This window comes from Pseudomonas sp. GM48 (assembly GCF_000282335.1).
Classification (GTDB): Bacteria; Pseudomonadota; Gammaproteobacteria; order Pseudomonadales; family Pseudomonadaceae; genus Aquipseudomonas.
In genome coordinates, this window is the sequence record NZ_AKJM01000077.1 from 1 (window position 1) to 45,032 (window position 45,032).

A 45,032-nucleotide genomic window follows, 5' to 3' on the forward strand; every position below is an offset into this window, starting at 1 on the left:
GCAGCCTCGCAGGCTCGGCAGCTGCTACAGATCGCATTACTGCTTAACTGACTGGCATTAGCCCCTAAAGCCCCAGCCCCTGTTGCACCACAACAAGCAGATCGGTTTCCGTCAGCGCCACCGCGTCCAGTTGCGCTGTGGCCTGCTCGATCGTTTGTAGCCACCAGTGTGTTTCACCATGTTCGTCCACGGTGCGCAACAGGGCGAACTCGTTGCCCGGGGAGTGAATCGCTACGCGCCCCTCGCCATCTGCCGTGAAGCGTGCAACCGGGTCAAAGGTAATGCTGTGCTCGTTGCCGGCGATCACCAACTGGTCAATGGCGTAATTGAAAGAATCACCATTGGGGTGACTCTCGATCACGTGGGTGGGGTTGCGCCGCAGGACCAGGCCGGCTTCGGTCAAGGGCTGCAGCCAGGTCTCTATCCGTTGATACAGTTCGTAGACCTGGCCCGGCCAGGCATCGATCGCCTGATCCGCGCTGGCAAGCCGTGTTTGTTTCAATTTTGCCGCGAGCTCGTCTGCCTTGCTCATGTCGATTCCCTGTATTGATGTCAGTCTAATCGTAGCTCGTTGGCGCGCAGGCAGCGCTGCCCTGGGTCAAGTTTGCAGCGCCACCGGGCAAGTGTGACCACTGGGCAAGTGATCGCCCATTTATCCTGGATAACCCCGTAAACTACGCCCCAAAAAGACTGAGGGCTTTGGCTCGTTGCCCATGCCTTGCCCCCCGACAGGATGAACTTTTGCCCACACGCTTGAACGACCCGGACCATGCCCCAGGCGTCGCATTGAAACGCATACCGCTGCGTAAGGTCGCGGCATTGTTCATTGCCACGGTGTGTCTGTGCCTGTGCGGTTTGCTCTACCTGCAACTGGAACAGTCCCGTCGCCATGATCTGAGCCAGGCGCAAGTGGCGTCTTCGAACCTTACGCGGGCCATGGCGCAGCAAGCCGAAGACACCTTCATGAAGGCCGACCTGGTGCTGACCAGTCTGGTGGACTGGATTCAGGCCGACGGTTTCGGCCCGGATCAACGACCACGCTTGCAGCAGACCTTCGCCCGGCGGGTGCTGGCGCTGGATCAATTGCACGGCATCCTGCTGTTCGACCAGAAGGGCCAGTGGGTGGTGACCTCGTTTGAAAACCTGCCCCGGGGTGCCGGGGTGGCGGATCGTGAGTACTTCAAGTATCACCAGCAGAACGTATCGTCGGTGGCGCATATCGGCCCGGCCATCCGCAGCCGGGAAAACGGCGAGTGGATCATTCCGATTTCCAAACGGGTCAATGACAAGAACGGGCATTTCCAGGGCGTGTTGCTGGCCGGCATCAAGATGTCGTACTTCGACCAGTTCTTCAAAAGTTTCAGTCTCGACGACAATGGCTCGATGTTTCTCGGCCTGACCGATGGCACATTGTTGGCGCGTCGACCTTTTGTAGAGGCGCAGATCGGCGTGTCGCTGGCCCAGGGCGAGATTTTCCAGAAGTTCCTGCCACTGGCCACCACCGGTAATGCGATGTTCACGTCCATCATCGATGGTGTGACACGCATGTACGGTTACCGCCAGCTGGAGGCGTATCCGCTGGTGGTCGCAGCTGCGTCGTCCACGGAGACCATTCTCGCGGACTGGTACGACACGGCGTTTCGCTCCAGTCTCATCGTTGCCCTGGTGTTGCTGGTCGTGGGCTTGTTCGGGTGGGTGTTCCTGCATCAGGTGCGTGTTGGCGAGCGGGTCGAGTCGGATTTGCGCAGGGCCCAGCAAGCACTGGAGCTGATTGCCACCCACGACAGCCTGACCGGGCTGGCCAACCGCCGGTTGTTCGAGCGGGCGCTGGGCATCGAGTTCGGGCGCGGCGCCCGGCAGGCGAGCCCCTTGAGTCTGATCATGCTCGATATCGATTACTTCAAGCGCTACAACGACACCTACGGCCACGTGATGGGAGACCATTGCCTGGCCGAAGTAGCCCGTGCGCTGAAGAGTTGCTGCCACCGCAAGGCCGATCTGGCGGTGCGTTACGGCGGTGAAGAGTTTGCGGTGCTGCTGCCGGACACCGACATCCACGGCGCCATGACGATTGCCGAGCAGATCCGCCGTAGCGTCATCGACAAGCACATCAGTCACACCGGCTCGCCCAACGGTTACGTGACGGTCAGTCTGGGTTGCTATTCGTTTGTGCCGTCGGGACGTGACAGCATGGACGTGTTCGTTGAGCGGGCGGATGCGGCGCTGTATCAGGCCAAGCATTCGGGGCGAAACCGCGTGGCAACGTTGTCGATGGCCGGTGGAGTCGAAGCGTTGATGCGTTCCGATCGTTGAAGTGCTTTTCCTGCCGGTGGTCCGTCTCTCGGCCCCGGCTGAATTGATCGTCTAGAGTTCCGTTAGCTCTGCCGAACCAGGCAGGCTTCCCTTTGCACGGACGATCGCCAACATGTTGATACCTCCAACGTTGACAGCCGTTGCTCTGACCGTTGCAGCCATTGTCGTTTTGCCGCTGACCAGCCAGGCACAATCGAAAATCACTGCCGAAGAAGCTCACGCGATCGGTGTGGATGCCGATCTCTATTTTTACCCACTGCCGAGCATGGATCTCACTCGCAAGCAATTCACCGGTAGCGAGCCGGGCAAGGAATTCGGCAAAGACCCGATGAACATGTTTGTGAGTGTGCCGCAGTACCCGCCCGCCGATTTCAATGGGGCAGTGCGCTCCAATTCCGACACGTTGTATTCGATTGCCTGGCTTGATTTGACCAAGGAGCCGCTGGTGATCACCGCGCCGGATACAAAAGGGCGTTTCTACCTGTTACCGATGCTCGATATGTGGACTGACGTGTACGCTTCGCCGGGCTGGCTCACCACGGACACCGAGGCCGGACAATTCCTGGTGACGCCGCCGGGGTGGACCGGCACGGTGCCTGCCGGGATGGGGCACCTGCCGGCGTCAACCCCCTTTGTCTGGGTCATCGGCCAAACCCGGACTGACGGCGCGGCGGATTACGCGGCGGTGCACAAGATCCAGGCCGGTTACACGGTGACGCCGCTGTCCCGGTCGGGCAAGGAACCTGAAGCCGTCACCGTGAACGTCGACGCGGCAGTGGACAGGCAAATACCGCCGAAGATTCAGGTCGATTCCATGTCGGCTGCCACGGGCGTCTACGGCAACTACCACCTCAAGCGCGCCATCGTTACGCAGGTGGGGCACGGTACCAACCTGCCCAATGACGCGATTTATCCGTTGAACATCGGCGACAGCAACGGCAAGCCACTCGGCAGCACGCACTAATACGTGCTGCATTTCGGCAAGGGCAATGCCGATAGTTCGCTGTGCCTCTACCCCAAGTGACAAAAAGCAGCCACTGACAGCCCGTCATCGGCTGCTTTTGCCTGTCCAGCTGCCCGTCCCGCCGCCAGCGCCCCCGGTTCCACCTCCGGGGGCGCCGGTCCCGCCACCCGCGCCACTGCCCGGACCATTGACGCCGGTGCTGCCGATTGACGAACCGGGGCCACGACCGCGGCCGATGTCGCTCGAGGGGGCGCTGGGCCTGTTGTTGTCTGGCAGCACGGTTGAGTTGCGGCTTGCGCCCGATGTCGTACCCGTTGCGTCAGCGCCATCGCCGGACGCCGCAAGCGTGACCAGGGGCATCGCCGACAACAATCCCGTCAGGAGCAGCGAAGTCATTCTGATGTTCATCATGGTCGTCTCCCGGGATGAGTCGTTACCTGATGTGGGTGTGAAGGTGCGCGCGGTGGGTGCCGGACGATTGAACAGTGGCACGGATTTGACCGTTACCGGCACTGGGCCGCAGAGGATCACCAATCCATGGTCAAGCGAGAACCCTGTGGGAGCAACTGTTTTCACTATGCCACTCGTCACCGCCACTCGGTGCCATCGCGCAACATGGCATTCAGCTTGATCAGCAGGGCGCGCACAGGGCGATTGGCGAAATCAATTGTCGGCCGTACCGGTTCATCCCTTATACATAAAGCCCATCGGCGGAGTGATCCGCAGCGAACGTGCAAAAGGATTGAGCGATGAGCGAGCCACGCCTGACTGACCGTGCTTTGTACCTGCAACGCCTGGGCTTCGATGCACCTCCGGCGCCAACCCTGGAAACCCTGCGCCAACTGCAATTGCGCCACACTGGCGTTTTTCCATTTGAAAACCTCACCACGTTATCCGGCGAACCGGTGTTGATCGATTTGCCGTCCATCGAGCAGAAAGTCTTGCACAGTGGTCGTGGCGGTTACTGCTACGAACTCAACAACCTGTTTCTGGCCCTGCTTCAAGAGTTGGGTTTCGACGCCCGTGCCATCAGCGGCCGGGTGGTAATGGGCCAGCCGGAGGGCGCCTGGACTGCCCGGACCCATCGCCTGAGCCTGGTCATCATCGACGACGTGCGCTACATCACCGACGTCGGCTTCGGCGGCATGGTGCCGACCGCGCCACTGTTGCTCGATTCGCGCGCCGAACAACTCACCCCGCACGAGTTGTATCGCATCGACCTGCACGTCGACGGTTTTACCCTGCGCGCCAACGTTGCGGGCGAGTGGCGAGCGATGTACATCTTCGACCTGCAACGCCAGGAAGATATCGATTTCGCTGTGGGTAACTGGTACGTCTCGACTCACCCCGAGTCGTCTTTCGTCAGGCAATTGATGGTGGCGCGCACCGGGGAGGGGTGGCGTCGTACGCTCAACAATGGCAGCTTCGCGATTCACCGGATTGGCCACGACAGCGAGCGGCGGCAGGTGTCTGATGTTCAGGAGTTGATTGGCTTGCTGGACAGCGAGTTCGGCATTCACGTACCGGAACATCCGCAATTGGCGCGGACTCTGGAGCGATTGATCGCAGCGCCGCAATAACTGGCGGATCGAAAACATCACAAAGGGCTGGTCTGATTGATCCGCCCTTTGTGTTTCAGGGCCGAACACCCGGCTCCATTACCCGTTGGATTTCGCGCAAGGCCTCCGCCAGTTTTTGCTCCAGGCCCTTGAGTTCGGCAGGGGTGAGTGTTGGTTTCAGTTGTGCGCTCTTGCCTTCGTTGAGCAGGGCCCGGCGCAACGTATTGTTGATCGCTGTCTGGTAGCCATACCCCTCGCTTTCTGCCAGTGCCCGAGCGGCTTCGATGACGGCGTCATCGAGCATGATGGTGATGCGGGTCTTGCCTTTGGCGGGTGCCACGGCCCCGCGCCTGGCGTTACTGAAGTCGTATTCGTCTTTCATCGGTCATGCCTCCAGATACTGACGGCGTTCGCTTTTGGTTGCGATGCGCGCGGAAATGATTCGAACGAAATTCGGATCGCGGTGGGTGTACACGACGACCAGCAAACGGCCTTTGCCATCCAGCCCCAAGGTGACCCAGCGTTGTTCATCATGGTGGTTGTCCTCGATGGTCAGCGCTCGTTCGTCATGAAACACCGGTTCGGTCTCTGCGAGGCTGATGCCTTGGTGCTTGAGTTTGTTGGCTGCGTTCTTTGCCTTGTGAAACTGAATTTCGAATGGCTTCATTATGCATACTTTATATGTATAAAAAAGGGGCTGACCGTACCGATGGTCGCCAGGAATTCAAAAGACTAGTCAGCACGAGAGGTTGGACAGGGAGGGATGTATTTCAAGGTTTTTGGTGAGGCCAGGAGGGTGAGTGGCAGGCGGAAATGGACAGGTATCCATTTTGTGACTGACAAGTTGTATACAACTCTATAGACATTTGTCCTGAGTCTTGCATACAGTGTGCGCATAACAAAAACCAGGGAACCCCCTAACATGAAAACGCCCCATGTTTCACACCAACGGCCCGAGGACGAAAACCTAGGGATCGGCGCGAATATGGCTTATGGCCTGCAACATGTTCTGACCATGTATGGCGGTATCGTCGCGGTACCATTGATCATCGGCCAGGCTGCCGGGCTCTCGCCGGCGGACATCGGTTTGTTGATTGCTGCTTCATTGTTTGCGGGGGGGCTGGCAACGCTGCTGCAAACCCTGGGTTTACCGTTTTTTGGTTGTCAATTGCCGCTGGTACAGGGCGTGTCCTTCTCCGGCGTCGCGACCATGGTGGCGATTGTCAGCAGTGGTGGGGAGGGCGGGTTTCAGTCGGTGCTGGGCGCGGTAATAGCCGCGTCCCTGATCGGTCTGCTGATAACCCCGGTGTTCTCGCGTATCACCAGGTTCTTCCCGCCACTGGTGACTGGCATCGTGATTACCACCATCGGCCTGACGCTGATGCCGGTAGCCGCGCGCTGGGCCATGGGCGGCAACAGCCATGCGCCGGACTTCGGCAGCATGGCGAACATCGGCCTGGCGGCGGTGACGCTGGTACTGGTTTTACTGCTGAGTAAAATCGGCAGTGCGACCATCTCCCGCCTGTCGATTCTGCTGGCCATGGTCATCGGTACGATCATTGCGGTGTTCCTCGGCATGGCGGATTTTTCGTCCGTCACCCAGGGCCCGATGTTCGGCTTCCCGACGCCGTTCCACTTCGGCATGCCGACCTTCCACTTCGCGGCGATCCTGTCGATGTGCATCGTGGTGATGGTGACGCTGGTGGAGACTTCGGCGGACATTCTTGCCGTCGGTGAGATCATCGGCACCAAGGTTGATTCCAGGCGCCTGGGCAACGGTCTGCGTGCCGACATGTTGTCGAGCATGTTCGCACCGATCTTCGGTTCCTTCACCCAAAGCGCCTTCGCCCAGAACGTCGGGCTGGTGGCGGTCACCGGCATCAAGAGTCGCTACGTGGTGGCCACCGGCGGTCTGTTCCTGGTGATCCTCGGCCTGCTGCCATTCATGGGCCGGGTCATCGCCGCCGTGCCGACCTCGGTTCTCGGCGGGGCCGGTATCGTGCTGTTCGGCACTGTCGCGGCCAGCGGCATTCGTACCTTGTCCAAGGTCGACTACCGCAACAACGTCAATCTGATCATCGTCGCTACCTCGATTGGCTTCGGCATGATCCCGATCGCTGCGCCGAGCTTCTACGACCACTTCCCAAGCTGGTTCGCGACCATTTTCCATTCGGGCATCAGTTCTTCGGCGATCATGGCTATCGTGCTGAACCTGACGTTCAACCATCTCACTGCCGGTAACTCCGATCAGCAATCGGTCTTTGCGGCCGGTACCGAGCGGGTACTGCGTTATCAGGATCTGGCGGCATTGCGCGAAGGGGATTATTTCAGCGACGGCAAACTGCATGATTGCGACGGCAAAGAGATTCCGGTGCTGGAATCGGAACATGGCACGGTGGACCCGCGGCCGGTGCTGGCCAAGAGCAGCGAGCATGTCTGATTAGTAAAGGCATCCTTCGGGATACTGTAGGAGCGAGCTTGCTCGCGATGGACTTAAGAACGCCGCGTTTACCAAGTAGTACGCGCTTTCGTTAACGATCATCGCGAGCAAGCTCGCTCCTACATTCCGGCCACAAAAAAGCCCCTGATCTTTCGATTCAGGGGCTTTTCGATGTTGCTTGTCTGGCTCCACGACCTGGACTCGAACCAGGGACCCAGTGATTAACAGTCACTTGCTCTACCAACTGAGCTATCGCGGAATGGCGCGTATCTTACTGATTCAAAAAGAGAAGTCAAGCATCGAATAACAATTGGAGCGAATTATCGGGACGGGCGGTGGTTTAGCGGCGATTGGCGGTTACCAGGATCACCCCAGAGGTCTACCATGGCCGCCCGGAAGTGGTGACACGCGCTGCCGGCCATTCGCCGAAAAGGTACGCGCCATGAATCATTTGACCCTCACACCTCGACACCACGGGGTGCGCCCATGAGCATCTCTCAGATCAGCCTGCCGAAAGGTGTCGGCCCCCACGCCGAAAAATTGTTCGACGCCATCACTCAGGCCGGCACCGCTGAAGCATTGAACCGCGCGGGTGGCAAGGCCGAAGGTTTCGTCCTGGGGCTGGAAAGCACCAAGGCAATCAAGAGCCAGGTCGCCGAATCGCTGTATGTCGCCTACGACGACGCTGCCAGCCAGCGTGCGACCGAACTGGCTTAGCCGCCGAAGGTAATCGTGGCAACCATCAGTTTGGCGTAGAGCGCTGTGGCACCCAACTGCACCAGCCACAGGGCCAGGCCGCCGAGGAATACACCCGCAGCGACTTGCATTACCAGGTTGTTGCCGCGTTTGGCCGGGGCGCGGGGGATGAAGTGATCCAGGTCATCCAGGTCATCGCGGTCGGCGCGCAGGTCATCGTTTTTCATGTGGGTTCTCATCGGAATTACAGAGTGTACGCATAACCTGTGGGAGCGGGCTTGCTCGCGAAAGCGGTGGCACATTTGGCATCAATGTCACAGACAGATTGCCTTCGCGAGCAAGCCCGCTCCCACATTTGTATTTGTGTGCAGTTTAGAGGGCTCAGTCGGCCCATCGGGAAATATCTGAGACAAATAAAAACGGGAAGCCCGAAGGCTTCCCGTTCTTCGTGTCAGTCCGCGATTCAGATCACTTGGACAATCGCGTCCGTCACCACCTTGATGTTGCTCTGGTTCAGCGCGGCCACGCAGATGCGGCCAGTGTCCAGGGCATAGATGCCGAACTCGTTACGCAGACGGTGAACCTGCTCAACGCTCAGACCGGAGTACGAGAACATGCCGCACTGACGACCGACGAAGCTGAAATCGCGCTGCGGCGCTTTTTGAGCCAGCAGGTCGACCATCTGGGTCCGCATGCCACGAATGCGCAGACGCATTTCGGCCAGTTCGGCTTCCCACTGGGCGCGCAGTTCCGGGCTGTTCAGCACTGCAGCGACAACGCTGGCACCGTGGGTCGGCGGGTTGGAGTAGTTGGTACGGATCACGCGTTTGACTTGCGACAACACGCGTGCGCTTTCTTCTTTCGATTCGCTGACGATCGACAGGGCACCCACGCGCTCGCCGTACAGCGAGAACGACTTGGAGAACGAGCTGGAGGCGAAGAAAGTCAGGCCCGATTCAGCGAACAGGCGCACGGCTGCGGCGTCTTCATCGATGCCATCGCCGAAACCTTGATATGCCATGTCGAGGAATGGCACGTGGCCTTTGGCTTTAACGACTTCCAGGACGTTTTTCCAGTCCGCCGGGCTCAGGTCCACGCCGGTCGGGTTGTGGCAGCAGGCGTGCAGCACAATGATCGAGCCGTTCGGCAGCGCGTTCAGGTCTTCCAGCATGCCGGTACGGTTCACGTCGTGGGTCGCGGCGTCGTAGTAACGGTAGTTCTGCACCGGGAAACCGGCGGTTTCGAACAGGGCGCGGTGGTTTTCCCAGCTCGGGTCGCTGATCGCCACAACGGCGTTCGGCAGCAGTTGCTTGAGGAAGTCGGCACCGATTTTCAGTGCGCCAGTACCGCCAACGGCCTGGGTGGTGATTACACGGCCGGCAGCGATCAGCGGCGAATCATTGCCAAACAGCAATTTCTGCACAGCCTGGTCGTAGGCGGCGATACCGTCGATTGGCAGGTAGCCACGGGAAACGTGTTGAGCGGCGCGAATGGTTTCGGCTTCGACAACGGCGCGCAGGAGTGGAATTCGCCCCTCCTCGTTGCAGTAAACACCGACCCCCAGGTTGACTTTGTTGGTCCGGGTATCGGCGTTGAATGCTTCGTTGAGGCCCAGGATTGGATCGCGTGGTGCCATTTCGACAGCGGAGAACAGGCTCATTATTGCGGCGGCTCTGAATGGAGAGTGGAGGGACGTGTCGCGCTCCAGCCGAATGCACTAGAGCGGTGCACAAACGGGGAGCTAGTATAGAGGCCATCGGCGATTGCTGGCGACAGGCGAATCAGTATTTCGGGCAAGTTTTTCCGATTATTTCTCGACCGGTAGTCGAATGGCGTCGGCAAAGGTTTTGCGCGATGTAGGACGTTTGCCTTGAAAGCGCTGGCAATCGGCTCCACATTGAGCACAATCCAGTTTTTTCCTCGGGCGACATCGGTCGTTTGCGGTCTTTCTCGTTCGTGTCGGTTTTTCCGGCAAGAGTGATCCAGAGGTATTTCATGTCTGAATTCCAGCTAGTCACCCGTTTCGAGCCCGCCGGCGATCAGCCGGAAGCCATCCGCCTGATGGTCGAGGGTATCGAAGCCGGGCTGGCGCACCAGACGCTGCTTGGTGTGACCGGCTCGGGCAAGACGTTCAGCATCGCCAACGTGATCGCCCAGGTGCAGCGCCCGACGCTGGTGCTGGCACCGAACAAGACCCTGGCGGCGCAGTTGTACGGCGAGTTCAAAGCGTTTTTCCCGAACAACGCGGTGGAATATTTCGTTTCCTACTACGACTACTACCAGCCTGAAGCCTACGTGCCGTCCTCGGACACCTTCATCGAGAAAGACGCCTCGATCAACGATCACATCGAACAGATGCGATTGTCCGCGACCAAGGCGTTGCTCGAGCGCAAGGACGCGATCATCGTCACCACGGTGTCGTGCATCTACGGTCTGGGCAGCCCGGAAACCTATTTGAAGATGGTGTTGCACGTGGATCGCGGCGACCGGCTCGATCAGCGTGAATTGCTGCGACGCCTGGCCGACCTGCAATACACCCGCAACGACATGGATTTTGCCCGGGCGACCTTCCGCGTGCGTGGCGATGTGATCGATATCCACCCGGCGGAATCCGATTTTGAAGCGATCCGCATCGAGCTTTTCGACGATGAAGTGGAAAGCCTGTCGGCGTTCGATCCTCTGACCGGCGAAGTCATTCGCAAACTGCCGCGCTTCACCTTCTACCCGAAGAGCCACTACGTGACGCCGCGGGAAACCCTGATGGGCGCGGTCGAAGGCATCAAGGTCGAGTTGCAGGAGCGCCTGGAGTACCTGCGCTCCAACAACAAACTGGTGGAAGCCCAGCGTCTTGAGCAGCGCACCCGTTTCGACCTGGAAATGATCCTCGAACTGGGTTACTGCAACGGCATCGAAAACTACTCACGCTATCTGTCCGGTCGCGAAGCCGGCGCGCCGCCGCCGACGCTTTATGACTATCTGCCGCCGGATGCCTTGCTGGTTATTGACGAATCCCACGTCAGCGTTCCTCAGGTTGGTGCCATGTACAAGGGCGACCGCTCGCGCAAGGAAACCCTGGTCGAATACGGTTTCCGTCTGCCCTCGGCCCTGGACAACCGGCCGATGCGTTTCGACGAATGGGAAAGCATCAGCCCGCAGACGATTTTTGTCTCGGCGACACCGGGCAACTATGAAGCCGAGCACGCCGGGCGCGTCATTGACATGGTGGTGCGCCCGACCGGGTTGGTGGACCCGCAAATCGAGATCCGCCCGGCACTGACCCAGGTCGACGACTTGCTGTCGGAAATCACCAAGCGTGTCGCTCTGGAAGAGCGTGTGCTGGTCACCACGTTGACCAAGCGCATGGCCGAGGATTTGACCGATTACCTGGCCGACCACGGCGTACGCGTACGATATCTGCACTCGGACATCGACACCGTGGAGCGGGTCGAAATCATCCGCGATCTGCGCCTCGGTACCTTCGATGTGCTGGTGGGGATCAACCTGTTGCGTGAAGGTCTGGACATGCCGGAAGTTTCGCTGGTAGCGATCCTCGATGCCGACAAGGAAGGCTTCCTGCGTTCCGAGCGTTCGCTGATCCAGACCATCGGCCGCGCGGCACGTAACCTCAATGGCCGGGCGATTCTGTACGCCGACCGCATCACAGGCTCCATGGAGCGCGCGATCGGTGAAACCGAGCGTCGTCGTGACAAGCAAATCGCGTTCAACCTGGCCAATGGCATCACGCCCAAAGGCGTGTTCAAGGACGTTGCTGACATCATGGAAGGCGCCACGGTGCCCGGTTCGCGCAGCAAGAAACGCAAAGGCATGGCCAAGGCGGCCGAAGAGAACGCCAGATACGAAGCCGAATTGCGCTCGCCGGGTGAGATCGCCAAGCGTATCAAGGCCCTGGAAGAGAAGATGTATGCGTTGGCGCGTGATCTGGAGTTTGAAGCAGCGGCGCAGATGCGCGATGAGATTGGCAAATTGCGCGAGCGGTTGATCACTGTTTGAGATTTGCGGTGAGTGTGCGGGCCTCTTCGCGAGCAAGCCCGCTCCCACAGTTGATCGGGTTGTCCTGACGGGTGCGGTCCGATGTGGGAGCTTTGATTTGCAGTGTCTGAACTGGCCTCTTCGCGAGCAAGCCCGCTCCCACAGTTGATCGGGTTGTCCTGGCGGACGCGGTCCGATGTGGGAGCTTGGATTTGCAGTGTCTGAACTGGCCTCTTCGCGAGCAAGCCCGCTCCCACAGTTGATCGGGTTGTCCTGGCGGACGCGGTCCTATGTGGGAGTTTTGATTTGCAGTGTCTGAACTGGCCTCTTCGCGAGCAAGCCCGCTCCCACAGTTGATCGGGTTGTCCTGACGGACGCGGTCCAATGTGGGAGCGGGCTTGCTCGCGAAGGGGGCGGTCCTAGCGCCACAATACTTAACTAGTGTGCTTCCCCAGCCTTCAACCCCGCCGGCAACTTCTTGGTCAGCAACACCGCCAGCATGCTGATCCCCAGCGCAATCCCGACAAAATGAAACGCATCGTTGAAGGCCATGATTGACGCCTGTTGGTGGGCAATTTCGCTGAGTTTGCCCAGTGCCGCCGTTTCGTTGCCCAGTCGATCGGTCAGCGAGGCCATCCGCTCGGCCACCTGTGGATTACTCGGCACGATGGATTCACGCAAGTAATCAAAATAAACCTTGGTCCGCGCATCCAGCAGCGTGGCGAGCAGGGCAATGCCGATCGCGCCGCCGAGGTTGCGCAGGATGTTGAACAGGCTCGATGCCGATCCCGCATCCTGGGGCAGGATATAAGCGGTAGCGATCAGCGAGATGGTCACCATGATCAGTGGCTGCCCCAAGGCGCGGATGATCTGGATCTGATTGAACTGCGGCCCGGCAAAATCCGGGTTCAGCGCACCCGAAGAGAAACTCGCCAACCCGAACAACCCGAAGCCCAGCGTACACAGCCATTTCGGCGAGACGAACTTCATCAACTTGGGCACCAGCGGAATCAGAAACAGCTGCGGCACGCCCATCCACATGATCACTTCGCCAATCTGCAGGGCGTTGTAGTTCTGGATCTGCGCCAGGTACAGCGGCAACAAGTAGATCGAACCATACAACCCGACCCCCATTCCAACGCTGGAAATACTGGATAAGCCAAAGTTGCGGTTGCCGAGGATGCCGAGATTGATCAGTGGATTGGGTTTGGAAAACTGCACGATCACAAAGGTGATCAGGCTGACCAGCGCGATGCTGCCCAGGGTTACGATCAGGTTCGACTCCAGCCAATCCTTGCGATGGCCTTCCTCCAGGAACACCTGCAAACAACCGAGCCCGACGCCAAGGGTGAGAATACCGGCGTAGTCGGTGCTTTTCAGCAATTCCCAGTGGGCTTCTTTCTTCTCCAGGCCGTACATCAGGCCGGCGATCATGATCAGGCCGGGCGGGATGTTGATGTAGAAAATGTATTCCCAGCCCCAGTTTTCCGTCAGCCAGCCGCCAAGGGTGGGGCCGATGGAAGGCGCGAAGGTGGCAGTCATGGCGAACATGGCCATGCCTTTGGCACGGTGATGTTCCGGGAGTTTGATCAGGGTCAGGGTGAACGCCAGCGGAATCAGCGCGCCACCGGTAAACCCCTGCAAGGCGCGGAACACGATCATGCTTTCCAGGCTCCAGGCCATGGAGCAGAGCAGGGATGCGAACAGGAATCCGAGGGACACCCACACCGCCAGGCGCCGGGCTGACAACAACTGCACGAGCCAGGCGGTGAGCGGGATCATGATGATTTCCGCCACCAGGTACGAGGTGGAAATCCACGAACCTTCTTCCAGCGTGGCTGACAGCGCGCCTTGGATATCCTTGAGCGATGAGTTGGTGATCTGGATGTCCAGCACGGCCATGAACGCACCGAGCATCACGCTCATCACTGCAATCCAGTCCCGCCGGGTCGGTTCGCCGGCCGGGCGGATCAGTTGATCACCGGCCATCGTCAGGGGTGTCTTTGTTGCTCACTTTGGGGGTGACATCTTCAGGGGCGTCCTTGATGTTCACCTTGGCGGTGACCGACATGCCCGGACGAATCTTGCCGCGCAACGGGTTGTCCGCAGCGAAAGTCAGTTTTACCGGGATCCGTTGTACGACTTTGGTGAAGTTGCCCGTGGCATTGTCCGGTGGTAACAGGCTGAACTGCGCGCCCGAGGCGGCGAACAGGCTGTCGACCCGGGCCTTGATCGGGGTGTCGCTATAGGCGTCGAAGGTCAGTTCGGCTTCCTGGCCGGGCTGCATATGGCCAATCTGGGTTTCCTTGAAATTGGCCTGAATCCAGATGTCTTCGTCCGGCACGATCGACAACAGGTAAGCGCCGGCCTGCACGTATTGGCCTTCGCGGGCGGCACGCTGGCCGATCAGGCCGCTGATGGGGGCGTGGATTGCGCTGCGGGTCAGGTTCAGTTCGGCCTGGGCGAGATCGGTCCTGGCGTTGGCGATTTGCGCGTCAAGGCGTTTGATCTCTGCGGTGAGTGCATTGACTTGCTGGCGCTGACTTTGCGCGTCGGCCTGGGCCTTGGCCACTTGCGAACGGGCAATGTGGTTGTCGGCGGAAAGGGTGGTCACCCGTTCTTCCGACACGTAACCGGGTTTACGCAAGGTTTCGGCGCGGGTCAGGTCGATCTGCGAGCGACCCAGGCTCGCCTGGCTGGACGCGACTTGTGCCTCGCTGGCGGCAATCAGGCTGGCTTGCTGGGTCAGTTTGCTCTGGGCTTGCAGGCGCTCGGCCTGGCGGGTGGCCAAAACAGCATTGGCGCGGTCGACAGCGAGGCGGAAGTCGTCGCCTTCGAGTTTGATCAGCAACTGGCCTTTCTCGACATGCTGGTTGTCCTGCACCAACACTTGATCGATGCGCGCCCCCAGCTGGCTCGACACGCGGGTGATCTCGCCCTGGACATAGGCGTTGTCGGTGCTTTCATAAAAGCGCCCCTTGAAGAACCAATGGGCAAGCAGGCCCCCGGCGATCAATAGGACAACCAGCAGGAATGTGAAGAGGCGACGCTTGATTTGGGCAGGCATGAGGCAAACTGTAGTCGAGAAATTGTAAGGGAAGTTATCAGCAGGCAAATCTGGCATACACCCGATAAACGGTAAATGCCATCGGCTGATATTCGGCCATTCGCCGCACCATACGGGTGTTACAGACGCAACCTTGGCTTAAATGCCCTGTTCACTGGAGCGTGGCCTGTGTCGCCTGTTACCATTCGGCTCTTGTTTGAAGTTCGCTTTGAACTTCGCTTTTTATCTTTTCGAGACATGCCATGACCACCGTCCGCACTCGCATCGCGCCATCGCCTACCGGGGATCCCCACGTAGGTACCGCCTACATCGCCTTGTTCAACTACTGCTTTGCCAAGCAGCACGGCGGTGAGTTCATCCTGCGGATCGAAGACACCGACCAACTGCGTTCGACCCGCGAGTCCGAACAGCAGATTTTCGACGCCTTGCGCTGGCTGGGGATCGACTGGAGCGAAGGCCCGGACGTCGGCGGCCCGCACGGTCCGTATCGTCAGAGCGAGCGCGGCGATATTTATCAGAAGTACTGCCAGCAACTGGTCGACATGGGCCATGCCTTCCCATGCTTCTGCACCGCCGAAGAGCTGGACCAGATGCGCGCCGAGCAGATGGCCCGTGGCGAAACCCCGCGCTACGACGGCCGTGCGCTGCTGCTGTCCAAGGAAGAAGTTGCCCGTCGTCTGGCGGCCGGCGAGCCCCATGTTATCCGCATGAAAGTACCGAGCGAAGGCGTCTGCGTGGTGCCGGACATGCTGCGTGGCGACGTTGAGATCCCGTGGGACCGCATGGACATGCAAGTCCTGATGAAGACTGACGGCCTGCCGACATACTTCCTGGCCAACGTGGTCGACGATCACCTGATGGGCATCACCCACGTGCTGCGTGGCGAAGAATGGCTGCCATCGGCACCGAAGCTGATCTTGCTTTACGAGTACTTCGGCTGGGAACAACCGGAGCTGTGCTACATGCCGCTGCTGCGTAACCCGGACAAGAGCAAGCTGTCCAAGCGCAAGAACCCGACTTCGGTAACGTTCTACGAGCGCATGGGCTTCATGCCGGAAGCGATGCTCAACTACCTGGGGCGCATGGGCTGGTCGATGCCGGACGAGCGCGAGAAGTTCTCGTTGCAGGAAATGGTCGACAACTTCGATCTGAAGCGCGTGTCCCTCGGCGGGCCGATCTTCGACATCGAGAAACTGTCGTGGCTCAACGGCCAATGGCTGCGTGACCTGCCGGTGGAAGAGTTCGCCGCGCGCGTGCAGAAGTGGGCGTTCAATTCCGAATACATGATGAAGATCGCTCCGCATGTGCAGGGCCGGGTCGAGACCTTCAGCCAGGTTGCACCGCTGGCCGGGTTCTTCTTTGCCGGTGGCGTGAATCCGGATGCCAAACTGTTCGAATCCAAGAAGCTCTCGGGCGATCAGGTCCGGCAGTTGATGCAGTTGATCCTGTGGAAGCTCGAAAGCCTGCGTCAGTGGGAGAAAGACAGCATTACCGCCACCATCCAGGCCGTGGTCGAATCCCTGGAACTGAAGCTGCGTGATGCCATGCCGCTGATGTTCGCCGCGATTACTGGCCAGGCCAGCTCGGTGTCGGTGCTCGACGCGATGGAAATTCTCGGTCCGGACCTGACCCGTTTCCGTCTGCGCCAGGCCATCGACCTGTTGGGCGGTGTGTCGAAGAAAGAAAACAAAGAGTGGGAAAAGCTGTTGGGTGCTATCGCCTGATTCCCACCGTTACCCTGTAGCAGCTGCCGCAGGCTGCGTTGGGCTGCGAAGCGGCCCCGATGGCCTTGACGCAATCTGTCTGAAACGACGGAGTGTCCGAATCACGAGCGCTGCGCCCTCGAACGCAGTCTGCGGCAGTTGCTACAGGGGCGGATATGCCCCGGATTTCCGGGGGGAGGGTGGTAAGTGATTGTTATGTCGGCAAAAAATTTTAAATTTTTTGAAAAATAAGTTTGACAGGCTTTCGATACACCCTTAAGATTCGCCCCGTCCTCAGCGATGACATCAACGATGAGGGGCTATAGCTCAGCTGGGAGAGCGCTTGCATGGCATGCAAGAGGTCGACGGTTCGATCCCGTCTAGCTCCACCAATTTACACTTCAAGGCCTGGCCACACCGGCCTTGAAGCGATCAACACTCAGCGTTGATCAGTTGTATAGAAGGGTTTGCGTCCCCTTCGTCTAGTGGCCTAGGACACCGCCCTTTCACGGCGGTAACAGGGGTTCGAGTCCCCTAGGGGACGCCAGTTTTACAGAAGCGATGTTGCAAGATGTCGCTCCGCCGCGAGGCGAAAAATACGGGGCCATAGCTCAGCTGGGAGAGCGCCTGCCTTGCACGCAGGAGGTCAACGGTTCGATCCCGTTTGGCTCCACCAATTTTACAGTTCAAGGTCTGGCCACACCGGCCTTGAATCGATCAGCTCTCAGCACTGATCAGTTGTATAGAAGGGTTTGTGTCCCCTTCGTCTAGTGGCCTAGGACACCGCCCTTTCACGGCGGTAACAGGGGTTCGAGTCCCCTAGGGGACGCCACGATTACCCGCTCTGCGGGATTTTATAAGGGTCATTCAATTATTGAATGGCCCTTTTGTTTGTCTGGCGTTTGGCCAAATTCCTCCATTTCCAAAAAAACTGTTCTTCAGACCAGCGGTCACACTCATGACTTGCTAAAATTTATTATGAGAATAATATTTCAATCGTAATATTCGGAGGCAACGATGAACGATAAAAAAGCTCAAACCCGCGAACGCATCCTCAAGGCTGCCAGCGCAGCGCTGATTCAGCGTGGCCCGGCCGAGCCAAGCGTGGGCGAAGTGATGGGGGCGGCAGGCCTGACGGTCGGCGGCTTCTACGCACACTTCGAAAGCAAGGACGCGATGATGCTCGAGGCGTTCAAGCAATTGCTCAGTCATCGCCGCGACCTGATTGCCGACATGGACGCGGAGTTGACCGGCGAAGAGCGTCGCGCGTTGGTGGCAGCGTTTTACCTGTCGCGCAAGCATCGTGACTCCTCCGAATCGGCATGTCCGATCCCGGCATCGGTTGGCGAACTGGGGCGGCTGCCGGAAGCGTTTCGTGTCGCTCTGAATGAACATGTGGAAATGATGGTCGCGCAGTTGGCGGCCAGTCCTGAAGAAACCGAAAAAGCCCTGGCCGATATGGCCTTGATGGTGGGTGGGCTGGCTCTGGCGCGGGCGCTGGGGCCGGGAGAGTTATCCGATCGATTACTGCGCGCCGCCAAATCGGCAGTGCGTTGACCTGAAGGCTGCGGCCTGAGGAGAATGCGATGAGCGCGTTAAAGTGGGTTCGTGGCGTTAATGGCACCTTGGGCTGGTTTGCCCCGAAACTGGTCGCAAGCAAAATGCGACTGGCCTTCATGACACCGCGGGATCTGCCGCCCCGTGACTGGGAGCTGCCGCTGTTGGCGAGGTCCGAGCGCATTACCCTGCGGTTTGGTCTTTCGGCCCTGCGCTGGGGGCAAGGCCCGGCAGTGATGCTGATGCATGGCTGGGAAGGTCGGCCGACACAGTTTGCCAGTCTCATCACCGCGCTGGTTGATAGCGGTTACTCCGTCATCGCCCTGGATGGTCCGGCTCACGGTCGCTCACCGGGCAGCGAGGCCAATGTGGTGTTGTTTGCTCGTGCCATGCTTGAAGCTGCTGCCGAATTGCCACCTTTGCAAGCGGTCATCGGACACTCCATGGGCGGTGCCAGTGCCATGCTCGCGGTCCAGTTGGGCCTGCGTACAGAGACCCTGGTCAGCATTGCCGCGCCGGCGCGGATTCTCGGCGTACTGCGTGGTTTCGCCCGTTATGTGGGGCTACCGCCGAAGGCTCGCTCGGCGTTCATTCGCCAGGTGGAGGAGGATGTCGGCATGCGTGCCGCAATGCTGGATGTTGCGCACTATCAACTCGACATGCCAGGCCTGATCGTTCACGCCGAAGATGACAACTTTGTCCCCGTCAGCGAGTCGGAATTGATCCACGAAGCGTGGTTCGACAGCCGCTTGTTGCGCTTGAAGGACGGCGGCCATCAGCGAGTACTGGCTGACCCTCGGATGATTGATGGCGTGTTATCACTGCTGGCCGGGCGCAGTCTGCAATCACGCCAATCCGCCTGAGCTTCCGTTACACTGCCCCGGTCGAAATTATCTGACCGGGGAGTCGGGCATGGGCTGGGATCGGGAAACGCCATTTATCATTGATCTGCAAGTGGGCGCCGAGGACATTGACGGGTTGGGGCACGCGAACAACGCAGTCTACGTGACCTGGCTCGAACGCTGCGCCTGGCGCCACTCCCAGCGCCTTGGCCTGGACCTGGTCGAGTATCGGCGGCTGGACCGGGCGATGGCGGTGGTGCGGCATGAGATCGATTACCTGGCGGCAGCCTATGAGGATGATGAGTTGCAATTGGCGACCTGGATCGTTGATTGGGACCAGCGCCTGAAAATGACCCGGCACTTCCAGTTGAAGCGCCCCAGCGATAATTCGACGTTGCTGCGGGCGCAGACCACTTTCGTCTGCATCGAGCTGTCCACCGGCAAGCCCAAGCGCATGCCGGCAGAATTCATCGAGGGCTATGGCCCGGCGATCCGGGTGCAGGAGTTGGTGCAACCCTGATTCCATGTGGGAGCGGGCTTGCTCGCGAATGCATTGTGTCAGCAAATTAGATGTTGGCTGACACGACGCTTTCGCGAGTAAGCCCGCTCCCACAATGGATTTGCGATGTTCTGCAGATTTTCCCTGAAACCCAGTAAACTGCCGCACGTTTTTCCTTGAGTGTGTTTTCCATGCAAATTGCTTTGGCGCCCATGGAGGGGTTGGTCGACGACATCCTGCGCGATGTGCTGACCCGCGTGGGTGGTATTGACTGGTGCGTGACCGAGTTCATTCGGGTCAACGACCAGTTGCTGACACCTGCCTATTTCCACAAGTTCGGCCCGGAGTTGCTCAACGGTGCCAGGACTGCCTCCGGTGTGCCGCTGCGTGTGCAACTGCTCGGTTCCGATCCGGTGTGCCTGGCAGAAAATGCCGCGCTGGCTTGCGAGCTGGGTTCCGAAGTAATCGACCTGAACTTCGGCTGTCCGGCCAAGACCGTCAACAAGTCCCGTGGGGGCGCGGTACTGCTCAAGGAGCCCGAGCTGCTCAACCAGATCGTCGAGCATGTCCGTCGCGCCGTCCCCGCGCACATTCCGGTCACCGCCAAGATGCGCCTGGGCTTCGACAGCCCGGACGGTTCGCTGGTGTGTGCCACGGCCCTGGCCGAAGGCGGTGCGGAACACATCGTGGTGCATGCGCGGACCAAGGTCGACGGCTACAAGCCGCCGGCGCACTGGGAGTGGATCCCGCGCGTGCAGGACGTGGTCAAGGTGCCGGTGTTCGCCAACGGTGATATCTGGAGCGTCGAAGACTGGCGCCGTTGCCGCGAGATCAGCGGCGTGGAAGACATCATGCTCGGTCGTGGCCTGGTTTCGCGTCCGGATCTGGCCCGGCAAATTGCCGCGGCGCGGGCCGGCGAAGAGGTCGTCGAGATGACCTGGGCCGAGTTGCTGCCACTGATCCAGGACTTCTGGTTGCAGGCCAAGGCACAGATGACAGCTCGTCAATCGCCGGGTCGCCTGAAGCAATGGCTGGCAATGCTGACGCGTAATTATCCCGAGGCGGTGGAGCTGTTCACCATGCTGCGTCGTGAGACCGAGCTGGATAGCGTCTCGCGTTTGCTGGGTCTGCCGGTGGCGGAAGCGGCCTGAAACTCTTTTTAAAAAACAGCAAATAATCTCTTGAAATGTAATCAGCGGTCCCTATCTAAGGAATACGCGATGCCGAATTCGGGTCGCGGAGACAAAAAACCTTGCTGATTGTTTTCAGGAGATTTGAATCATGGCTACTACATTTTCCCTGGCCCCACTGTTCCGTTCCTCGGTAGGTTTCGACCGTTTCAACGATTTGTTCGAGACCGCCCTGCGCAACGAGCCAGGCAGCAGCTATCCACCCTATAACGTGGAAAAACACGGCGACGACCAGTACCGTATTGTCATCGCAGCGGCTGGTTTCCAGGAAGAAGACCTGGAGCTCGAAGTCGAGAAGGGTGTGCTGACCATCAGTGGCGGTAAGCGCGACGCGAACGAAGACGTCACTTATCTGTATCAGGGCATTGCGCAACGTGCCTTCAAACTGTCCTTCCGTCTGGCGGACCACATCGAAATCAAGGCTGCCGGCCTGAGCAACGGTCTGTTGAGTATCGACCTGCTGCGGGTGATTCCGGAAGAGGCGAAAGCCAAGCGCATCCCGATCAACGGGACGCAAAAACCGGCTCTGCAGCACTAAGCCAGAGCAATGAAAAGGGCGCCCTTGCGGCGCCCTTTTTTATTTTACGCATACCCTGTAGCAGCTGGCGAAGACTGCGTTCGGCTGCGAAGCAGTCGTAAAACTTGTGTGCCAAATGCTCCTGAAACACCGCGGAGTCTGGCTTGACGACTGCTTCGCAGCCGAACGCAGGCTTCGCCAGCTGCTACAGGGATGGGTTATTTCAGGAGTTTTTGAAACTCCTCAACCGGCAACGGCTGGCTGTGCAGATAGCCCTGATAAAAATGGCAATCCAGCCCCTGCAAGAACTCAAGCTGCTCCGCTGTTTCCACCCCTTCGGCAATCACCTTCAAGTCCAGGCTGTGGGCCATGGCGACAATGGCGCGGATGATCTCGGCGTCGTTCGGGTCGCTGGTGGCGTCGCGGATGAACGACTTGTCGATTTTCAGGGTATCGACCGGCAAGCGCTTGAGGTAGGTCAGCGAGGAATAGCCGGTGCCGAAGTCGTCCATGGCGAAGCTCACACCGAGTTTTTTCAGGCGGCGCATTTTGCCGATGGTGTCTTCCAGGTTCTGGATCACGATGCCTTCGGTGATTTCCAGCTTCAACAGAGAGCAGGGCAGGCCATAGCTGGACAGGCTGTTTTCGACGCGCTCGACGAAATCGTTCTGGCGGAACTGGCGCGGGCTGATGTTCACGCACAGGCTGAATTTGTACGGGTTCACCAGGCCTCGGTCGATCAATTGCTTGAACGCCTGACAGGCTTCGTCGAGGATCCAGGTGCCGACCTCCAGAATCAATCCGCTGTCTTCCAGCACCTTGATGAACTCGGTGGGGGACTGCGCACCCAGCTCCGGATGATTCCAGCGCACCAGTGCCTCGGCTCCGACGATGCGATCGCCGCGGGCGTCGACCTGGGGTTGGTAATGCACGCGAAACTCGCCCCGGGACAGAGCCAGGCGCAAGTCGGTTTCCATGCGCAGACGTTCGCTCGCGGCCTTCTGCATGGTGTTGTGGTACATCTGCGCGGTATTGCGACCCGAGTCCTTGGCGCGATAGAGCGCGATGTCGGCACGCTTGAGCAGGTCGGTCGGGGTCGAGCCGTGATCGGGGATCAGTGCAATGCCGATACTTGGTGTCACTTGCAGGCGCTGGCCGTCGAGGAACATCGGTTCGGACAGCAGCTCGCGGATGGTGTCGGCCAGTTCGCGCACCTGATTGCTGACCTCGCTGCGTGAACCTTCGAGGCCGCTGAGCAACACCACGAACTCGTCGCCGCCCAGACGCGCGACAGTGTCCTCCATGCGCACGCTGGCCTCCAGGCGCGCGGTGATGATTTTCAGCACGGTATCGCCCACCGGGTGCCCGAGGGAGTCGTTGATGTGCTTGAAGTGGTCGAGGTCGAGGAACATTAGCGCACCACGTAAATTGTGGCGTTTGAGCAGGGCAATTTGCTGGCTCAGGCGGTCCATCAGCAGGGCGCGGTTGGGCAGGTTGGTCAGTGGGTCGTGGTAGGCCAGGTGGCGGATCTGTGCTTCGGCGTTTTTCAGCAGGCTGACGTCTCGCGCGGTCAGCAGCAGGCAGGCGGTTTCGTTAAGGGTAATCGGCTCCACCGAGACTTCGACGGTGAGCAGTTCGCCGCGCTTGTTGCGCCCGAGCATTTCCTGGTGATGAACCCGACCCTTGATCTGCAATTCGGCGAGCAGCGCCGAGCGTTGTTTTTCTTCAGCCCATATCCCGACCTGATACACCGTGCGGCCTACCACTTCCTCGGCGCGATAACCGGTCAGGCGGCAGAAACCGTCGTTGACCTCCAGATAGCGTCCGGTATCGCGCTCGGTGATGGTGATGGCGTCGGGGCTGGAGTGAAAGGCCTTGGCGAATTTTTCTTCACTGGCCTTGAGTGCCGCTTCCGAGCGCTGTTGCTGGGTGATATCGCGTAGCGTGGTGACGATGCAGGGCTGGTCGCCGACGCTGATCTGGCGGCTGGAAATCACGCAAGTCAGGACCTGTCCGTCCTTGTGCTGGACGAGAATGGCCACGTTGTTCAGGCCTTGTTCGCGGATGACTTGTTCGATCCGTCGCAGGCTTTTCGCCGAAGCGTCCCACAGGCCGATTTCGTCGGCGCTGCGGCCGATCACATCGGCGGTGCTCCAGCCGAAGGTCTGGGTGAAGCTGGAGTTGATTTCAATGAACTGGCCGCTGTCCTGATGGGTGACACAGATCGGATCGGGGCTGACCTGGAACAGCGTGGCGAATTTTTCTTCGGAGGCCACCAGTTGTTGTTCGCGCTCCACCTGGTCAGTGATGTCGAGCAGGGTGCCGGCCATGCGCACCGGCACGCCGTTTTCATCGCGGTAGAGGCGGGCGCGGCTTTCCAGGTAACGCGAGCTGCCGTCGGGCAGTTGCACGCGGTAGGTCAATTGATAGTTGCCGGCCGGGCCTTCACGCAGGCTGCGGTAAGCGTCGCGCATGGTGTCGCGTTCTTCACCGGGCACGCCTTCGAAAAACTCGTCGAAGGACTCGTGAAAGGGTTTGGCTTCCAGGCCGTGCAATTGAGCGGCCCGTGCCGACCCGTAGAGCATACCGCTGGGAATGTGCCAGTCCCAGGTGCCGAGTTGCGCCGAGTCCAGGGCCAGGTCGAGGCGTTCCTGGCTGTCCTTGAGGGCATGTTCGGCGACTTTGCGTTCGGTGGTGTCGAGGAAGGTGCTCAATAGATAGGGCTGGCCTTCGAGCTCGACTTTTTGCGCACTGAGGATGCCGTCGTGGATCTGGCCATTGCTGGCGCGAAACTGCACTTCCATGCTGACCAGTTCGCCTTTGGCTTTGGTGGCCTTGACCAGTTCAGCCCGCTGCTCGGGGTGCACCCACAGGCCCAGTTCCAGGGTGGTGCGGCCGATGGCGTTTTGCACCGGCCAGCCGAACAGGCTTTCGAAGTACTGGTTGGCTTCGCTAATCAGGCCGTCCTCCTGGCGTGTCAGCAGGACCATGTTCGGGCACAGGTGAAACAGGGTGGCGAAGCGTTTTTCCGAGCTGCTCAACGCCTGTTCGCGTTGGCGCTGGTGGGTAATCTCGCGGATTACGCCGATCATCCGTGGCCTGCCGTGCTTGTCCGGCAACAGGCTGCCGTTGATTTCCAGCCAGTGCAGGCTGCCATCGGGCCAGCGGATGCGGTGATGCATCGCTTGTTCCAGTGGCGCGCCAGCGATGACCGCATGAAACGCGCGAAGGGTTTTCGCGCGATCTTCCGGGGGCAGCAGGTCGAGGTACTCCAGATCCGACGGCAAGGGTTTCCGGGGATCGAAGCCGAACAGCGCCTGCGTGCCTCGGGACCAACTGATCTGCCCGCGCTCGATGTCCCAATACCAGGCGCCCAGGCGCGCGCCGTTGAGCGCGGCCAACAATTGCGGGGCACTTTCCCAGCTCTGTTCGGAGCTTTTCGGGTCAAGTGCCTGTATGCGCGGCATTGGTGGAATACGGTCAACAGATTTGGGCATTGGCAAGCCTTAGGCTGAATGGGCGTTTGGTACAGGTATTCGCGGCTCTATAGGAGTAGCACAAGTTAGCCTCGATTCCCTGGCAGATCGAGTTGAGCATCCAGCAAGGCCATGAAGGCTCGTGCAGCATTCGACAGTGTCCTTTCTGTGTGCAGGATATAGCCTAGCTGGCGAGTGAGTTGTATGCCCGGCAAAGGTATGCGCGCCACTTGGTCATCGAGCATGGTGCGCGGCAAAACACTCCAGGCCAGGCCGATCGAGACCATCATCTTGATGGTTTCCAGGTAGTTGGTGCTCATGGCGATATTTGGCGTCAGGCCCTGGGCTTCGAACAGCCGCTGCACGATATGGTGAGTAAAAGTATTACCGCCGGGGAATACTGCCGGGTGTCGGGCGATGTCCGACAGGCTGACTTTGCCATTGTTGAGCAGTGAATGTTCCGGGGCGACCACGAAATCCAGCGGATCGTCCCAAACCGGGGTGGCCTTGACCAGTGCATGGGGTTCCGGCGCGAGGGTGATGACCGCCAGTTCGGCACGGCCATGGAGAATTTCCTCGTAGGCCACTTCTGAATCGAGGAACTGAATGTCCAGCGCCACTTGTGGGTAGCGTCGGGTGAATTCCCTTAATAAGGGCGGCAAACGGTGCAGGCCGATATGGTGACTGGTAGCCAGGGTCAGACGGCCGGTCACTTCACCTGTGAGGTTGGTCAGGGCGCGGCGCGTATCATCAAGCACATTCAGAATCTGATAGGCGCGCGGCAGCAGGGCGCGGCCAGCCTCGGTCAGGCTGACTTCCCGGCCCAGACGATCAAACAACCGCACCTTCAATTGCTGCTCAAGCCCGGCGATGCGTTTGCTGATCGCCGGTTGGGTCAGGTGCAGCTGTTCGCCCGCGCCAGAGAAGCTCCCGGTCTCGGCGATGGCTATAAAGGCATTGAGGTTGGCGAGATCCATGGTTGTATTCCAGTCGGTTATCCAAAGCATAAAAAATATGAATTTGAGTTATTTAATGTAACCCCATAGGATCGACCTCACAAGCCAAGGGGTTATTGAGTCATTCAAGGCCCGGGGCATAGAAACAAGCTGATGAGGAAACCGTCTGATGGCCGGCAAAACGCTCTACGACAAGCTCTGGGATTCGCATTTGGTCAAGCAGCGCGACGATGGCTCTGCGCTGATCTACATCGATCGTCACATCATCCACGAAGTGACCTCGCCGCAAGCCTTCGAAGGCCTGCGTCTGGCCGGGCGCAAGCCATGGCGCATCGATGCCAACATCGCGACCCCGGATCACAACGTACCGACCACGCCGGAGCGCAAGGGCGGCATCGACGCCATCGTTGACCAGGTCTCGCGTCTGCAAGTCCAGACTCTCGATGACAACTGCGATGAATACGGCATCGTCGAGTTCAAGATGAACGACGTTCGCCAGGGCATCGTCCACGTCATCGGCCCGGAGCAGGGCGCCACCTTGCCCGGCATGACCGTGGTCTGCGGCGACTCCCATACCTCGACCCACGGCGCATTCGGCGCGTTGGCGCACGGTATCGGCACTTCCGAGGTCGAGCATGTGCTCGCCACCCAGTGCCTGGTCGCCAAGAAAATGAAAAACATGCTGGTACGCGTCGAAGGCCAATTGCCGTTCGGCGTGACCGCCAAGGACATCGTCCTCGCCGTGATCGGCAAGATCGGCACCGCCGGCGGTAACGGCCACGCCATCGAATTCGCCGGTAGCGCGATTCGCGACCTGTCCGTCGAAGGCCGCATGACCATCTGCAACATGTCCATCGAGGCCGGCGCTCGCGTAGGCCTGGTAGCGGCTGACGAAAAGACCGTGGCCTACGTGAAGGGCCGTCCATTTGCTCCGAAAGGCGCGGAATGGGATCTGGCTGTCGAAGCCTGGAAAGACCTGGTGTCCGACGCTGATGCCGTGTTCGATACGGTTGTCGAGCTGGACGCGACCCAAATCAAGCCGCAAGTCAGCTGGGGCACCTCGCCGGAAATGGTGTTGGCGGTCGATCAGAATGTGCCGGATCCTGCGAAGGAAATGGATCTGGTCAAGCGTGATTCCATCGTCCGAGCCTTGAAATACATGGGTTTGACCGCTAATCAGGCGATTACCGACATTCAGCTCGACCGTGTGTTCATCGGCTCCTGCACCAACTCGCGGATCGAAGACCTGCGTGCTGCGGCCGTGATCGCCAAGGGCCGCAAAGTGGCCTCGACCATCAAGCAGGCCATCGTGGTGCCGGGCTCGGGTCTAGTGAAGGCGCAGGCCGAATCGGAAGGCCTGGACAAGATTTTCCTCGAAGCCGGTTTCGAGTGGCGTGAGCCGGGCTGCTCGATGTGCCTGGCGATGAACCCGGACCGTTTGGAGTCCGGTGAGCATTGCGCATCGACCTCCAACCGTAACTTCGAAGGCCGTCAGGGCGCCGGTGGCCGTACTCACCTCGTCAGCCCGGCCATGGCCGCGGCCGCCGCCGTAAACGGTCGTTTCGTCGACGTTCGTGAAATGATCCAGGGAGCGCAGTAATCATGAGAGCTTTTACCCGGCACACTGGACTTGTCGCACCTTTGGATCGTGCCAATGTCGACACCGACCAGATCATTCCCAAGCAATTTTTGAAGTCGATCAAGCGCACGGGTTTCGGCCCGAACCTGTTCGATGAATGGCGTTACCTGGATGTGGGGCAACCTTATCAGGACAACTCCAAGCGTCCGCTGAACAAGGACTTCGTCCTCAACGCCGAACGTTACCAAGGCGCCAGCGTTTTGCTGGCCCGCGAAAACTTCGGTTGCGGCTCCAGCCGTGAACACGCGCCGTGGGCACTGGAAGAGTACGGTTTCCGCAGCATCATCGCGCCGAGCTACGCCGACATCTTCTTCAACAACAGCTTCAAGAACGGCTTGCTGCCGATCATCTTGAGCGATGCCGAAGTCGATGAGCTGTTCCAGCAGGTCGAGGCCAATCCGGGCTACCAGTTGCAGGTTGATCTGCAAGCCCAGACCGTGACCCGTCCTGACGGCAAGGTTTTGAGCTTCGAAATCGATGCCTTCCGTAAGCACTGCCTGCTTAACGGCCTGGACGATATCGGCCTGACCTTGCAGGACGGCGATGCGATTGCGACGTTTGAGGCCAAACACCGTGCCAGCCAGCCCTGGTTGTTTCGCGACGCTTGATTGATCCGAGATTGATGTAGTCAGGGCCGGCCTCTTCGCGAGCAAGCCCGCTCCCGCATTGGCTTTGTGGCGTATACAAAACCCCTGTGGGAGCGGGCTTGCTCGCGAAGACGGCAGTTCAGACGACACCAGCCTAAACCCCAAAAGGAAGTCCCCATGACCAGCACCGCCCAGCACACCCAGGTAGTCCAGAAGCAATTCGGTGAACAGGCCGCGGCCTACCTGAGCAGCGCCGTCCACGCTCAAGGCACTGAATTCGCACTGCTACAAGCTGAACTGGCGGGGCAGGGCGAGGCGCGGGTTCTGGATCTGGGTTGCGGCGCCGGTCACGTGAGCTTTCATGTGGCGCCCCTGGTGAAAGAAGTGGTGGCCTACGACCTGTCGCAGCAGATGCTCGACGTGGTGGCCGCCGCTGCTGCCGAGCGTGGTTTGGCTAACGTGTCCACGGTCAACGGTGCCGCCGAGCGCCTGCCGTTCGCCGATGGCGAGTTCGATTTCGTCTTCAGCCGCTATTCGGCGCACCATTGGAGCGATCTCGGGGTGGCCCTGCGGGAAGTGCGCCGGGTACTGAAGCCGGGCGGTGTGGCGGCGTTCATCGACGTGTTGTCACCGGGCAGCCCGTTGTTCGACACTTACCTGCAAAGCGTCGAAGTGCTGCGCGACACCAGCCATGTGCGCGATTATTCCGCCGGCGAGTGGTTGCGCCAGGTCAGCGAGGCGGGTCTGCATACACGCAGTACCACCCGTCAGCGTTTGCGCCTGGAGTACAACAGTTGGGTCGAGCGCATGCGCACACCTGAAGTGATGCGCGCGGCGATCCGCGAGTTGCAGCAGTCGATGGGCAACGAAGTACGCGAATATTTTGAGATTGAGGCCGATGGTTCGTTCAGTACAGATGTGCTGGTGCTGATGGCAGAACGATAAGCATTTTTCCGGGCGCGCCGTCTGATGGCGCACCGACTGAATACATGAGGAAAGCATGAGCAAGCAGATTCTGATTCTCCCAGGTGACGGTATTGGCCCGGAAATCATGGCCGAAGCGGTCAAGGTTCTGGAATTGGCCAGCGACAAGTTCGACCTGGGCTTCGAGCTGAGCCACGACGTGATCGGCGGCGCGGCCATCGACAAGCACGGCGTGCCGCTGGCCGACGAGACTCTGGAACGTGCCCGTGCGGCCGACGCCGTACTGCTGGGCGCCGTTGGCGGCCCGAAATGGGATGCCATCGAACGTGACATCCGCCCTGAGCGCGGCCTGCTGAAAATCCGTGCGCAACTGGGCCTGTTCGGCAACCTGCGTCCGGCGATCCTGTACCCGCAACTGGCCGAGGCTTCCAGCCTGAAGCCGGAAATCGTTGCCGGGCTGGACATCCTGATCGTTCGCGAACTGACCGGCGGTATCTACTTCGGCGCACCACGCGGTACCCGTACCCTGGAAAACGGCGAGCGTCAGTCCTACGACACCCTGCCGTACAGCGAAAGCGAAATCCGCCGCATCGCCCGTGTCGGCTTCGATATGGCCATGGTGCGCGGCAAGAAGCTGTGCTCGGTGGACAAAGCCAACGTATTGGCTTCCAGCCAGTTGTGGCGCGAAGTGGTCGAGCAGGTGGCCAAGGATTATCCTGAAGTCGAACTGAGCCACATGTACGTCGACAACGCCGCCATGCAGCTGGTGCGCGCACCAAAACAGTTCGACGTGATCGTCACCGACAACATGTTCGGCGACATCCTGTCCGACCAGGCCTCGATGCTCACCGGCTCCATCGGCATGCTGCCGTCGGCGTCCCTGGACACCAACAACAAGGGCATGTACGAGCCGTGCCACGGCTCGGCGCCGGACATCGCGGGCAAAGGCATTGCTAACCCGTTGGCGACCATTTTGTCGGTGTCGATGATGCTGCGTTACAGCTTCAACCAGCAGGCCGCGGCCGATGCCATCGAGAAAGCCGTCAGCCTGGTGCTGGATCAGGGCTTGCGTACCGGTGACATCTGGTCGGCCGGTTGCACTAAAGTCGGTACGCAGGAAATGGGTGACGCAGTAGTCGCCGCGCTGCGGAATCTGTAATCTCTCGGGCCCGCTGCCAAATTCAAGACAAGGTAGCGGCCCACATTTCAAGAAGGTGTAGTTGCGATGAAACGTGTAGGTCTGATCGGTTGGCGCGGTATGGTCGGTTCCGTGCTCATGCAGCGGATGCTGGAAGAGCAGGATTTCGATCTTATCGAGCCGGTGTTTTTCACCACTTCCAATGTCGGTGGCCAAGGCCCGTCCGTGGGCAAGGACATTGCTCCGCTCAAGGACGCTTACAGCATTGAAGAGCTGAAAACCCTCGACGTGATTCTGACCTGTCAGGGCGGCGACTACACCAGCGAAGTGTTCCCCAAGCTGCGCGAAGCCGGCTGGCAGGGTTACTGGATCGACGCCGCTTCCAGCCTGCGCATGCAGGATGACGCGGTGATCGTTCTGGACCCGGTGAACCGCAAGGTCATCGACCAGCAACTGGATGCGGGCACCAAGAACTACATCGGCGGCAACTGCACCGTCAGCCTGATGCTGATGGGCCTCGGTGGCCTGTTCGAAGCTGGCCTGGTGGAGTGGATGAGCGCCATGACCTATCAGGCGGCGTCCGGTGCCGGCGCGCAGAACATGCGTGAACTGATCAAGCAGATGGGCGCGACCCACGCCTCTGTCGCCGATCAACTGGCCGATCCGGCCAGCGCGATCCTCGACATCGACCGTCGTGTTGCCGAAGCCATGCGCAGCGACGCGTACCCGACCGAAAACTTCGGCGTACCGCTGGCCGGCAGCCTGATCCCGTGGATCGACAAGGAACTGCCAAACGGCCAGAGCCGCGAAGAGTGGAAGGCCCAAGCCGAGACCAACAAGATCCTCGGTCGTTTCAAGAGCCCGATCCCGGTGGATGGCATCTGCGTGCGCATCGGCGCCATGCGCTGCCACAGCCAGGCGCTGACCATCAAGCTGAACAAAGACGTGCCGATCGCCGATATCGAAGGGCTGATCAGCCAGCACAACCCTTGGGTCAAGCTGGTACCGAACAACCGTGAGACCAGCATTCAGGAACTGAGCCCGAACAAGGTCACCGGCACCCTGAACATCCCGGTTGGCCGTCTGCGCAAACTGAACATGGGTTCGCAATTTGTCGGTGCGTTTACCGTCGGCGACCAACTGCTGTGGGGCGCGGCCGAACCGCTGCGTCGCATGCTGCGGATCCTGCTCGAGCGTTGATTGGCTGAAGCAATGAAAGAACCCGCGCCTTGAAAGAGGTGCGGGTTTTTTTATGCGCGTCGATAATTTCTGTAGCAGCTGGCGAAGCCTGCGTTCGGCTGCGCAGCAGCCGTATTTCCTGAATGCGTGGTCTTCCTGAATGATAGGGGATCCCCCAAGGCGAGGACTTCGTCCTCGAACGCAGCCTTCGGCAGCTGCTACAAGGTTTCGCCGATCAATTGCCTCACCATGAACCACCCGGTAAAGTGCCGCTCCCCCCGTTTCGCCAGAGGTAGAACCATGAGCCAGTCCTTTGATATTGCCGTGATCGGCGCCACCGGTACTGTCGGCGAAACGCTCGTGCAGATTCTTGAAGAGCGCGACTTCCCGGTCGGCAATCTGCACCTGTTGGCCAGCAGCGAGTCGGCCGGCAGTTCCGTACCGTTTCGCGGCAAGAATGTGCGGGTACGGGAAGTCGATGAGTTCGACTTCAGCAAGGTGCAGTTGGCATTTTTTGCCGCCGGCCCCGCTGTTTCCTTGAGTTTTGCTTCCCGTGCGACCGATGCCGGTTGCTCGGTGATCGATCTGTCCGGTGCTTTGCCAGCCGAAAAGGCGCCGCAGGTCGTGCCTGAGGCCAACGCTCAGGTGTTGGCCAGTTTGAAAAAACCGTTTCAGGTCAGCAGCCCAAGTCCGTCGGCCACCACGCTGGCAGTGGTGCTTGCGCCGCTGATGGAGTTACTCGATTTGCAACGCGTCAGCCTGACCGCCAGCCTGGCGGTATCGGCCCAGGGCCGCGAAGCCGTGAGTGAGCTGGCCCGGCAAACCGCCGAACTGCTGAATGTGCGGCCGCTGGAGCCGAAATTCTTTGATCGGCAGATGGCCTTCAACCTGTTGGCTCAGGTCGGAAAACCGGATGAGCAAGGTCATACGCTGCTGGAAAAACGCCTGGTCCGTGAGCTGCGCCAGGTCATGGCGCGACCTTCATTGAAGATTTCCGTCACTTGCATTCAAGCCCCGGTGTTTTTTGGCGATAGCTTTAGCGTGACTCTGCAGTCCGCGAGTGAAATTGACCTGGCGAAAATCAATGCTGCCCTGGAAGACGCACCCGGTATCGAACTGGTGGAAGCCGGCGATTACCCGACCCCGGTGGGCGATGCGGTAGGGCAGGATGTGGTCTACGTTGGTCGGGTGCGCCATGGTATCGACGACCTGTCGGAACTTAATTTGTGGCTAACGTCAGATAACGTACGCAAAGGCGCAGCGCTCAACGCCGTGCAGTTGGCCGAGTTGTTGATAAAAGACCTGCTGTAAAAGATACTTTGCAACAATTTGTCGAATGATTCCGGGCGAGCCTATGCTTGCCGGAGTGCTGAAGGCGAGCCACTCTGCGGGGCTTTCCGGGGCATCAACGAAATGACCGCGCGCGACGACCCTCGCCGTTGCGCGCAATGCCTTACGGCAGCGACTATCAATACCTTCTCGCTGGCCGAGGAATGTTCAAACTAAGGATGAGCTAATGGTTCAAGTTCGCAAACTGGTGTTAGCAATAGCGGCCGCCTCGGCGCTGTCCTCCGGTATGGCGCATGCCCTCGGGCTCGGGGAGCTGACCCTGAAATCGACGCTCAACCAGCCGCTGGTGGCGGAAATCGAGCTGCTCGATGTCAAGGATCTCACCGCCGCCGAAGTGGTGCCGAGCCTGGCTTCACCAGACGATTTCGCCAAGGCCGGTGTCGACCGCCAGGCGTTTCTCAATGACTTGACCTTCACCCCGGTGCTTAACGCCAGCGGCAAAAGCATCCTGCGCGTGACCTCCAGCAAGCCACTCTCCGAACCCATGGTGAAGTTCCTGGTTCAGGTCATGTGGCCGAACGGCCGTTTGCTGCGCGACTACAGTGTGCTGCTCGATCCATCGAAATTTTCCCCGCAAACCGCCGAGGCGGCTGCCCAGCCTGTACCGACTCAATCCGTCGCCGCGCCGGTTACCGGTGCGACCAAAGCGTCCCAATACACCACCACGCCGCGCGATACCCTGTGGGAAATCGCCGCGAAGGCGCGTAACGGCGGTTCGATCCAGCAAACCATGCTGGCCATCCAGGCGCTGAACCCGGACGCCTTCATCGACGGCAACATCAACCGCTTGAAAACCGGCCAGGTGCTGCGCCTGCCCGACTCGGCGCAGAGCACCAGCCTGCCGCAGCCCAAGGCTATTGCCGAAGTGGCCGCACAGAACACGGCCTGGCGCCAGGGTCGTCGTTATGTGGCGAAACCCGGGGCAGGGCAGCAGCAACTCGACGCCACCAAGCGTCCGCGGGCTGAAGGGGGGGCGACGCAAGCCGCGACTGACAAGCTGAGCCTGGTTTCTGCCGAGTCCGGCAAGAACCGTGGCAAAGGGGCTGCCGGAGATGCCAAGGCCCTCAGCAACAAGTTGGCATTGACCCAGGAAAGCCTCGACACCAGTCGTCGTGATAACGCCGAACTGCAAAGCCGCATGGCCGATCTGCAAAGCCAGGTGGACAAGCTGCAGCGCCTGATCGAGCTGAAGAACAATCAACTGGCCAAGTTGCAGGCCGAGGGCGGTGCGCCAGCGGCTGCGACGGCTCCGGCGATGTCGGCCGAGCTGGCTCCCAACCCGGCGGCGGCACCTGCTCCGGCAGACACTGCAGCGGTTGCTCCTGCGCCAGCTCCCGAGGCAACTCCGGCGCCGACCGAGAAGCCCGCCGAGGCGACAACGGCGGCAGCCGACGATCAGAAATTCAATGAGTTGCTGACCAACCCGGTGCTGCTGGGCCTGGTGGGTGGCGGTGCGGTGGTGTTGTTGCTTCTGCTGCTGTTGCTGGCACGCCGACGCAAGGCCCAGCAAGAAGCCGAGAAGCATATGCGCATGGCGCGTGCCCTGGCCGAAGAGCAGCAATTCTCAGCCGATCTCGACCTGCCGGAAAGCAGCTTTGAAGGTCTGGAAATTCCGTCGCCGAGTGTGAAGCTGGCGACTGCACCGACGCCTGCTCCTGCGCCAGCGCCGGTCGTTGCGCCAGTCGTGATGACCACGCCGATCGCCGCGCCTTTGGTGGCTCCAGCTGGCGAGCGTTCCGACGACGTGCTGGGCCAGGCTCAGTCGCACATCAATGCCGGTCGTCTGAACCAGGCTGCCGCGTTGCTGGAGGACGGCGTCAAGCAAGAGCCTCAGCGTAGCGACTTGCGCTTGAAGTTGATGGAAGTCTACGGCCAGCAAGGCGACCGCGATGCGTTCGTCGGCCAGGAGCGTCAGTTGGTGGCCAATGGCGACAACTTCGCCAAGGTTGAAAAGCTCAAAAGCCGCTTCCCTGCGATGGCGCTGGTTGCTGCCGGTGGCATCGCCGCAGCCGCCGTTGCTGCCGAACTGGACGCGCAATACGTCAAGGATCTGTTGCTCGATGAGCCGCAAGCACCGGCGCCAGAGCCTGCGCCGCTCGAGGATGACCTCGACAGCGCCTTCGACCTGAGCCTGGATGATCTGGACGCGATTACGCCTGTGGCGCCTGCACCTGCTCCGGAGCCCGAAGTGGCGGCGCTGGCAGATCTGGACGAATTCCCGCTGGACGACGATCTGAGTTTTGAGTCGGTGTTGCAGCAACAGACTGAAATCAAGGAAAGCCTCGACGACCTGTCGGACTTCGACCTGGACCTGGATCTCGGCGCGCAACCGTCGCCAGCGATGCTTGCAGAAGACGATTTCCTGCTGGACCTGGACGAAGGCGTGAAAGATTTCCCGGTTGCCGAGACCCCGACTGTTCCTGAGGTTGCACTGGACGATCTGGAATTGCCGGCCGATTTCGATCTGTCGCTGGCCGACGAAATGGACGTGCCGGATGCGTTCGCAGCCGAGCTGGATGATGTCAACGCCGAGCTGGAGAGCTTGTCCAGCAGCATCGGCGAGCCGACGTTTACCGAAGCTGATGCTGCGCTGGGTGGCGATGATGACTTCGACTTCCTCTCGGGTACTGACGAAGCCGCGACCAAGCTCGATCTGGCTCAGGCCTATATCGACATGGGAGACAGCGACGGTGCGCGCGACATCCTCAATGAGGTGGTAAGCGAAGGCAGTGCCGAGCAGAAGAGCGAAGCCAGGGAGATGCTTTCGCGTCTGGCTTGAGTGTTCGCTACGTTGCAAGCAGAGCGGCAGCCCATTGAGGCTGCCGTTTTTGTTTGGCCGATGAATTGATGTCGTTTGCTGTGGCCTCTTCGCGGGCAAGCCCGCTCCCACAAGGTTCTGTGGCGTTCACAAAACCTGTGGGAGCGGGCTTGCCCGCGAAGAGGCCATTACATTCACTACAGCATCATCGGTTGTACTGGCATCCCCTCCAGTCAGCCTTATAATGCCCGCCTTTGCGTACATCAGCAGGCTGTCCCTCCTTGGCAAATATAGATAACCCGGCCGCCGAAATGGCAGCCGACGGCTTTTTCCGGATCGCGCTGGGCGTTGAATACAAAGGCTCGCGCTATCGCGGCTGGCAGCGCCAGGCGTCCGGGGTGCTCACCGTGCAGGAAACCCTCGAAAACGCCTTGTCCAAAGTCGCCGACTCACCCGTTTCGCTGATGTGCGCGGGGCGTACCGACGCCGGTGTGCACGCCTGCGGACAAGTGGTGCACTTCGACACCCAGGTCGAGCGTTCGATGAAGGCCTGGACCATGGGCGCCAACATCAACTTGCCCCATGACGTCAGCGTCAGTTGGGCCAAGGTCATGCCGGCGCATTTCCATGCGCGGTTCAAGGCCATCGCCCGGCGTTATCGCTACGTGATCTACAACGATCAGATCCGCCCGGCGCATCTGAACGAAGAAGTGACCTGGAATCACCGTCCGCTGGACGTCGAGCGCATGGCCGAGGCCGCTCAATATCTGCTGGGTACCCATGATTTCAGTGCTTTCCGCGCTGGTCAGTGTCAGGCCAAGTCGCCGATCAAGGAACTGCATCACCTGCGTGTCACCCGTCATGGCAAGATGATCGTGCTGGATATTCGCGCCAGCGCCTTCCTGCATCACATGGTGCGCAACATTGCCGGTGTGCTGATGACCATTGGTGCCGGTGAGCGTCCGGTGGAGTGGATGAAAGAGGTGCTGGAGAGCCGGATTCGACGTTCCGGTGGCGTGACGGCGCATCCATTCGGTCTGTATCTGGTGCAGGTTGAGTACCGTGACGAATTCGAATTGCCCGAGCGTTACATCGGTCCACACTTCCTGACCGGCTTCTCCGAACTTGGCGGCTGACGCCCTCGAACGCTTTTGTTACCATCCGGGACTTTCCCGGATTTGTCTTGGAGTTGTATCGACATGTCAGCCGTTCGCAGCAAGATCTGTGGGATTACCCGCATGGAAGATGCGTTGGCAGCCGTCGAGGCCGGGGCTGATGCCATAGGATTCGTGTTCTACGCCAAAAGCCCCCGTGCGGTGACGTTTCAGCAGGCGCGCTCGATCATCCAGGCGCTGCCGCCGTTCGTGACCACCGTGGGTTTGTTCGTCAATGCGAGCCGTTGCGAGTTGGGTGAGATTCTCGATGCGGTGCCCCTGGACTTGCTGCAATTTCACGGCGATGAAAGCGCGGCGGATTGCGAGGGTTGGCACCGTCCGTACATCAAGGCGCTGCGGGTCAAGGCGGGTGATGACATCGCCGCCGCCTGTGCTGCTTATGCAAGTGCCAGCGGAATCTTGCTCGACACCTACGTCGAAGGCGTTCCCGGAGGAACCGGTAAGGCGTTTGACTGGTCACTGATACCGCAAGGCTTGAGCAAGCCGATCATTCTGGCGGGCGGTCTGACGCCCGACAACGTCGCCGAAGCGGTTGCGCGCGTTCGGCCCTATGCCGTGGATGTCAGCGGTGGGGTAGAGGCGAGCAAGGGCATCAAGGATCACGCAAAGATTCAGGCATTTATCAAAGCGGTACGCGGTAGCACCTGTTGATGTGACGGCTGGCAGACTGCCGCCGTCCACTGCACTGTACAAAACGGCTGAGGGTTATGGGGTGGTACGCAGGTCACGTTTCGCTGATCCGGCCATTCACTGATCATCGCCGCACACATGAATTTAGCGCTAGGGCATACACGGGGTCGCGAACCAGAGCGTTCGGGCCGCCGGTACTGGAGAAAGAAAGCATGAGCAACTGGTTAGTAGACAAACTGATCCCTTCGATCATGCGTTCCGAGGTCAAGAAGAGCTCGGTGCCTGAAGGTCTTTGGCACAAATGCCCGTCTTGCGAGGCTGTGCTGTATCGTCCGGAGTTGGAAAAGACCCTGGACGTTTGCCCCAAGTGCAACCATCACATGCGTATCGGCGCCCGCGCCCGTATCGACATCTTCCTCGACGTTGAAGGCCGTACCGAACTGGGTGCAGACCTGGAGCCGGTTGACCGTCTGAAATTCCGCGACGGCAAGAAGTACAAGGACCGCCTGACCGCGGCACAAAAGCAGACCGGCGAAAAAGACGCACTGGTTTCCATGAGCGGTACTTTGCTGGGCATGCCGGTCGTGGTTTCGGCGTTCGAATTTTCCTTCATGGGTGGTTCGATGGGCGCCATCGTCGGCGAGCGTTTTGTTCGTGCCGCCAACTACGCCCTGGAAAAACGTTGCCCGATGGTCTGCTTCGCGGCTTCCGGCGGTGCGCGGATGCAGGAAGCGCTGATTTCCCTGATGCAGATGGCCAAGACCTCCGCGGTACTGGCACGCCTGCGTGAAGAAGGCATCCCATTCATCTCGGTGTTGACCGATCCGGTCTACGGCGGCGTTTCCGCCAGTCTGGCGATGCTGGGCGACGTGATTGTCGGCGAGCCGAAGGCGTTGATCGGTTTTGCCGGTCCGCGTGTGATCGAACAAACCGTGCGTGAAAAACTGCCGGAAGGCTTCCAGCGTAGCGAGTTCCTGCTGGAGCACGGTGCCATCGACATGATCATCGACCGTCAGGAGCTGCGTCCGCGCCTGGGCAATCTGCTAGCGCAAATGATGGGCCTGCCGACGCCGAAGTTCGTTGCTGCACCCATCGAGCCGATCGTGGTTCCGCCGGTGCCAGCCAGCCTATGATCGAACGTACCCTTGGCGAATGGCTCGCCTACCTTGAGCAGTTGCACCCTTCAGCCATCGATATGGGATTGGAGCGGTCGCAGCAGGTAGCGTCCCGCATGGGACTGGGCAAGCCGGCGCCTCGGGTGATTACGGTCACCGGGACCAACGGCAAGGGTTCCACCTGTGCGTTTGTGGCTTCCTTGCTGCGGGCTCAGGGCTTGAAAGTGGGGGTCTACAACTCCCCGCACCTGCTGCGTTACAACGAGCGGGTACAGGTCAATGGCGTCGAAGCCACGGATGCCGAGCTGTGCGAGGCCTTTGCTGCGGTAGAGGCCGGGCGCGGCGACACTTCCCTGACTTACTTCGAAATGGGCACTCTGGCGGCATTCTGGCTGTTCCAGCGCTCCGGGCTCGATGCGGTGGTGCTGGAAGTCGGCCTGGGCGGTCGTCTGGATACGGTCAACGTGGTGGACGCCGACGTGGCGCTGGTCACCAGTATTGGCGTCGATCATGCGGATTACCTCGGTGATACCCGAGAGTCCGTGGCCTTTGAAAAGGCCGGTATTTTCCGTCAGGGCGCGCCTGCGCTCTGCGGCGATCTGAATCCTCCACAACCACTGCTGGACAAGGCGCGCGAGCTCAATTGCCCGTTTTTCCTGCGTGGGCGCGATTTTGATCTCGGTATGACCGATCACAACTGGCAGTGGCGCGGTGTCGATGCGCAAGGGCGTGCGGTTGAACTGCGCGACCTGCCGTTGCTCGATCTGCCGATGGAAAACGCTGCGCTGGCGTTGCAGGCTTACTTGCTGCTCGACTTGCCTTGGGTGGATGCGCGGATTATCGAAGCGCTGCGGGCAACGAAGGTGGTCGGTCGTCTGGATCGCCGCGAGTTCGAGTGGCAAGGCAAACGCTTGAATCTATTGCTGGATGTGGGGCATAACCCCCATGCGGCGGAGTATCTGGCCCGTCGTCTGGCCAGTCGCCCGCCGGTCGGCAGGCGTCTGGCGGTGTTCGGGCTGCTGGCGGACAAAGACCTGGGTGGTGTTGTCGGCGAATTGAATGCTAGTGTCCAGCACTGGGCTGTCGCACCTCTGGATTCGCCTCGGGCGCGTTCGGTGACGGATTTGCACGACGCGTTGCAGGGTCTTGGTGCTTCGGTCACGTCATACGAAAGTGTGGCGGCCGCCCTGGAAGGGCAGTGCGCGCAGGCCACGAGCGACGACGAAATCCTGTTGTTCGGATCATTTTATTGTGTCGCCGAGGCCCTTGAATGGCTGGCCCGGCGCTCCACGGAGGACGCGGCAAATGGCATTGCTGGATAAGGCATACAAACAGCGCATGGTTGGCGCCCTGGTGTTGGTCGCGCTGGCGGTTATTTTTCTGCCGATGCTGTTTTCCCGCCAGGACGAACAGCGCCAGGTGACGGTCGAAGCGCCAGCGGCTCCGCAAGCGCCTGCGCTGCCTCAGGTGCAGGTCGAGCCAGTGGTGGTGCCTGAGCCGCAAGCCTTGCCTCAGGAACCCGTGCCGAGCGATGACGAAATCGCCCAGCAGGAAGCGGCGGTGCCAACAACTCCGGTGGCTCCGGCGCCTGCTGCCAAACCGGTTACTCCGCCGCCTGCACCAGCACCGGTCCCGGCTCTGGCCGCTAAACCGGCGATAGCGCCTGCCCAGCCCATCACAGCTGCGCCGGGCAAGCCGGACACCACGCAAAGCCGCGTCGATGCCAATGGTTTGTCTGTCAGCTGGTCGGTGCAACTGGCCAGCCTGTCGAATCGTGAAAGCGCAGAAAAACTTCAGAAAACCTTGCGCAGCCAGGGTTATAACGCCTACATCCGTAGCGCCGATGGCAAAAATCGTGTGTTTGTCGGGCCGCTGATCGAGCGCGCTGAAGCTGACCGGCTGCGTGACTTGCTGAACCGCCAGCAGAACCTCAAGGGGTTTGTCGTGCGCTTTCAGCCAGAACGTGGCTAAAACTATCGCCCCGATTTGAAATGCACTGACAATCGCAGCTTACCGATAAGCATGGGCTCTGCTAAAATGCGCCGCCTTATCCGTCTGTAGGCTGCACTGTGCCATTTACCTGGGTTGACTGGGCGATCGTAGCAATCGTCGCCATCTCCGCATTGATCAGTCTGAGCCGCGGCTTCGTCAAAGAAGCGCTGTCGCTGCTGACCTGGATCATCGCAGGAGTCGTAGCCTGGATGTTCGGTGGCTCATTGTCCGAGTACCTCGGCGGGTACATTCAAACGCCGTCGGCCCGTATAATCACGGGCTGTGCCATCATGTTTGTCGCCACTTTAATCGTAGGCGCAATGATCAATTATCTTATCGGCGAACTGGTTCGCGTCACCGGGCTCTCCGGGACCGACCGATTCCTCGGCATGGCCTTCGGCGCCGCGCGTGGCGGGCTGCTGGTGGTCATTGCCGTCGGGCTGTTGAGCCTGGGGCCGGTACAGCAGGACGGGTGGTGGAAAGAGTCACAGCTCGTGCCAAAATTTCTATTGGTCGCAGACTGGTCCAAAAACCTGATTCTTGGGTGGAGCAGTCAGTGGCTTGCCAGCGGAATCAGCGTACCCGCTGATATTCCGTTCAAGGAGCAACTCTTGCCGATGGCCAAAACGCCTCAGTAAGTAGTGCTCAGTTCAGATCCATTAAGTAGGGGTTGCGTCGCATGTGTGGCATCGTCGGTATCGTCGGTAAGTCGAACGTCAATCAGGCGCTGTATGACGCGCTAACCGTCCTCCAGCACCGCGGCCAGGACGCTGCCGGTATCGTGACCAGCCATGATGGCCGGTTATTCCTGCGCAAGGACAACGGTCTGGTGCGTGACGTGTTCCAGCAGCGTCACATGCAGCGTCTGGTCGGTCACATGGGCATTGGCCATGTGCGTTATCCAACCGCGGGCAGCTCGACATCGGCCGAAGCTCAACCGTTTTACGTCAACTCGCCTTACGGCATCACCCTGGCGCACAACGGTAACCTGACCAACGTTGAACAACTGGCCAAGGAGATTTACGAATCTGACCTGCGCCACGTCAACACCAGTTCCGACTCGGAAGTGCTGCTCAACGTGTTCGCGCACGAACTGGCCCAGCGCGGCAAGTTGCAGCCGACCGAAGAAGACGTTTTCGCCGCCGTCACTGACGTGCACAATCGTTGCGTCGGTGGTTATGCCGTCGTGGCGATGATCACAGGCTACGGCATCGTCGGTTTCCGCGACCCGCACGGCATCCGCCCGATCGTTTTCGGCCAGCGCCACACCGACGAAGGCGTCGAGTACATGATCGCCTCGGAAAGCGTTTCCCTGGACGTGCTCGGCTTCACCCTGATTCGCGACCTGGCACCAGGCGAAGCGGTCTACATCACTGAAGAGGGCAAGCTGTACACCCGTCAGTGCGCGACCAACCCGTCCCTGACTCCGTGCATCTTCGAACACGTCTACCTGGCGCGTCCGGATTCGATCATCGACGGCGTGTCGGTCTACAAGGCCCGTCTGCGCATGGGTGAGAAACTCGCCGAGAAGATCCTGCGCGAGCGTCCGGATCACGACATCGATGTGGTTATCCCGATTCCGGACACCAGCCGCACTGCGGCGTTGGAGCTGGCGAATCACCTGGGCGTGAAGTTCCGCGAAGGCTTCGTGAAGAACCGCTACATCGGCCGGACCTTCATCATGCCGGGCCAGGCTGCGCGGAAAAAATCCGTACGCCAGAAGCTCAACGCCATCGAGCTGGAATTCCGCGGCAAGAACGTGATGCTGGTGGATGACTCCATCGTTCGCGGTACCACTTGCAAGCAGATCATCCAGATGGCCCGTGAGGCCGGCGCCAAGAACGTCTACTTCTGTTCCGCGGCGCCAGCGGTTCGCTACCCGAACGTCTACGGCATCGACATGCCGAGCGCTCACGAACTGATCGCGCACAACCGTTCGACCCAGGACGTGGCTGACCTGATCGGCGCCGACTGGCTGATCTATCAGGACCTGCCTGACTTGATCGAAGCGGTCGGTGGCGGCAAGATCAAGATCGACAAGTTCGATTGCGCGGTGTTCGACGGCCAGTACGTCACCGGCGACGTCGACGAGGCTTACCTGAACAAGATCGAGCAGGCACGCAACGATGCCTCCAAGGTCAAGACGCAGGCAGTCAGTGCGATCATCGATCTGTACAACAACTGAGTTTCTACCGGCCCTGAGGGGCCGGTTTTGTATCTGGTAAAAAGACTTTTATCTATCAAGAGCAGGGCAAGGAGTGACAGCATGAGTCAGGATTGGGATGCCGGTCGGCTGGACAGCGACCTCGAAGGTGTAGCGTTCGATACCCTGGCCGTACGCGCCGGTCAGCACCGTACGCCGGAAGGCGAACACGGTGATCCGATGTTCTTCACCTCCAGCTATGTATTCCGTACTGCCGCCGACGCTGCTGCGCGCTTCGCCGGCGAAGTACCGGGCAACGTTTACTCGCGCTACACCAACCCGACCGTGCGTGCGTTCGAAGAGCGCATCGCCGCTCTGGAAAGTGCCGAGCAAGCCGTGGCCACGGCCACCGGCATGGCGGCCATCATGGCCGTGGTGATGAGCCTGTGCAGCGCCGGTGATCATGTGCTGGTGTCGCGCAGTGTATTCGGCTCGACCATCAGCCTGTTCGAAAAGTACTTCAAGCGCTTCGGCATTGAAGTCGACTACGTTGCCCTGGCGGATTTGTCCGGCTGGGACGCGGCGATCAAGCCCAACACCAAACTGCTGTTCGTCGAGTCGCCGTCCAACCCGCTGGCCGAGTTGGTCGACATCGCCGAACTGGCGAAAATCGCTCACGCCAAAGGCGCGATGCTGGTGGTCGACAACTGCTTCTGCACCCCGGCTTTGCAGCAGCCGCTGAAAATGGGCGCGGACATCGTCGTGCACTCGGCCACCAAGTTCATCGATGGCCAGGGTCGTTGCATGGGCGGCGTGGTCGCCGGTCGCAGCGAGCAGATGAAAGAAGTGGTTGGCTTCCTGCGTACCGCCGGGCCGACCTTGAGCCCGTTCAACGCCTGGATCTTCCTCAAGGGCCTGGAAACCCTGAACCTGCGCATGAAGGCCCATTGTGCCAACGCCCAGCAACTGGCCGAGTGGCTGGAGCAGCAGGAGGGTATCGAGAAAGTCCATTACGCTGGCCTCAAGAGCCATCCGCAGCACGAGCTGGCGCTGCGCCAGCAGAAGGGTTTCGGTGCGGTTGTCAGTTTTGAGGTGAAGGGTGGCAAAGAGGGCGCCTGGCGCTTTATCGATGCCACGCGCCTGATTTCGATCACCGCCAACCTGGGCGACAGCAAGACCACCATCACGCATCCGAGTACCACGTCCCATGGTCGTCTGGCGCCGCAAGAGCGTGAAGCGGCGGGCATTCGTGACAGCCTGATCCGCATTGCGGTCGGCCTGGAAGACGTTGCAGACCTGCAAGCCGATCTGGCGCGCGGCCTGGCTGCGTTGTGATCGAGTTGTCTGCGCCAAACACCGGCTCCAATGGCCGCGTAGCGCTGGTGACCGGTGCTGCGCGGGGCATAGGCCTGGGGATTTCGGCCTGGCTGATCAGCGAAGGCTGGCAAGTCGTGCTGACGGATCTGGACCGGGAGCGCGGTTCGAAAGTGGCGAAAGTGCTGGGGGACAACGCCTGGTTCATCGCCATGGATGTCGCCAACGAGGGGCAAGTTGCGCTGGGCGTGGCCGAGGTGCTCGGCCAGTTCGGGCGCCTGGATGCGCTGGTGTGCAATGCGGCGGTTGCCGATCCGCATAACATCACCCTGGAAAGTCTTGATCTGGCTCACTGGAATCGGGTGTTGGCGGTGAACCTCAGTGGGCCGATGTTGCTGGCCAAGCACTGTGCGCCGTACCTGCGCGCTCACAGCGGCGCCATCGTCAATCTGGCCTCGACCCGCGCCGCGCAATCGGAGCCCGACACAGAGGCCTATGCAGCGAGCAAGGGCGGCTTGTTGGCCCTGACTCATGCGTTAGCCATTAGCCTGGGGCCGGAAATCAGAGTCAATGCCGTCAGTCCTGGCTGGATCGATGCGCGCGACCCATCGGCGCGGCGTGCCGAACCATTGACCGAGGCCGATCATGCCCAGCATCCGGCGGGCAGGGTGGGGACGGTTGAGGATGTCGCGGCGATGGTGGCCTGGCTGCTGTCGAGGAATGCCGGTTTTGTCACTGGGCAGGAATTCGTGGTCGATGGCGGCATGACCAAGAAGATGATTTACAGCGAGTAAGCTCCGGGATTGATGTTGAATGTGCTGCCGCTTTCGCGAGCAAGCCCGCTCCCACATTTGGAATGCATTCCCCTGTGGGAGCGGGCTTGCTCGCGAAAACGGTCTTGCTGCCTATACACAATTTTGTCTTTTTTCGAAAAACTTCAAGCAGGGTATTGACTTAGGTTCTCTACCTGCGTAAATTTCGCGGCCTCGGAGATGCAAACGGGTGATTAGCTCAGCTGGGAGAGCGTCTGCCTTACAAGCAGAATGTCGGCGGTTCGATCCCGTCATCACCCACCACTCCCGAGATACTTGCGAAAGCAAGAGGTAGGCTGAAATGCCTCCACCGACGCGCAGCGGTAGTTCAGTCGGTTAGAATACCGGCCTGTCACGCCGGGGGTCGCGGGTTCGAGTCCCGTCCGCTGCGCCATATTTTCCGAGTCAGATTCATCTGGTTCGAGATTGAAAAGCTACTGAGTTTTCAATCAGACGAGTTACTTGAGCATCTGCTCAAAGCGATACGCAGCGGTAGTTCAGTCGGTT

Annotated in this window: 37 protein-coding genes, 7 tRNA genes and 1 pseudogene; 34 read left to right on the forward strand and 11 right to left on the reverse strand. The window is 59.9% G+C overall.

The annotated features are described in order from the left end of the window. Nucleotides 1-64: 64 nt before the first annotated feature. Complete coding sequence (locus PMI28_RS14635; protein ID WP_007986910.1) at nt 65-532, reverse strand: hypothetical protein; 468 nt, start codon at nt 530-532, stop codon at nt 65-67. Between the two features lie 209 nt (nt 533-741). Between PMI28_RS14635 and PMI28_RS14630 the strand changes: the two genes are divergently transcribed. Both PMI28_RS14630 and PMI28_RS14625 read left to right on the forward strand, forming a co-directional pair. Continuing rightward, nucleotides 742-2,313 carry a sensor domain-containing diguanylate cyclase gene (locus tag PMI28_RS14630; protein ID WP_007986912.1) on the forward strand — a complete coding sequence of 524 codons (1,572 nt, stop codon included), beginning with the start codon at nt 742-744 and terminating at the stop codon, nt 2,311-2,313. Between the two features lie 112 nt (nt 2,314-2,425). Then, nucleotides 2,426-3,274, forward strand: a pseudogene (locus PMI28_RS14625) (DUF1254 domain-containing protein); the annotation flags it as partial. Nucleotides 3,275-3,361: 87 nt separating this feature from the next. Here the strand turns inward: PMI28_RS14625 and PMI28_RS31095 are convergent. Continuing rightward, nucleotides 3,362-3,688, reverse strand: a complete 327-nt coding sequence (locus PMI28_RS31095) for a hypothetical protein (protein WP_007986915.1) — start codon at nt 3,686-3,688, stop codon at nt 3,362-3,364. Between the two features lie 338 nt (nt 3,689-4,026). On the opposite strand from PMI28_RS31095, the gene PMI28_RS14620 reads away from it, so the two are divergent. Beyond that, entirely contained in the window at nt 4,027-4,857 is an 831-nt protein-coding gene (locus PMI28_RS14620; protein WP_007986917.1) for an arylamine N-acetyltransferase family protein, read from the forward strand. Nucleotides 4,858-4,912: 55 nt separating this feature from the next. Here PMI28_RS14620 and PMI28_RS14615 read toward each other — a convergent pair whose 3' ends face one another. Then, on the reverse strand, nt 4,913-5,218 hold the full coding sequence (locus PMI28_RS14615; protein ID WP_007986920.1) for a BrnA antitoxin family protein: 306 nt from the start codon (nt 5,216-5,218) through the stop codon (nt 4,913-4,915). Between the two features lie 3 nt (nt 5,219-5,221). Next, complete coding sequence (locus tag PMI28_RS14610; protein WP_007986923.1) at nt 5,222-5,503, reverse strand: BrnT family toxin; 282 nt, start codon at nt 5,501-5,503, stop codon at nt 5,222-5,224. Between the two features lie 255 nt (nt 5,504-5,758). On the opposite strand from PMI28_RS14610, the gene PMI28_RS14605 reads away from it, so the two are divergent. Then, on the forward strand, nt 5,759-7,276 hold the full coding sequence (locus tag PMI28_RS14605; protein ID WP_007986925.1) for a nucleobase:cation symporter-2 family protein: 1,518 nt from the start codon (nt 5,759-5,761) through the stop codon (nt 7,274-7,276). Between the two features lie 183 nt (nt 7,277-7,459). Here the strand turns inward: PMI28_RS14605 and PMI28_RS14600 are convergent. Continuing rightward, nucleotides 7,460-7,535, reverse strand: a tRNA-Asn gene (locus PMI28_RS14600). Between the two features lie 227 nt (nt 7,536-7,762). On the opposite strand from PMI28_RS14600, the gene PMI28_RS14595 reads away from it, so the two are divergent. Next, a complete protein-coding gene (locus PMI28_RS14595) occupies nt 7,763-7,993 on the forward strand; it encodes a hypothetical protein (protein WP_007978659.1) in 231 nt (76 codons plus the stop codon). On the opposite strand, the gene PMI28_RS14590 is transcribed toward PMI28_RS14595, so the two are convergent. Both PMI28_RS14590 and PMI28_RS14585 read right to left on the reverse strand, forming a co-directional pair. Further along, complete coding sequence (locus PMI28_RS14590) at nt 7,990-8,199, reverse strand: hypothetical protein (protein WP_007986927.1); 210 nt, start codon at nt 8,197-8,199, stop codon at nt 7,990-7,992. The two genes, PMI28_RS14595 and PMI28_RS14590, sit on opposite strands and share 4 nt — an antisense overlap. A 236-nt stretch (nt 8,200-8,435) precedes the next feature. Next, nucleotides 8,436-9,632 (reverse strand): amino acid aminotransferase, encoded by a 1,197-nt coding sequence (locus PMI28_RS14585; protein ID WP_007986930.1) that lies wholly within the window; start codon nt 9,630-9,632, stop codon nt 8,436-8,438. Between the two features lie 335 nt (nt 9,633-9,967). Between PMI28_RS14585 and uvrB the strand changes: the two genes are divergently transcribed. Then, nucleotides 9,968-11,983, forward strand: a complete 2,016-nt coding sequence (gene uvrB, locus PMI28_RS14580; RefSeq protein WP_007986932.1) for an excinuclease ABC subunit UvrB — start codon at nt 9,968-9,970, stop codon at nt 11,981-11,983. A 417-nt stretch (nt 11,984-12,400) separates the two neighbouring features. Here the strand turns inward: uvrB and PMI28_RS14575 are convergent, their stop codons facing one another. Together PMI28_RS14575 and PMI28_RS14570 are read right to left on the reverse strand one after the other, a co-directional pair. Further along, nucleotides 12,401-13,891 (reverse strand): MDR family MFS transporter, encoded by a 1,491-nt coding sequence (locus tag PMI28_RS14575; protein ID WP_177318969.1) that lies wholly within the window; start codon nt 13,889-13,891, stop codon nt 12,401-12,403. Nucleotides 13,892-13,940: 49 nt separating this feature from the next. Further along, nucleotides 13,941-15,029: an HlyD family secretion protein gene (locus PMI28_RS14570; protein ID WP_007986936.1), complete on the reverse strand. Its 1,089-nt coding sequence runs from the start codon at nt 15,027-15,029 to the stop codon at nt 13,941-13,943. A 242-nt stretch (nt 15,030-15,271) separates the two neighbouring features. Between PMI28_RS14570 and gltX the strand changes: the two genes are divergently transcribed. The 10 genes from gltX (at nt 15,272) to PMI28_RS14520 (ending at nt 21,358) form a co-directional block, all read left to right on the forward strand. Next, the gene (gene gltX / locus PMI28_RS14565; protein ID WP_007956429.1) at nt 15,272-16,753 is read left to right on the forward strand and encodes a glutamate--tRNA ligase; all 1,482 of its coding nucleotides are present in this window, start codon (nt 15,272-15,274) and stop codon (nt 16,751-16,753) included. 295 nt (nt 16,754-17,048) lie between these two features. Continuing rightward, a tRNA-Ala gene (locus PMI28_RS14560) sits at nt 17,049-17,124 on the forward strand. A gap of 79 nt (nt 17,125-17,203) precedes the next feature. Then, nucleotides 17,204-17,279: transfer RNA gene (locus PMI28_RS14555), tRNA-Glu, on the forward strand. Between the two features lie 53 nt (nt 17,280-17,332). After that, a tRNA-Ala gene (locus PMI28_RS14550) sits at nt 17,333-17,408 on the forward strand. An 80-nt stretch (nt 17,409-17,488) separates the two neighbouring features. Then, nucleotides 17,489-17,564 (forward strand) — tRNA-Glu (locus PMI28_RS14545). Nucleotides 17,565-17,749: 185 nt separating this feature from the next. Then, nucleotides 17,750-18,289: a TetR/AcrR family transcriptional regulator gene (locus PMI28_RS14540; protein ID WP_007986938.1), complete on the forward strand. Its 540-nt coding sequence runs from the start codon at nt 17,750-17,752 to the stop codon at nt 18,287-18,289. A gap of 29 nt (nt 18,290-18,318) precedes the next feature. Continuing rightward, on the forward strand, nt 18,319-19,152 hold the full coding sequence (locus PMI28_RS14535) for an alpha/beta fold hydrolase (RefSeq protein ID WP_007986940.1): 834 nt from the start codon (nt 18,319-18,321) through the stop codon (nt 19,150-19,152). A 49-nt stretch (nt 19,153-19,201) separates the two neighbouring features. Next, the gene (locus PMI28_RS14530; RefSeq protein WP_007986942.1) at nt 19,202-19,651 is read left to right on the forward strand and encodes an acyl-CoA thioesterase; all 450 of its coding nucleotides are present in this window, start codon (nt 19,202-19,204) and stop codon (nt 19,649-19,651) included. Between the two features lie 170 nt (nt 19,652-19,821). After that, entirely contained in the window at nt 19,822-20,781 is a 960-nt protein-coding gene (locus tag PMI28_RS14525) for a tRNA dihydrouridine synthase (RefSeq protein ID WP_007986943.1), read from the forward strand. Between the two features lie 130 nt (nt 20,782-20,911). Further along, on the forward strand, nt 20,912-21,358 hold the full coding sequence (locus PMI28_RS14520; RefSeq protein ID WP_007986945.1) for an Hsp20 family protein: 447 nt from the start codon (nt 20,912-20,914) through the stop codon (nt 21,356-21,358). Between the two features lie 197 nt (nt 21,359-21,555). On the opposite strand, the gene PMI28_RS14515 is transcribed toward PMI28_RS14520, so the two are convergent. Both PMI28_RS14515 and PMI28_RS14510 read right to left on the reverse strand, forming a co-directional pair. After that, nucleotides 21,556-24,834: a sensor domain-containing protein gene (locus tag PMI28_RS14515; RefSeq protein WP_007986947.1), complete on the reverse strand. Its 3,279-nt coding sequence runs from the start codon at nt 24,832-24,834 to the stop codon at nt 21,556-21,558. Between the two features lie 65 nt (nt 24,835-24,899). Continuing rightward, nucleotides 24,900-25,790 carry a LysR family transcriptional regulator gene (locus tag PMI28_RS14510; RefSeq protein ID WP_007986949.1) on the reverse strand — a complete coding sequence of 297 codons (891 nt, stop codon included), beginning with the start codon at nt 25,788-25,790 and terminating at the stop codon, nt 24,900-24,902. A gap of 148 nt (nt 25,791-25,938) precedes the next feature. On the opposite strand from PMI28_RS14510, the gene leuC reads away from it, so the two are divergent. The 18 genes from leuC (at nt 25,939) to PMI28_RS14420 (ending at nt 44,919) form a co-directional block, all read left to right on the forward strand. Next, complete coding sequence (gene leuC, locus PMI28_RS14505; RefSeq protein ID WP_007986951.1) at nt 25,939-27,369, forward strand: 3-isopropylmalate dehydratase large subunit; 1,431 nt, start codon at nt 25,939-25,941, stop codon at nt 27,367-27,369. Between the two features lie 2 nt (nt 27,370-27,371). Then, entirely contained in the window at nt 27,372-28,016 is a 645-nt protein-coding gene (gene leuD / locus PMI28_RS14500; RefSeq protein WP_007986954.1) for a 3-isopropylmalate dehydratase small subunit, read from the forward strand. Nucleotides 28,017-28,172: 156 nt separating this feature from the next. Beyond that, a complete protein-coding gene (locus PMI28_RS14495) occupies nt 28,173-28,940 on the forward strand; it encodes a class I SAM-dependent methyltransferase (protein WP_007986955.1) in 768 nt (255 codons plus the stop codon). 55 nt (nt 28,941-28,995) lie between these two features. Next, nucleotides 28,996-30,078, forward strand: a complete 1,083-nt coding sequence (leuB, locus tag PMI28_RS14490) for a 3-isopropylmalate dehydrogenase (protein WP_007986958.1) — start codon at nt 28,996-28,998, stop codon at nt 30,076-30,078. A 66-nt stretch (nt 30,079-30,144) separates the two neighbouring features. Continuing rightward, entirely contained in the window at nt 30,145-31,257 is a 1,113-nt protein-coding gene (gene asd, locus PMI28_RS14485; protein WP_007986960.1) for an aspartate-semialdehyde dehydrogenase, read from the forward strand. A 279-nt stretch (nt 31,258-31,536) separates the two neighbouring features. After that, entirely contained in the window at nt 31,537-32,547 is a 1,011-nt protein-coding gene (locus PMI28_RS14480) for an aspartate-semialdehyde dehydrogenase (RefSeq protein WP_007986961.1), read from the forward strand. Between the two features lie 205 nt (nt 32,548-32,752). Further along, nucleotides 32,753-35,365 carry a FimV/HubP family polar landmark protein gene (locus tag PMI28_RS14475; RefSeq protein ID WP_007986963.1) on the forward strand — a complete coding sequence of 871 codons (2,613 nt, stop codon included), beginning with the start codon at nt 32,753-32,755 and terminating at the stop codon, nt 35,363-35,365. A gap of 290 nt (nt 35,366-35,655) precedes the next feature. After that, nucleotides 35,656-36,480, forward strand: coding sequence for a tRNA pseudouridine(38-40) synthase TruA (truA, locus tag PMI28_RS14470; protein ID WP_033063335.1), 825 nt, complete (start codon nt 35,656-35,658; stop codon nt 36,478-36,480). Nucleotides 36,481-36,543: 63 nt separating this feature from the next. Continuing rightward, entirely contained in the window at nt 36,544-37,170 is a 627-nt protein-coding gene (locus PMI28_RS14465) for a phosphoribosylanthranilate isomerase (protein ID WP_007986966.1), read from the forward strand. A gap of 191 nt (nt 37,171-37,361) precedes the next feature. Further along, entirely contained in the window at nt 37,362-38,282 is a 921-nt protein-coding gene (accD, locus tag PMI28_RS14460; protein WP_007986968.1) for an acetyl-CoA carboxylase, carboxyltransferase subunit beta, read from the forward strand. Continuing rightward, entirely contained in the window at nt 38,279-39,586 is a 1,308-nt protein-coding gene (folC, locus tag PMI28_RS14455) for a bifunctional tetrahydrofolate synthase/dihydrofolate synthase (RefSeq protein ID WP_007986970.1), read from the forward strand. The genes accD and folC overlap by 4 nt, the downstream gene beginning before the upstream one ends. Beyond that, the gene (locus tag PMI28_RS14450) at nt 39,570-40,235 is read left to right on the forward strand and encodes an SPOR domain-containing protein (RefSeq protein WP_007986971.1); all 666 of its coding nucleotides are present in this window, start codon (nt 39,570-39,572) and stop codon (nt 40,233-40,235) included. The genes folC and PMI28_RS14450 overlap by 17 nt, the downstream gene beginning before the upstream one ends. Before the next feature lie 98 nt (nt 40,236-40,333). Beyond that, nucleotides 40,334-40,894 carry a CvpA family protein gene (locus tag PMI28_RS14445; protein WP_007975669.1) on the forward strand — a complete coding sequence of 187 codons (561 nt, stop codon included), beginning with the start codon at nt 40,334-40,336 and terminating at the stop codon, nt 40,892-40,894. A gap of 41 nt (nt 40,895-40,935) precedes the next feature. Next, nucleotides 40,936-42,441, forward strand: coding sequence for an amidophosphoribosyltransferase (gene purF, locus PMI28_RS14440; protein WP_007975670.1), 1,506 nt, complete (start codon nt 40,936-40,938; stop codon nt 42,439-42,441). 81 nt (nt 42,442-42,522) lie between these two features. Continuing rightward, nucleotides 42,523-43,734, forward strand: coding sequence for an O-succinylhomoserine sulfhydrylase (locus PMI28_RS14435; RefSeq protein ID WP_007975671.1), 1,212 nt, complete (start codon nt 42,523-42,525; stop codon nt 43,732-43,734). Then, the gene (locus PMI28_RS14430) at nt 43,731-44,507 is read left to right on the forward strand and encodes an SDR family oxidoreductase (protein WP_007986973.1); all 777 of its coding nucleotides are present in this window, start codon (nt 43,731-43,733) and stop codon (nt 44,505-44,507) included. The genes PMI28_RS14435 and PMI28_RS14430 overlap by 4 nt, the downstream gene beginning before the upstream one ends. A 206-nt stretch (nt 44,508-44,713) precedes the next feature. Continuing rightward, a tRNA-Val gene (locus PMI28_RS14425) sits at nt 44,714-44,789 on the forward strand. Nucleotides 44,790-44,842: 53 nt separating this feature from the next. Continuing rightward, a tRNA-Asp gene (locus PMI28_RS14420) sits at nt 44,843-44,919 on the forward strand. The last annotated feature ends 113 nt before the right edge of the window (nt 44,920-45,032 follow it).

Bases quoted from the DNA above. Each gene is read 5' to 3' on its own strand.
- PMI28_RS14635 (WP_007986910.1), bottom strand. From the start codon at position 532: ATGAGCAAGGCAGACGAGCTCGCGGCAAAATTGAAACAAACACGGCTT.
- PMI28_RS31095 (WP_007986915.1), bottom strand. From the start codon at position 3,688: ATGATGAACATCAGAATGACTTCGCTGCTCCTGACGGGATTGTTGTCG.
- PMI28_RS14620 (WP_007986917.1), top strand. From the start codon at position 4,027: ATGAGCGAGCCACGCCTGACTGACCGTGCTTTGTACCTGCAACGCCTG.
- PMI28_RS14615 (WP_007986920.1), bottom strand. From the start codon at position 5,218: ATGAAAGACGAATACGACTTCAGTAACGCCAGGCGCGGGGCCGTGGCA.
- PMI28_RS14610 (WP_007986923.1), bottom strand. From the start codon at position 5,503: ATGAAGCCATTCGAAATTCAGTTTCACAAGGCAAAGAACGCAGCCAAC.
- PMI28_RS14605 (WP_007986925.1), top strand. From the start codon at position 5,759: ATGAAAACGCCCCATGTTTCACACCAACGGCCCGAGGACGAAAACCTA.
- PMI28_RS14595 (WP_007978659.1), top strand. From the start codon at position 7,763: ATGAGCATCTCTCAGATCAGCCTGCCGAAAGGTGTCGGCCCCCACGCC.
- PMI28_RS14590 (WP_007986927.1), bottom strand. From the start codon at position 8,199: ATGAAAAACGATGACCTGCGCGCCGACCGCGATGACCTGGATGACCTG.
- PMI28_RS14585 (WP_007986930.1), bottom strand. From the start codon at position 9,632: ATGAGCCTGTTCTCCGCTGTCGAAATGGCACCACGCGATCCAATCCTG.
- uvrB (WP_007986932.1), top strand. From the start codon at position 9,968: ATGTCTGAATTCCAGCTAGTCACCCGTTTCGAGCCCGCCGGCGATCAG.
- PMI28_RS14570 (WP_007986936.1), bottom strand. From the start codon at position 15,029: ATGCCTGCCCAAATCAAGCGTCGCCTCTTCACATTCCTGCTGGTTGTC.
- gltX (WP_007956429.1), top strand. From the start codon at position 15,272: ATGACCACCGTCCGCACTCGCATCGCGCCATCGCCTACCGGGGATCCC.
- PMI28_RS14540 (WP_007986938.1), top strand. From the start codon at position 17,750: ATGAACGATAAAAAAGCTCAAACCCGCGAACGCATCCTCAAGGCTGCC.
- PMI28_RS14535 (WP_007986940.1), top strand. From the start codon at position 18,319: ATGAGCGCGTTAAAGTGGGTTCGTGGCGTTAATGGCACCTTGGGCTGG.
- PMI28_RS14530 (WP_007986942.1), top strand. From the start codon at position 19,202: ATGGGCTGGGATCGGGAAACGCCATTTATCATTGATCTGCAAGTGGGC.
- PMI28_RS14525 (WP_007986943.1), top strand. From the start codon at position 19,822: ATGCAAATTGCTTTGGCGCCCATGGAGGGGTTGGTCGACGACATCCTG.
- PMI28_RS14520 (WP_007986945.1), top strand. From the start codon at position 20,912: ATGGCTACTACATTTTCCCTGGCCCCACTGTTCCGTTCCTCGGTAGGT.
- PMI28_RS14515 (WP_007986947.1), bottom strand. From the start codon at position 24,834: ATGCCCAAATCTGTTGACCGTATTCCACCAATGCCGCGCATACAGGCA.
- PMI28_RS14510 (WP_007986949.1), bottom strand. From the start codon at position 25,790: ATGGATCTCGCCAACCTCAATGCCTTTATAGCCATCGCCGAGACCGGG.
- leuC (WP_007986951.1), top strand. From the start codon at position 25,939: ATGGCCGGCAAAACGCTCTACGACAAGCTCTGGGATTCGCATTTGGTC.
- leuD (WP_007986954.1), top strand. From the start codon at position 27,372: ATGAGAGCTTTTACCCGGCACACTGGACTTGTCGCACCTTTGGATCGT.
- PMI28_RS14495 (WP_007986955.1), top strand. From the start codon at position 28,173: ATGACCAGCACCGCCCAGCACACCCAGGTAGTCCAGAAGCAATTCGGT.
- leuB (WP_007986958.1), top strand. From the start codon at position 28,996: ATGAGCAAGCAGATTCTGATTCTCCCAGGTGACGGTATTGGCCCGGAA.
- asd (WP_007986960.1), top strand. From the start codon at position 30,145: ATGAAACGTGTAGGTCTGATCGGTTGGCGCGGTATGGTCGGTTCCGTG.
- PMI28_RS14480 (WP_007986961.1), top strand. From the start codon at position 31,537: ATGAGCCAGTCCTTTGATATTGCCGTGATCGGCGCCACCGGTACTGTC.
- PMI28_RS14475 (WP_007986963.1), top strand. From the start codon at position 32,753: ATGGTTCAAGTTCGCAAACTGGTGTTAGCAATAGCGGCCGCCTCGGCG.
- truA (WP_033063335.1), top strand. From the start codon at position 35,656: ATGGCAGCCGACGGCTTTTTCCGGATCGCGCTGGGCGTTGAATACAAA.
- PMI28_RS14465 (WP_007986966.1), top strand. From the start codon at position 36,544: ATGTCAGCCGTTCGCAGCAAGATCTGTGGGATTACCCGCATGGAAGAT.
- accD (WP_007986968.1), top strand. From the start codon at position 37,362: ATGAGCAACTGGTTAGTAGACAAACTGATCCCTTCGATCATGCGTTCC.
- folC (WP_007986970.1), top strand. From the start codon at position 38,279: ATGATCGAACGTACCCTTGGCGAATGGCTCGCCTACCTTGAGCAGTTG.
- PMI28_RS14450 (WP_007986971.1), top strand. From the start codon at position 39,570: ATGGCATTGCTGGATAAGGCATACAAACAGCGCATGGTTGGCGCCCTG.
- purF (WP_007975670.1), top strand. From the start codon at position 40,936: ATGTGTGGCATCGTCGGTATCGTCGGTAAGTCGAACGTCAATCAGGCG.
- PMI28_RS14435 (WP_007975671.1), top strand. From the start codon at position 42,523: ATGAGTCAGGATTGGGATGCCGGTCGGCTGGACAGCGACCTCGAAGGT.